Source organism: Aureispira sp. CCB-E (genome assembly GCF_031326345.1).
Lineage (GTDB): Bacteria > Bacteroidota > Bacteroidia > Chitinophagales > Saprospiraceae > Aureispira.
Genome location: NZ_CP133671.1, coordinates 173,015 through 230,685, shown reverse-complemented (window position 1 = coordinate 230,685; position 57,671 = coordinate 173,015). Strand labels below are relative to the sequence as shown.

The following is a 57,671-nucleotide window of genomic DNA, read 5'->3' as shown; positions in this document are numbered from 1 at the left end:
CTTGCTTGTCCTTTAGGGAAATAGTATACAGAACCATATTCAAAGGCACTAATAGGGCTACTAACTCCAGGGAAAACACTACGAGAAGAGAAGACGCGTCCATCAGCAGTTGCTATTCTAGCTTTAGAAATATAGCTAGTTGTTGTTCCTGTAATCGTAAATATGTGTGAAACGGTATCGTTTGTAGCAACAGCATCGGTACCGTTATGGGTTACCCAATATCTTGCACGGTAGCTACCTTTTCCATTAGCTGTAATAAAGTTGATATTGTCCAATTCTTCAACAAATAGACGACCATTAACATCGCCACCTATTACCGTATCAATAGCCATGCTATCAACATATACATTAGGAGTCAAAGCATTATTAATTTCATCGTAAAAATCAATAACAACATGCATCTTAGCATTATTAGCTGGCAAAATATTTTGAGCACCGTAGTTAACTACTTCTGCTCCCCAGAACCATTCGTTTGTATTGGTTGGGTCTATGTTAGACAATGCTTGATATCTATTTCCTCCAATTTTAACAAAATCGATAGAACTCCTCAAATTAGTTCCATTAGGATCTGGGGTTCCAATAGCGATGTCATAAGCAGGAGCTGTTTCGATTGTTACATCATCAATCATTGCATAGTAATATTCTTTATCAAAAACAAAACGTATACGACATTGACTTAAGTTAGCTACACCATTGGTAACGTCAGGCATCATAACACGAACCATGCTTGATGTATTAGCAGCTTGCAAAGCTCTATAATCAAATGGAGTACTCCATGTTAGACCATCATCTACAGACATAGAAACGCTTAATTCTGCGACATCATAATCTCTATATTCAGAAAAGAATTGAACGACTAAAGGTGTATTCGCATATCCTGTTAAATCAATACGAGGAGAAATTAGTTCACCTCTGTGGGCAGAAGGAGATGTACCTACACCTTGAGCACTAGTTCCATTGTTATCCATAAAGCCAGAATCAAAAATAGCAACACCATTCGCTTGAGAAGGTGATGGCATAGGAGGAGGTGTTGAACCAACAGGAGCAGCATAGTATCCTTGAGAATAACCTAAAGTACTTCTTGTCCAATAGGCATTACCTGGGGTAACACTTCCACCACCTTCATTGACAGAAAGTGCTGTCCAAGAAGTAGCGGAGTAAGAACCAGAGGTAGTTGATTGTGTGAATGCATTTTGGAATTCTCCATCTGCAGAACCAGCTGAAGCTCCTGCACCCCAAATTTTAGTTTGAGCATTGGCTCCTATAGAGCATAGGTTTGCAAGTGCCAATGCGCAAACAAAGAATAGGTTAAATTTAATCATGATAGTTTAAATTTTTAATTAGTAAGATTTGTACTGTGATTCAGAGACCTGAAACGTAAATGACTAATATTTTTAAGTCAATAAATGATAACATAAAGACTTAAGACGACTCTGTACTGTTTATTAAGAGGCTTAAGAAAAAAAAGGGATTGCCATACAATGTTGACTAGACATTATATGATAGAAAGTTCGGAAGATGGTCAGGTTTGTTCCTATGCTAATCGTCCCCACGAAGCTGCATTTGAATTCATTATTTCTTGACCACCCTTCCTACTATTTCTAAGCAATAAAAATTAACTTTTAGTTTAAAAAATAAGCAATATTAAAGAACAAATCTATTATTAGATAACAGTGACCTTACGGCCACTATTATCATTCAAATAGGTTTGCAAGCAATTTGTGTAATGAACTTTTTCTGATAAAATTAGGCATAACTCTGCCTGTTCTAAGATTTGGAAAATCTATAATCCAACCTTAGAAATTCAACTTGTTAATAGAGAGAATGGACTAAATTCTCTCAACTGTAATGGTGAAGTTAGTTGTAAGTAAACTTAACGTGATTTTTCAGATCACTGAATTAACGAACAACGAATTTACCTGTATGAATAGCAATGTCATCTCCAATTAAGCGATAGAGATAGACTCCTTGACTAAGATTTTCTCTATGAAGCGTAATGCTTTGTTGTTTGTTCACTTGTAACGATTGGATGGTTTTACCTGCAAGATCTAGAATTTCTAGTGTTGTTTGCTGGTAATCAGCGCCATCTATAGTAATTGTAGCCGTTGTACTAAATGGATTAGGAAATAAATGTACGACTACTTCTTTATCTTCTTTTGTATAATCTTTAACTTCTGTTGTTACAGCAGAAACAGTTGTATTGGGTGTTGTACCATAAACTGTTTTATCGCCTATAGCCAATGATGTTGTTTGACTATGAATATCTAAAATAATTGGACCTCCTCCTTGATTATTATTAGAACATAGTTCCGCAGAAAACAAGGTAGTAATATCATTCAAATCATTAATGGTGCTGGCTGTTCCTGCGCCATTATTGGAAATAACTAAGTTTGGTTGAACACCACTAGTAGTCAAAACAGATAATAAACTATCCCAAGTTGGAATATTATCTAAGAATACATGATCTTCAAAAACAGAACTACTACCTTGACCTAAAACAGGTGGTCCAGGAGCACTATATTGCATATTGGCTGCTGTGGTTGTAACTGCTGTGTTGATATTAGTATCATTAGTATCATCATTGTTATTTCCATTCCCGACACCATTATCACTGTTGTTGCCTGCATTGTTGATAATGAATTGGTTAATCATTCCTTGACAAGGGTTGTCGGGGTATATATGTACATTAGTACAATGTATTTTCTTTTCAGAATTAGGTATTTCAATATAGAATGCAGCGCATTCCGAACTATTAACATTACCGAGGTGAAAGGTGTATTTCTTACCAACTACAGAGTAAACAGGGATGGTAGCTTGTGTAATTAATAACTCATTGGTAACCTCGATTTCTACATAAGCACCTACCGCAGTAGTATTACCGTGGTTGCAATAAGAGACCTCAACAATGCCATTATTGTTATTGGAGTTAATACTCACCTCCATTAATGGACAGTTATTACTGTTTTGCAAATTACTATTAGCAAGCGATATCTGGGCAACAGATACGTGGTATAAAACAATGAAAACAAATGTAAGTATAGTGAGTCTCATAATTGCGTGCTTTAATTTATTATTGCTATTAGTCCTTGTGTGTTTTACAAATCTATAACATTATATATATATAGTGTAATACAAAAAAGACCATTTGTCAGAAAAAATAATGTACTTGATAGCTTTAAAAATGCCATTTACTCTTTTGTAATAGCTATTTTATACATTTTTTAAGTTTATTTTATCAGATATTTCATAGTATTCATTTTGTTTTTATTATTGTTATTATAAAAATACTATGAAGCTAACAAGTTGATATTTAGGGAGTTAGTTTTTTATTTTACAAATTTATAAATTGCTGTTTTTCAGTTTATTGTGCTTTTTTATTACGAAGTAATATCCTGTGTTAAATTTGTTTTAAGATATGTTGATTTAAAAATAAATGAACTTATTGCAAATCAATAAATATCCTTACATAAGTGTTTATAATAGATGGTAAGTAAAACTTCCGTTTGAGTTTATTATCATAATTATGTAAAAATGATTACTCAAAATTAGATAAATAGTGTCAATTAATTAGCCACATGAATAATGCCATCTACTGTTTTTTTTTCTTTTTAGTGTCAGTGCTATGTTAAAAAAGAAAAAAAATTACAAATGATCTTCCTATACAGAGATTTCTATTTTCTTAAAAAGCTAAATAACTTGAGATAAATGAATTCTTATTTATCAGAAAAAAACTCTAAATTACTTCGCCCCACAATGAATAATTGATGGCTAAAAAGCCTTTTCTAATAATTATTATCATGTATAAAAGCAAATTGATAAGGCTGTATCAGACATTGGATGATGGAGAGATTCGGCAGCTTAAGAAATGGATAAAATCCCCTATCCACAACAAACACAAAGATGTTCAGTTATTGTTTGAGTATCTTTTTTCAAGAAAGGGAATCACACCTATAACAACAGACCGAGAACGTGTTTTCCAACATTTGTACCCGAATAAAAAAATGAACATGGCCCGTTTGCGTCATGTCATGTCTTTTGCGACAGATGTATTAGAAAATTTTATCAGATATATTGAGTATGTTTCGGACGAAAAAAATGGAGAAATTCTTTTGTTGAGGAGTTTTCGAAAAAGAGATTTGAGAAAGGACGCCGAAAAACAAGAACAAGCTTTATTGAATAACTTGGCAGAAGAAACAATTCGAAATGAAGAATATTATTGGACAAAATATCAATTGGAGTTGGAGTTGTTTCGTTTGGAAACGGATACTGATCAGCCAACTAGTACGAGTCTTCATTTGCAAGAAGTAATGAATAGTTCTTCTGTGGTATTTGTCTTGAGTACACTGCGTTATGCTTGTATTAGTATTACACACCAAAACTTATTTAAGACAAAGTATGACATCCCGTTTATAGAAGCCATCTTGGTAGCTATAGAAGCAGGGAACTATGCTTCTATTCATAGCATACAGTTGTATCATGCTTGTTATATGGCATTGACCAAACCAGAGGACGATGATAATTATACTCGGTTAAAAAGTTATATTACAGAATATCCAAATCTTTTGCCTAAGGATGAATTTAGGGAGTTGTACGAAATGGCTATCAATTATTGTATTAAGAGGTTGAATAAAGGAGAGCGTTACTATATAGAAGAAGCATTTGAGTTGTATATGAATGGGATAGAAACAGGGGTTCTTTTAGAAAATGATTATTTGAGTCACATTGCTTACAAAAACACGGTAACTATTGGGTTGCATCTAGAAAAGTTCGATGCTGTCAAAGATTTAATACCTAAAGGAGAATATCTGTTGCATCCAGAACATCGGGAAAGTTATGTGCATTATAATACAGCTAATTATTACTTTGCTACCAAAAATTATGATAAAGCCATACAGCTTTTGATTTCAATGGAATATGACGACTTGTTTATGACGATAGGAGCAAAATTATTGTTGCTTAAAATCTATGCTGTTGAAGAAAGCTTTGATTTGTTAGAGTCTTTTTTGCATAGTTTTGCACAATTTGTTCGCCGAAAATCTGAGTTGAGTTCTACCCACAAACAAAGTTTTTTAAATACCATTCGATTCACACAAAAGGTAGTATATGCTTATACAAAAGAACAAAAAGCTGCCTTGAAAGAAGAAATAACAGCGACCAATCCACTACCTGAAAAGCGGTGGTTATTGGAGCAACTAGGCGAAAAAATGTAGTATACTGTCCGTTAAGTTTTACAGACAGTATACCTATAAGTAATTATGAATTATGACAGCTTAATAGGTCCTTTGCCAACTTGGTCTTTCAAGTACTGCCGTCCTTCACAGAAATCTAATAAATCGGATTCTATAAATTCTTGAACAGCATTTTTGATCGAGTCAGGATATAACAAATGGAGGTTAGGTCCTGCATCTAAACTAAAATAAAGGTGATTTCCTGTTGTTTTGCGCCAAGCTTGAACACGTTTGATTAGCTCTATAGAATTGCCTTCCATTAAAATATACGAAGGCTCAGAAGTCATCATTAAAGCGTGTAATTGTAGGGCTTCTTGCTCTGTGATGGTTCCAAAAGTTGCCAAATCGCCCTCTTTTAGGGCTACCAAAAGTTTTTCTAAGTTGCGGTGCGCTTGCTGGTAACGAATTTCTGCAAATGGATTGCCCTCCATCAGCGCATGCCCTGCTGTACTAGAAACACTTTTCTCTTTTTTGCTAACCATCAAAATATCATCATGAAAACTGTGAAAAACTTCGTGAACCTGTTTGGCAAAAGGAATGGCATATTCATTGGAAGAATTTTCTGCTAAATCAGTAACGCCCCACAATGCCAAGTAAGGATAAACAGAACGGCTCGCAGATCCTGAACCCAAACGAGCAATATCTGAGGCTTTGCGAAAGAATAATTCTTCATTTGGCATGGTGATACTGACTTCTCTTTCCATACTGCAAAGGCAAAGCGCCAACGCACTCATACTAGATGCAGAAGAGGCAATTCCAGCCGAGTGAGGAAAGGAGTTGTGTGACTCTAAATGCAATTTGTAAGCTGTAAGAAACGGAAAGTATTCCGTAATACTTTCTAGAAAACGAACAATCTTGTTTTTGAATGCTTCGTTCTCTTTGCCTTCAAATAAAAAATCAAGTTCTATTTTTCCATTGTCCTCTTTGGGAGTATAGCTTAACGAAGTTTCTGAATAGGCATTTTGAAGGGTAAAACTAATGGAAGCATTTTTGGGCAATTGACGACCATATTTTCCCCAATATTTGATAAGAGCTAAATTGGAGGGACTACGCCAAGTTATTTTCATGAAAATTGTATTTTTTATGTTTTTTAAATCTGTTTGGGTAATTTGTTATGAAAATACCTTCTTTTTTTTAAAAAACAAATCATCCGAAAGTCTAATTGTTAGATGCCTTGTTTTTACTTGTTGCGCAGTTGCTATGAACTCCATTTTTATATTGGTCGTTTTAATTTGAATTTTAGAGGGCAATTTGCATACGACACAAAACCTAATAGAGAATGCTTGTTACAAAAATAAACAAAGAAATATTTAATCGTTATCCACTAAAGGAAGAGGATCAAATTTGGCAAAAACTCCAAAAGATGAATGTAGAGCCAAAAGGAAAAATCCCTAATAACATACTTTGTTTTTTAGAAGAAGGAACCATTCGAAAGTATTATCTAAATGTTGGAATAGAGTTCGACCAAGAATTGTCCCTAGATTTTTATTTGGCAGGAGATATATTTGTAACTGAGAAGAATAGTTTTTCAAAACAGATTTACTATGAGGCAATAGACAATGGTGTGTTGTGGGTGGCAGAGATGAAGGAAGTTCAAAAACTTATTGTTGCCTCGCCTCAGTGCAATACTTATCAGCGGCTTTTTTTAGAAAAACAATTGCGGGATAAGACAGCCAAAGAAATTCAACGGTTAAAATCAACCCCCCAAGATTTGTATCTATATCTCCTCCAACATAGACCAGAGTTTTTGCAATTGATTCCTTTAAAATATTTGGCTTCTTATATTGGTATAACGCCCCAAGCCTTAAGTCGAATCCGAAAACGGATTAGTTAACCGAAGTTCATTGCCTTGTTCCTGCGTTTGATGTTTTTTTGTAGAAACAAAAATACTGTAATATGAAAATTCAAAAATTAAACTGGGCAGGAGTAAAACTCCTTATTTCGGGGAAAACAATCTTAATTGACGCCGTAGAAGATTTTTCGGCGTATAAACCCGTATTGGGGCAACCCAAAGTAGATTTGGTGTCTTTTTCTGATGATACTAAGGCAGACTATATTATTTTTACGCACTTACACTTTGATCATTTTGATGAAAAACTGATTGCGAAATGCTTAAAGCCAGATGGGAAATTATTAATCTACGCAGCTCTAAAGCCACTAGTTGATAACCTAAGGGCAAATTTTGACGCTATTTTCTTAGAGTTAGAAGAGACTTATGCTGAAGACGGAATTAGTTTCAAACCTGTTTTTGCAATGGATGGAATTGGAGACATTCAATCTTCTTGGATTGTAGAAGGAGAGGGAACGAAGGTGTTTCATGGTGGCGATACTATGTGGCACAATCAGTTTTGGAGGTTAGGAAAAGAAAACAAAGATATTGATTATGCTTTTTTGCCTGCCAATGGGGTAACTGTTAATTTTACTATGATTGGTCTAGAATACAGTCCAGTAGTAGCCTCGCTGAGTATTCAACAGGCATTTGTTGCGGCTAAGTTGCTTCATGCAAAGTGCTTGATACCAATGCACTATGGCTTGTTTGAACGAGCACCTTATTATGTGCCAACCAATTTTGGAACCCAAGATCTGGTCGAATGGTCCAAGAAAATGGAGCAAAGGTATTTGCTATTAGAAGATGGTCGTTATTTGGAGGCAGAGGAAATGGTTGAGTAGTGTGGTAGATTAAAAATAGATATATTACAACGAGGTATTTGAGGAACTATTGAATTTTACGAAGAATTGTTTAGATAGGCGGCAATAACACTTATTTAACTTGTTCTTTTCTTGTTTTTTCACATCTAAGTTTAGATTTGTATGGATTCAATTACACAACTCAATCTAAGGTGAAAGATTTTAGCAGTTCTAACGATAAACAAAATTATATTTAATTTTGAAACGCAAACTTTGGAGAAGTATAGCTACATCATTTGATAACTGTAATTGGGTGTTTGGTGACGATTTAACTCCAAATAGTTGTAAGAGTCAATAATAAGTAGATGTGGATTTTTGTAAACATTTCCTTGTGTAGAATTCTTTGAAAAAGATAAATCTACCCTTCAAGGAAGCTATCAAAAAAGATAGTTTCCTTTTTAAATATATATAACTATGTTATACTATTTGGTGTACACATTTTCCCTTATGATTTTTTGGGGATTATTGTTTTTAGATTTAAATAAACCTGGGTTATTAGGCATTTTTATAGGATTAGGATATACCTTTTACTCTTCTTTTATCATTCGTTGTTTTGTAGAAGAGGAGCACATTAAGCTAAAAATAATTAAATTTATAGGACCGACTATCTATGTATTACTATCATTATATACGCAGAAGATTAGTTTATACAGCTTAATAAGTCCAATAAATATGGCTTTTTTTATTTTTTGTATAGCTCTCTTTTCCAAAGATAAATTTCCAAAGAAAGAGGTACAGTTTTTTGTTGTCGCTTTTATATATTTATATAGTTTTTCTATTTATAATGTATGGGACAAAGGAATGAGAGTGAATGCTAGGAATAACTATGATTTCGAAATTCAGGCAAAATCAATAAATAGAAAAATTCCTGACTTGTCACATTATCAATTTTTAAATTCAGATTTAGATTCAATTCACTTGAGTGGAAAAGATGAATATATTATTATTGAGACTTGGAATGAAAAATGTATTCCTTGTTTTAAAGCGATGGCAGGAATGAATGATTTTTATAAAAATATAGCTGCTAAAGCAAAGCAATATTATGTGTATATTCCTGTTAAGAAAACGGTTAATTATGACAAGGTTTTTGCATTTGACAAGATCGAAGATAAGAGTAGTATCTTAATAGACATCAATTTACAAGATGATGCTTTATTAAATCAATATCCTGTTTTTCTTGTTTTTGACAAAGAAGGAACTTTAGTATTTAGTCAAGTTGGCTACAAAGAAAGTGCTAAAAAGGATTTACAGAAAGGTATTTTGTCTGTGTTAGATTGAACAGCAATTTAACTACTAAAAAATGACACTTAATGAAAAAAGGTTTGAAAATGATTGCGTGATATGCCTTTTCAAACCTTTTATATAGTCACTACATAGTAATATATTTAATACTCCTTAATCAACTCTTTGTATTTTAATACCGTATCAAAGCCTTTTTCTTGAAAATAAGCTTTGGTTTGTTCTTCTGACTGGTTGCTAGTTGCCAAAACAAAATCACCTCCCCAGCCACCTAGCGATTTGATTTCTCCCCAGTAATCTTCAAAATACAACTCTTTTGCTCTAGGCTGTTGAATGATGCTTTGTACCAAGTTTTCGTGTTCTTCAATTAATGCTTCAAAGTCCTCTAGATTATGTGTGTATTGGGCAATATCATGTGTGATTTGCGTAATACGAGGCAAAGGTCTTTCTCGTTCTTCGGGTGGAGTAACAGTATAATAAACTAAAGCTTCTCTAGAACTTTGCTTTTTTCCTAAGTACACAAAATAGAGTTGATCCTTGAACTCAGGGTTGAAATTAGATTTGTCCCAACGATTATTGCCATTAAATTTTTGAAACAACAAAGGTCCCTCTGATTTAGCAGCAACGATGTCGTATCCAGAACCTCCAAAGGTGTTTTCTAACAATAAAAAAGGATCTATTTGAGCCCATTCGGCAATCATTGTGATTAATGTAGAGCTAGAACCAAGTCCCCAATCTCTTGAAAATTCTAAAACAGATTGCGCCTCCCAAGTTCCTTTTACTTCTTTTAGGAAACTTGGGTTTAGGTTTTGGGCTTCTTTTAATATATTTTGCAAATTTTCGGCTACTTCAAGATGATCTTCTCCACCTTCTGACGCGATGATTTTAAAATTAGGTAGTTGAAAGGTTGCTTGAAACCAAATCGTATTGTCTTTAGAATAGCTTTTCCAAATCAATTTAGAATCGCCTTTTGAATTGGATTGTTGTACCTCTAATGTTTGTCCAAGTTGGGTTGGTAATGCTAGAGAAACAGCTCCTTCCGTAACAAAGTACTCTCCTGTCAAGAGTAGTTTTCCGTTGGTACGCATAGAAAAGCTCATAAGTAAATATTTTTATGGTTGTGATTTTACAATAGTTCGTTGAAAAACTTTATTAGTTTGATAATCAATAAGTTATACCTTTGTTGTGTTTTGCGTTAAAATTTTGATTATCAAACTAATATAAATGTGCTTTTTTATCTTTTTGGTAAAAAAGTAAAAAATCAACGAACTGCTAATTTTATTAATATCCTATTGATGAATTTAAAAAGGGTTAAACTTATTCCAAGCCCAATTCTTGACGCATAGATTCGTCTTTGACTTGATATTTATTCCAGTAATCTGATAAAATTGTTTTGATACGCGTTGCTTTGGTAGTTAATTCTTTACCATTATCAATATAGGTTTCTGTCCATCCTTCAATTTCATGAGGAAATTTCTTGTGATAATCAATTGTTAAGGTGCGCTGTGACTCTACAAACTCTACTTTATACGTCATCAGTCCCTTATTAGATTCATGATCGTTTAGTGTCGCAAATGCATTTTCGACATCGAGTCGAGTATGTCGCAATCGTGTCGTAGCGGTGTTGGGAATCAATTGTATGTCACCAATAGGGAGGGCATTAGGGGAAATTCTAATAAGGTTCCAAATTTCATCTTCCAACATCGCTTGTTCTACTTGATACTCTTGATCACCTTCGGTTTCAAAGTAAGATTTGAGCAAGACCTTGTATTTGTAAGATTGTAAGTTGAGTTGTGTATACGTATGCCCACACCATTCTTGCAGACTTGTGGTGACTTTTATGCTATTTTTGTAATTTTTTAAATCAATGGGAGTAAAAATAGATTGAAGGATAGAGTAGTCGTAAATGCCCGTCGTAAATTTCTTCGTAAAATTCATTTTTAAGACTTGGACAACATCCTCTTTATTTCTAGTCGTATTGTTAAGTTTAACTTGTTTGGATTTTGAAAATGGCTCTGTTACAAAGACAAATACAGCCGATCCTTCTCTAATTTCACCATAACGCGCTTGTTTCAATTGGTAGCTTGTAATTTCAGCTTTACCTTGGTACCAGTATTTATCAAATTTGGAATTCACAATTGCTAGAGGCTTGGTTTTCTTTATTTTGCTACTATTGGGAAATGCAGAAAGCAAAAGAATTCCCACAAAGGCAATAGGAATTAAATAATTGAGTTTATATTTAGAAAATAAAGACATAAAATTTTGTTTTAGATAGCAACAGAGAATTGCCTGTCTAATATACTAAAAAAAAATAGTATTTACTATGAAAATCAATTCTATCACAATCCTAATTGCCTGCTTTTTATTATTAAATACCAATTTGAAAGGACAAAAATTAATAGATGATACCAGAACTCTAAAGGTATTGGTTTTTGAACATACAATGAAGGATAAAAAAAAGCTAGTAAGCCAAGGAGGACGCGTGAAATACAAATTGCGTGGGGATGCTCAAAAAGTTCAAAAAGGAACCTTGGAAGATATCAAGGAAGGAGCAATGGTTATTGATGGAAAAGAAATCCAATTTAATGATTGTGCTATGATTGGAGGTCGTGTGAGTTCACAAGAAGTTTTGGTGGGAGGCATAACCTTAGGAGCCAGTTTCACAGGACTCATAGTAGGCGCAACCTTGCTAGGTAATGTTACTTTAGGAGGAACTGTTATTGCTGCTGCTGTAGTTGGTGCTGTGGTCGGCATTATTTTGATTACAAAATACAAGCGTTTTAACCTAGATAAAGGATGGGAGGTACACAGCGGACAAATTATCTACAGTACTACAGATTAACCACTTTGTTTAGCCATGAGATGATTCTTAGTAGAATTTTATTTATAAAAAAAGCTTGTTTGTCAATCGACAAACAAGCTTTTTTTAATGTTAAGAAGCAATAAGACTAAGGTCCTTTAACCTCTTCCTTTTCAGGTTTAACCGTCACAATAATAGATTTTTCTAAGTCTAAAAATTGTTTGGCTGCTTTTTGAATATCTTCTTTAGTCAAATTCTCAACTAATTGATCATAGCCTTTGATTTGAGCTAAATCTCTATCCGTTCTATAATAGTTCGTCAATGTATTTAACCAAAAACGGTTTTTCTCTAAATCACTTTCACGAGAACGGCGTTGTGTTTCTCTAATTTTGTTGAAATTCTCATCAGAAGGACCATTCTCTTGCAAAGATTTGATTTCCTCTTTTACAGCTTCAACCAATGTTTCCACATCCTCAGGAGCACATTGGAAAAATACCGTAACATCTGAAACTCCTTTAGGTTCTTGGTTCATGCCACCCCCTACATAAGGACTATAAACACCCCCTTTGTCTTCTCTAAGGTTTTCACGAACCATAATGCTCAATACTTTTGCCATAGAAGATACATGGTACGCTTTTTCTTGAGACCAATCTTCTTCTTGTACAAATCCCATATAAACATTCGCTTGTGGAGCCAATCCTTTTTTGAGATTACTAGTGCTTGTATTGGTTGGATATTTAACCCCAACATCTTTACCTTTTTCTTTTCTATTGGTGCTTGGCAAAGATCCTAAGTACAACTCTAATTGAGGCTTAATTGTTTCAGGCTCAAAGTTACCTACCAAAACAAAAGTAAAGTCACTAAAATCAGAAAAACGATCGTTGTAAATCTCATAAACACGCTCAAAGTCAATTTTGTCAATGTCTTCTTCAGCAGGAACAACCTTGCGTCTTGGATGATTACCAGTCTTAATTTTTTGAATTTCTGTTTGGAAATACAACATAGGATTAGCACTCAAGTTACGCAATTGTTCTTTGGTCTGATCCATAACACGAGTAAACGACTCCTTATCTTTTCTAGGATTTGTTCCATATAGGTGAACAAGTTTCAACATGGTTTCAAAATCTTCAACAGAAGAAGAACCAGAGAACCCTTCGTACAACTCACCAATGTAAGGACCAATTTGTACAGTAGCACCAGTTAGTTTTTTCTCTAAAGCAATTAGATCAAATTCTCCAAGACCTGCTTCATCAACAATGTTGGCAGCATTTTGTGCTGTAACAAAATCTTTATCGTCATACAAAGAATGTCCTCCAGGGCTGTATGCCGTTAGCAGAATTTGGTCATTTTTAAAATCTGTTGGTTTCAAGATCACACGAACACCATTAGACAAAGTGTATTCAGTAATTTCTAAATCATCTTTAGTGATCTTTTTTGTATCTACAACTTTACCAGCAGTAGGTGTTTTAGCCATCAAAGGCATATCTAAGAACTTGTCTTTATAAGGCTCTGGCTTCAAATCCTTAGCGGTTTCAAGTACTTTTCTAATTTCCTCCTCTGTAGGCAAAACCACACTTTCTTTGTCTGGTGCGGTAAGAACAATCGCTCTATTTTCTTCTTTGATCCAATCTTTTGCCAACTGGTTGATTTCTTCAAGCTTAATAGTTGGCAAAAATTCTTTGACCAATTTCATCTCTTTTTCAGCACCAAACAAAGGAGCATCGTTTAAGAAATGATAAACACATTCCATTGCCAAGTTAGCAGAGCGACTCTTGTCACGCTCTTTATATTGACGTTCTGCCAATTTTTCCAAAGCCAATTTTTGACGCTCTAATTCTGAGTCAGTAAAACCATGTTGCAAAACACGTTGATTTTCACGTAGCAAAATGTTCAAACTACCCAAGATACCATCTTCTTTAGGTTGAGCAGAAGCATAGTAAGCATCTTTAGAGCGAACAAAATTACCATATCCTGCCCCTGCACTAATAAATGGAGCATCGTTTTGTTGAGCAATCTCATCAAAGCGGCTACTCATCATTGAGTTATACAGTTGGTGCATCAAAGAAGTTCTGTAGTCATCTAAGGTATTAATTTTTTGAGCATCGTGTTTAGTATACAATTGCAAACTGATTCCTGTAGCTTCTTTATCTGTTGCAATTGCCACAAATGTTTCTTTATGATTAGGAACTTCGTACAATTTTTTCTCTCTAGGATTTTCAGGATTTTTCAAGCCACTGAATTTTTCCTTAATTTTTTTCTCCATTTCATCTACATCCAAATCACCAACAACAATGATAGCTTGTAGGTTGGGACGATACCAGTCTCTGTAGAATCGACGGAAACGATCGTGCGGAGCATTTTGGATAATATCCATCAATCCAATTGGCAAGCGATCTGCATAGCGAGTATTGTAGAACACCTTAGGCCACCAAACTTGGCGCATTCTTTCACTAGCACCTAATCCCGTTCTCCACTCAGACTGAATGACACCACGTTCTTTGTCAATCTCTTCTGTTGCAAATGTAATGCCTGTTGCCCAATCGCTCATAACCAACAATCCCTTGTCTACCAAACCTTCTTTGTCTGTAGGCAATTGCAGCATATAAACAGTTTCGTCAAAACTAGTATAAGCATTCAAATCTGCTCCAAAACGAACTCCTGTTTTTTCTAAGAAGTTGATCAAGTCATTTTTTTCAAAATTAGTCGTACCATTAAATGCCATATGTTCTACAAAATGCGCCAAACCTTGTTGGTCGTCGTCTTCTTGCATAGAACCAGCATCAACAGCTAAGCGAAGTTCGATACGGTTTTCTGGTGTTGCATTTTTTCTAATATAATACTGCATACCATTGTCAAGTTTGCCTGTACGTACTTCAGGAGAGAAAGGTAGCTTGGCATCCATTCCACTGGCACCCTCTTTGGCTGCATCTGTTGTTGCCGTAGAACCTAAGCTGCCTAAACCACTAACAGGTGAAGGAGCATTCGTATCTGATTTAGCAACAGTTTCTTTTTCTTTGTTCTTGTTGCTAGATGTTGTATCCGACGAACTTTTACAGCCCATTTCTGCATAACCTAGCAAGATAAAAAGAAACAATGCTAAAAACTTAGATGCGTTATTCATAAGTTTTTTATTTTAATAATGATTAGGAAAAGTGTAACTTTAGGAGTAATTAAAAAGTGCGTTTACTTTTAATGTAACTTCTTTTAGAGCTTTAAAATTAATTAAAAGCTCCTAAAATATAGTTTTTTTTCGACTAGTACCCTCGAAAACCCCATAAAAACAGATAGATGCAAGATTAGTCTTTTTTAATAAAAAAGGCTATATTTATTACAATTATAAAGAAGAATAGTTTGTGTAGACCTCTTTAAATTTTAGAGAGGATATTATAACATACAAAGCGTATATAAAAGACTTAGAGTTTGGCACTGCGTTTTTGTTTTTTATTGAAATGAATTATTTTTTATTTTAAATAAAATAATATTTTAGGTGGATAGATTTGCCAATTATATAAAATATTCCCTCTAAATAACACCTAATGAGCTCTGTAAGTTATGAAATGCAATTTTATTTAATGAAGATTATAAAGAAATTAAATACAGACAGATTTTTTATTAATTTTTTTTTCTTTAATATACTGGTAACGGTAACACTTTACTAATTCTATTCATAAATGCTTGAAAAGAAAGATAATCAGATTTTAGAAGCTATAAAAAGAGGCGATCCAAAAGTTCTAGAAAAACTCTATGATGATAATCGTCAACCCTTTTTGGTATGGGCATCTCAATCCTATCAATGTGAGTCAGAAGATGCAGTAGAAATCTATCAAAAAGCATATACGATTTTGTATCTAAATGTCAGGAATGAAAAATTGACAAGTTTAACTAGTACCATAAAAACGTATCTTTTTTCTATTGGAAAAAATTTATTTCGAGAAAAATTTCGAGATAAACACAATAGGCTAGTTAATTTAGACGACGTTAGTAATACAAATGCAATCGATAATCATTTAGATACTAATGTGTTTGATAATTATCAAAACGAGCATCAGAAAGAATTGGTACGACATCTGCTCAATGAAATAGGAAATCCTTGCAAGAGACTACTAGAGTTAATGTTTATTCAAGGATATTCTGCCGAAGCAGTCGTACACGAAATGGGATATAGTGATGAACGAGTTGTCCGAAAAAGAAAATCTTTATGTTTAAAGAAACTTAGAGAAATGGTAGCAGAAAAAAAAGATTCAAACTTTCTATAATTATCAAAACTAATTTAAGCGACTAAGAAGACAATTACCTCACCAAATATAATAAACCAAATACAGTCATGGCAAAAGTAGACAAAAGTAGACTGATTGAAGCCTATCATCGAGGCACCCTCAAGGGAGCTGATAAAGCCTATTTAAAACAACTCATGAGTGAGGACCCTAGTTTTAAGCAAGAAGTTAACGACTATAAGCAAATTTATAATGGACTAGAAGCATTGCACATCGAACAATTTCAATTGAATTTGAAAAAGATGGAAGCAAAATATCAGAAAGAAGATAATGTAGTTCCTATGAGTAGTAGTACTGGCGCAGTGGTTCGACCTATGAGAAAACTGTATGCTGTTGCAGCAGCCGTTGCTTTACTAGTTTGCTGTACGATTACCTACAATTTGATGTTGCCAAGTGTTTTTGACCAACATTTTGCAGCTTCTCAATCAATTGCTGTTCACATCGAATCTACTCGTGCTAGTGGTCAAACTATTTCGACAGCAGAGCAAATTAAAAAAAGCGCATTTACAGCTTATCAAAAGCAAGAATATAGAAAGTCAATTGATTTATTGAAAGATTATATGAATACCTACCCAGAAAAAGCATCCAAAGACTATCAATCTATGTTGGTGTTAGGGGTAGCTCAATTGGCAACAAACAAGACTACAAGTGCTATCAATACCTTGGAGCAAATTTTAAACGGCAGAGATTCCTCTTACAAACAAGAAGCAGAATGGATGTGGGCATTGGGAAAAATTAAGTTGGATCATACAGAGGCTGCTAAAAAATTGCTTCAAGAAATTACACTTCAAAAAGGGCACATCCACCAAGAGGATGCTGTTCAAGTGTTAGGGCAACTTTAAACGAGATACCAATAACTCAAATTTTATACAAATGACTTCCTGCTTTAGGAAGTCATTTTTTGTTGTGTGCCCAGTATGTTTAACCTAGTCAATTGAATTCCATAATTCATGTTATAATGTAGGTAGATCTTTTAGTGTCTTCTAACTATAGAATCGCGAGCTATGTATGTGCTTCTTTGGGATTTACTGGCAAGTACAAAAAATGTATATCAATGAAATCTTATTTTTTGGAAAAAATAAAAAAAGACTGTACCTTAGCAGCCCTTCTTCGCTGTAGAAGATTGGCGGGATGTAGCTCAGTTGGTAGAGTACGCGTCTGGGGGGCGTGAGGTCGCTGGTTCAAGTCCAGTCATCCCGACTAACAATATATAAAGGGTTTGAGCGTTTTGTTCAAACTCTTTTTTTTGTCTGGTTTGAACATAGTTTGAACTTTGGTGCATTTTCCTCTTTCATAAGTGATGGTAATTGCTAATAGTATTTTCTGTGAGTTAGAATAGATAGGAATGATATGAATAAGGTATAGATCAAAAGGATTGAAAATCAGTATATATTTTAAAGTTAAATAAGAATTTTAAAATAGCTAAAATAGCTTCTCGGTATAATTTTTTTAAACAGGTACATTGACTATATTGAATTTTCAACTGCTCATTAGCATTAAAAATAACAAACTACATAATGCCAAATTTAGAAGGAATAGGACTACAAAATTTTAGGACTTTTAAAAAGAAAGAAAATCTTGAATTTGCACCAATTACATTAATCACAGGTACAAATAATACAGGAAAAAGCTCTGTATTCAAAGCAATACAGTTCTTGATCCATAATTATAAAGATGGAATTGTTTCAGAAACCTTAGATTTTAAGACAATGAAACATGAGCTTGGAAATCTTGAACGCATCTTTAATCGAGTTACAATGATGGCTTTTAAAAACTCAAAAATGCCCCAAAGACAACATATGTACTCGAGACTTTCGGAATTTCACAAAAAGAATGACCCTACTTCCTGTGAACGACCTATTTTTGAAGAGGATGAAGACTTAGTCTTTGCATTTCCAATGCAATTTGGAGATCGCCGAGAAATAAGTGCAACTTTAGAAGTGAGATATGGATTAAACCGTTTTCTACCTAAGAAAGGAGATAAAAAAGAAGTAGTAGTTTCACATGAGATTAAAAATATTGCGATTGTAAGGAATGGAGCATATTTACATTGGTCTAATATAATAGGTTATAGAGAGTATTATGATGATGCTCCTGAATGGGAAATGGAAACAAGCCTTGATTTAAAAAAAATTCTTCAACTCATCATCGAAACACCTTTTGTAGAGATAGAGGAAGGAATTGAACCTAATGAAAACACCGCAGACTATTTTGCTATTGACTTGTTTAGTAGAATTGAAAAGTATGGGGGCATCTTTTTTGACTTTCCTTTTCCCAAAAAGAAAAAAGATGGCTACGAAAAACTTACTAAAAAGCTCACCAAAGGAAAAAGTTTATTTTCTGATTATTCAGAATTATCAGAAGAAGAAAGGTCAAAACTATTAGAAATAGAACAAAAAATTACTACTGAACTTATTAAAGGAAAGGAGAATAGCTAATACAAACTTTTAGAATGTTTCAAACATAGCTTTTCTAATCTGTTTAATGGAATGGAACAAGATATTATAAGAGCTGAACAAAAAAAAGAAGAAACTAACGAAGAACAGAATTTTCGTGATGCGTTTAAATCCTCAATGTTTCAAACTACACCTAACAGTACACTTTTTACAAATCTATTAAAAGCAATAGAGAGGGATTTTTTAGGTGCTGTTCAGAAAAAAATAGATAGTTTAAAAAAGGTTTATTTTCTACCAACTACAAGAGGTAGAAATAGAGAATGGTTTATTGACGAACAGAATAGTGAAGATATTCAAATCGTAAGAGATTTTTCTTCTATATATTTAGAGAATCACCTACCAATTCAAAATTTTATAAACTTTTGGATTGGGAAAGGAGAGGTTAATGAAAGTGGAAAAAATCAACAAAAAGGCTTCAAAATAGGAAAAGAACTTTCAGTTTTTAGAGATGAAACAATTGGTTTGACTAAAATTTTCCTAGTTAATTTTGATGGAACAAAAACCCCTCTAGTAGATTTGGGATATGGAGTATCCCAATTACTTCCAATCATAATGAAAATAGCTACTATTGCTCAAAAGCATGAAAGAATATATGAGTATAATTTTAATCATCAAGAAGGATATTATGAAAGAGAAACAATATACTTTAGCCCTTCAACTTTGTTAATAGAAGAACCTGAAGCCAATCTACATCCATCTTTACAGGCAAAAATGGCAGAGTTATTTATTGATGCTGCCTCTAGGTTTAATATTCAGTTCCTTATAGAAACTCATAGTGAGTATCTAATTTATAAATTTCAAGAATATATAGGTAAAAAAATAGTTTCTCCAAATGATGTAAAGATGTATTATTTTAATCATCCAAATGATGTTATGGAAGGGACGAAAGATAAATACATCAGTCATGTTCAAATAGGAGAAGATGGCAGTATTGATTATGAAAAGTATTTTGGGAAAGGTTTTTTTGATGAACAGACTAATTTAAAATTAAGTTTACTTAACATTCAGCCAGCGGTTCTAACGATAAACGGAATTATATTTAATTTTACCATAAGTCTGCATTTATAGGACATACGAGTCAAAATAGAGTGCTAAAATCGCAAAAAAAAGACCTGAAAAATCCCTAAAACAAGGGCTTTTAGAGCATTTTTTAGACATTATTTTGGGATGTTAAATTTTATAGTTTCCTTTTGAAACTTCGCAAGTATCGATAGGCACTGATTTATGAATTAAATAAATATAATTTCAAATGTCGTTAGTTTCGCTAACATTCAGCAATTCTAACGATAAACAGAATTATATGATAAAATAAGATTTAAGTTCATTGAAAAAGGAACGTACATTTACTAAAAAGTAAACGATGTACGACAAATTAGTAGAAATAGTATCCAAAGAGTTTCACCAAGTTCCAGACGATCGAAAAGGGCATACAGAATATTTGCTACATGATTGTTTAATGGGAGCATTTGCTATGTTTGGTCTAAAAGATCCATCATTATTGAGTTTTATAGATAATGCCATTCATCGTAAGGACAATTTAGAACAAGTCTTTAAAATTAGTAAGCTTCCAACAGATAATGGGATGCGAAAAATTTTAGATGCTGTCCAACCATCTGTTTTTCAACCTACTTTTAAAACAATCTTTGAACATTTGGAAAGGCTCAAAATACTCGAAAGTAGAAGATACTTAGACCAACATTTGCTAGTAAGTGTTGATGCCACAGGTACATTTTCTTCCAATAAGATTGGTTGTTCTCAATGTTTAACAAAGAAAAGAAAAAATGGTACAATAGAACATCATCACCAATTGTTAGCAGCGAGTGTAGTTCATCCTAATTTCAAGACCGTTTTTCCTGTTTTTGGAGAAGCAATAACGCGGCAGGATGGTTCAAAAAAGAATGATTGTGAACGAAAGGCATGTAAACGATTATTTCCACATTTACGCAGCATACTGCCAAAAGAAAAGATCTTAATTCTTTTAGATGCTTTATATGCTGATGGTCCAACTATTAAAGCACTTCAAGCACAAGATATCCAAATGGATTACATCATAGTAATCAAGGAAGGATATGTTTTGGAACAAGTTAAGCAACTTAGAAAAAAGGATAGTTTGCATCAGTGTCAATACCAGAAAAATGAAAAGACTCTGTGTCGATACAGGTGGGCATCTAACCTCATTCTAAATGGCGCAAACCAAGATATTATCGTAAACTATTTAGAATACGAAGAATATGATTTAGAAAAAGATAAAGTGGTTTATTCCAATAAGTGGATTACCAACCTAACTTTGACTAAATCAAATGTTTCATCTATTGCCACAGCTGGAAGAGCACGTTGGAAAATTGAAAATGAGACATTTAACACCTTGAAGAATCAAGACTACAATTTGGAACATAATTATGGTCATGGAAAATTCTACTTGTCAACAGTATTTGCTTTGATTATGCTATTAGCATTTTTTGTTGACCAGATTACAAGGGCTGTTGATGAAAGTTTTGAACAAGCCTTAAAAGAAGCAAAAACATTGCGTGATTTAAGGCAGAAAGTTCGAGTACTCTTTGATTTTATTCCTACTATTTCAATGAACTTAATCTATCAAATAATCGCTAGAAAGGTCAATATTCGACCTCAATTAGAATAGCTATTTGATATTATTATTATTTAATATATTTTCTTACATCGTTAGAATTGCTGCTTAACATTCAAAGAGATAGATTTTTAGATGATTTTTATGAGTTAAAAACGAAAAACGAAGAGATTGAAAATAAAATTTCTGAGTTAGAACAAAAAATTGACGCCTATACGAATAAATTGGATATTCAAGTATATCAAAGAATTATAAATACGAGATTTAATGTTTCCAAAATATCTTCACTTAGTGTTAAATATATGTCTTCGGGACAGTTTTTAATGAATACGATTGATGAAATGAGTGATTTTTCGCCTGTCATAATTCAGTATGGAAGAACCATAGAAAATGAATTAAAAGAGATATTCTTAAGTATTGACGCCTCAAAAAAATGGATGCTTGGTCTTATGCAAGGTTCTCTAGAAAAGTTTAAGTATGGTTCAACAGAATTACAACATTGTAACACTAGTCATTTTTCACAATTGGTAGTGGAGTTAGAAAACCAATTTAATTCTCCTATGAATTTAAAAATAGATTTAATTGACTATTTGAGAAATGTAAGAAACTCTGCGGGACATTCTGGAACAACAAAAACTAAACAAGAAGCAATTAACTATATTGAGAAGGTTAATGACTTCCTTGATAAATGGATTTTGGAGAAAAAGTAAATAAAAAATGAATATTTATTATTGTGACTTAAAACCATGTGCAAGGGGGGAGTATAGAATATTAGGTTTTGTAAGATTTTTACTTTTTTTCTATGAATACAGATGTTAACAAATGTCAACATGAAAGTGAAGTTTTGTGAGGTCGTTATCTAGTAGAGATAATCCTTTCTTTATGAGGACTTGATTTCATGTTTTATCAGGTTTATATTCCTAGACTTTGCACAACTCTGCTTCAAAAGTATCATAATTGATAAATTATCACCCTAAAAGTCTACTAAAAGTTTAATTTTATGTAACTTCAACAAAAGAACATATATTAAATAAGTAAAGATTAGCTAAGCGCATGAACAATATATCATCTAAAGAAGCATTACGTCTTATATCCCAAGCAATAAAAGAATTCATTTCCAACTATACAACATCAAATAAAGTAAAAAAAGTAGTCAATGGAAATGATTGCACTATACAAGTGACTCGGGTTGATTTTCAAACAACAACAACAAAACACTGGAATGATCAAGAAGGAAAAATAAATTCATTTTATCTTGACATAGGTCATCCAAATGTTGCCGCAGAGCCCAATATCACAATATCTACTAGAGTGAACCAAACAGGAACGCTAAAAATAAAAGCAACAAAAACAAGAGATAATACATCTGAAATTATATCAAGGGATTTTTATATTGACGGATTAGAGTTAGAGTATAATTCTGAAAAGCATGCCTTCATTATTAAAGGAGATGATCCTTTTAGTAAAATTATATTTTAATACACTATCTCAAAATAAAAGACATCTTTGATTCAAAGTATTTGTCTCTCATCCTAAAATAAACATTATGGAATTTGATTCTGAAAGAAAGTGCGCTTTGTGTTTGACTAATACAGCCGATGATACTAATACTCACTATCTCACTGATTCTGTTATCAGAAGATGCTTAAATGAAGAGGGGAGTAAAATAAGAGCAAAAACTAGTTCTTATGAAATAACTCTTGACCTAGATGATAAGACTTATTCAAAAAAATATAAATTTGGGCAAAAAACAAGTCAGAAAAGCATAGAAGAAGCGTTAAACCGCTCCCCTACAGATGAAGAAATTGAAGAAGCTAAAAAGACAGATAAGCATGCTGTTGATTATGTATTCTGTAGACAGTGTGAAAAAATGATGGCAGATGAAATAGAATCCCCTTTTGCCTCTATCATGAATAAGTTTCGTGCTGAAAGTTTCATGCCTAATACAGCTACACCAAATCCTTCTGCTGATAATATAATAGATGGATATGAGCTCTTTAATCAAGAGGATGATATAAAAAGAATAAGACTTTTCTTTTTATTACAATTATGGCGTACATCTGCTTGTGTTTCCAGTTTTAAATTAGACAATGAAATTGAAGAAACTCTAAGGACGATTATTTTAGACTGTAAAACAGTAAATGTGGAAGAGCTAAAAAAAATTCCTCTTGCTATTTCATATATTAATATCAAAAGTGATTACACAACAGGAATAGTTATGCCCATAAAATCTCGTTCAAAATATTTAATATTTATGTGTGACTTTCTTGTTGAGTATATTGGTTTGAATAGTAGCGATAGACGAACATTAGGTAAAATGAATCAAGAAGAAACTCAATTTGAAATAACAATTTTTAAAGAGTCATTTCAACCTACACTATGGACTAAATTTGCTAATTTAGTGTCATAAAACAAAACCCCAAACACAAAGTAATAACTTATAGCCAAACGATACTTTTTATCAAACTATTACTCTGAATCAGGGAATGAAGGTTAACTTCTTTTACTAGCTGTTTGAATGGAAGTGCCTTTTTATGGGAATAAAATTTCATATTTTCTTAGTATCTATCTATACCTTATATAGTTCAGCCTCGAAAGCTTTATAATCAATCCTCTCAGCTTTTTCAAGTTCCTTTAAAATCTTAGCATAGCGTTTAGTTGGTTTTCCTTTATAAAACTTCTTGAAATGTTTACTATAAATTTGTTCATATAGCATATCACTCTTAAATATTTTATCAAGGCTTCTATAATACTTGCTATAAGTTTGTGATTCATACATACAACCTTCAAAAGCTTCTCTGTGTAAAAAATATCCATCAATAGAATAAAGCTTTCTACAACGCTTTTTAGTAACAGGACAAAGGAAGACCAAAGAACACCTTTTCCTAAGTTAGAGGGCATTGAAACTAACTTTATCTTATAGTTTCGGGGTTTATCTCTAAATTTATAATCTAGCTCTATGTAGGGTTGCTTTTCAGAAGTATCTATAAGAATAGAAATTCTCCCTATCTGTTTTCCATTACTGCTCCATGTAAGTATTCCACTTTTATAGCTATTGGGTTTGAGATATTCCCATTCTTTAAGTTTGGTTGTACTTAATTGTAAAACTTCGTTGTATAAGGTTGGGAAAGTATGATACTTTGGCATTTTATGAAACCTAAATAACTAAGGAATTTAGCTTATAATAGGAAATTATGATTCTTTTTCTCTGTTATTTCTAGTTATAAAAAAAGAATCCCCCAAAAAGATAGAGGGGGATTTTTATTTAATAGTTTATTGTCTGTTTAGGATTCTTGCCCTAAATTAATAGCTACAAAGAATTTTCGTTTGTCTTTGAAAGATATAATCTTCTTGTGTTGTAAGCGACCTACAATAACAGCAGGGTGTATCCTGTGTTTTTCAGCAAAAGCTTCGATGGTTTCATCTTCTAAAGAATCAAGGGCTAAAAATTCCTTTTCTTGTTGTTTGTTAAATGTATAAGAAATGGCTATTTCATCAGCTTCTTGCTCTAGCTTTTCATCTTCTCCTTTATAACTAATATTTTCTAAAGAGATATACTTTTTCCCATGTTCCAAAATATGCCCTGCTTCATGGAAAAATGTAAACCAAAAAATATCATTTTGTTTGTATCGTCCTGTCAATTGGATAATAGGCGTATTACCATTCCATCGAGTAGCACCATGAATAGGAACAGAAGGCAAAGAAGGACTATAAACGACAATAACCCCTGCTTTAAGACAAAGTTGTTGCAATTGTTGGAAAAAGTCACTAGGCTGTAAATACATTAACTCTTGTATTTCTTTTAGTTGTTTTTTGAACGTACTTTTTGAATAAGTAGGTGCATCTATCTTTTGTGCTTGTAGTAAGCCATGGCGTAACCATGCAGTTAAAGCATGAGCGTGTTTAACTTCCTCTAAAGAGGCTCTAAGAGATACTTTAATCTTCTTATCAAAATAACAATCTTTCCAAGCTTTAGGAGAGGCTACACCAAAGAATGTTAATAGTTCGGCAGCTTTTTCAGAGGCTTTTCTTGTTGGGGCTACCCATCCTAATTTTGCCATGTTACTATAAGGAAACTCTTTTGCCCAATCTATACTTCCTTCAATGATTCTTTGATAAGCGTTTCTTGCTTCGCATTCATCATAGACACGTTGAGCTTCTAACCAAAAATAGGCAGGCATATTCAATACTTTTTCAAATTGAATTGCCATTTCGGGGGTAATACTACTTTTTCCATTTAGAATAGCCGAAATTGTTTTTTCGGGTTTTTCTGTTCTAATAGCAAACTCTTTAGAACCCATATTGCGCTCTTCAAGGGCTTCTATTAGAAAATCTTTGGGAGGTGTTACCGTTTGGGGATTATATGTATTCTTCATCGTATCGAAAATTTATTATATAGAGTTGGGTATGTATTAATGATAGTCGACAATTTCTAAAACTTCTACACCTTTAATTTCTATCCAAAGGTATTGACCATTCTCATTTTCAGGAATAGGGTTTTCGTGAGGTTCAAAAATAAGGCGAAATGCTCCATCTAATGAACACGCCCATTGACCTTTTCTATCTTCTTTTAGTTCGTGATAATTGCCAGGAAAATGCCTTATGTCCTCTAAGTTTTTGACCATTCGGAGCGCATCAATACGCTGTTTAAATTTTTTGAATCGTACTGCTCCTAATTTCTTTTTACCTTTTTTATCATCATTAGCATAAGATTCAAGCTTCTTATCTTTAAACGTAATATTCACAATATAGTTACGGTTTTATTAACAGTAGGTGTTAATTTTTTATTAAACAAAAGTAGGTTGTTTTATTGAAAGCTTAAAATTTAAGCCTTGTTTTTTATTGAAAAAGTCAAAGTAATTATCTTCAATAGTTCGTTGAAAAACTTTATTAGCTTGATAATCAACAAGTTATATCTTTACTGTGTTTTGTGTTAAAATTTTGATTATCAAACTAATATAAATGTGCTTTTTTATCTTTTTGGTAAAAAAGTAAAAAATCAACGAACTACTATATCTTATAACCCAATAAATATTAGATATTATTAGGAATAAAGCCAGACCGCGCGTACGCATACGCAAGGCAGGATTATTTTTCGTATATTAAAAGCATGAACTATGATAACTTAAAAAAGAATCCGACAAATTTCTTGTCCCTAACGAGCCTAAAAGTAATCAGTAGGCTTTTTTCCAAATCGTTTTTCATAAATATTGGAGAAATGGTAAGGAGTAGAAAAACCAGAGGCATAGGCTACCTCAGCCATGGTTTCATAAGTATTCTGTTCTAGAAGATCACGAGCAATATTCAATCGAACTTCTCGTATATAGTGTGCAGGGGTAAGACCTGTCAACTTTTTTAGTTTGCGATAAAGACTGCTACGCCCCAAGTGAACAGCCTCTGCCAAAGTTTCCACACTAAAGTCGGGATCAGTTACTGATTCCCACAGAATTTGTTCCACTTCTTTCAGCCATTTTTGATTCATGGGAGACAAGGAGGGGACCTCTTGTTGAGAAGGGGATGTTGTTACAACTTCATCTTTGTGCGTTGTTATCAATGCTTGTTGGCGGATATTGGCGTTAGATAACAGATTGTGAACCCTTGCTAAAAGTTCTTCTGCTATAAAAGGTTTGGTTAGATAGTCATCTACTCCCATTCTGAGAGCGCTCAATCGATCCTTGATATTTGAGCGGGCAGTAAGCATTATCATAGGAATGGAGCTGAACTGAGGTTGTTCTTTGCAATATTTCAACAATGTAAATCCATCCATTTGAGGCATCATAATATCTGAAATAATTAAATCAGGCAATTTATTACCAGAGGTCGTTAGATAGTCATGTGCCTGTTTCCCATGCTTGCACAAAATGAGTTTAAAATGAGGAGACAACAACTGATGGATAAACAATTGCATATCTGGATGATCTTCTGCTATTAGAATCAAAGGCGCATATGCCATATTTTTGGTTGGAGAAGGAGAGGAAGTCACTTCAATAGCTTCGGAAAGTGGTGGGGGATTTTCTATCATAGAGGTGCTAGGAAGGGAGCTATGTTTTAGAATTAGACTAAAGGTACAGCCTTGTCCAAGTTCACTTTCTACCTTTACAACTCCACCCATCAGCTCTGCCAATTCCTTGCAAAAAGCCAATCCAATGCCAGTGCCATCTGCTCTATTCTGAGCTTGATTAGTTTGATAAAATCGATCAAATAAAAAGGGAAGATCTTCCTTGGCAACTCCTTGACCTGTATCTTTCACAGAGAAAATGATTTTATTCATATCGAGAACTACTCTTGCGTTTACTTTGTCCTTTGGACTGGTAAATTTAAAGGCATTGGAAATAAAATTATTTAAAATTTTCGCCACCTTATCTTGGTCAAGTAATACAATTTGTTCTTGGTCTACCCAAACCTCTATCGTATAGTCCAGATCCAAGAATAGGGCTCTTGATTTAAAGGTTGTTAGAATACGACTGGCAAAAAAGTTTAATGCTGTAGGTTGCTCATTGACTTCTAGTTTGTTGGCTTCCAATTTAGATAAGTCCAATATCTCCTCTACCAATTGCAACAGCTGCATGCCATTGCGTTCTATCATTTTTAGCTGTTGCTTTTCAAGGTCATTTTTCTTTTTATTTTTAATAAGAGCAGCCAATGGAGCTAAAATAAGTGTCAGGGGAGTTCGAAGTTCATGGGATATATTGGTGAAAAAACGAGATTTAAGTTGGTTTAACCCCTTTAGTTCTTCGGTTTGGGCTTCTAATTGTAATGTTTTAATTTTTAATTCAGCTGTACGTTCTACTACAATAGCTTCCAACATGCGCTTGCGCTTCTCTAGTGCTTGGGTTCTAAACCAAATAACCAATGCAATGATACACAGAATCAAAATAATAGAACAGGCAACAAACCAAGGTCTAAAATAGAATGGAGCAACTACTTCAAGAGCTATTTTTAGTAGTTGGTCACTAGCTTCTGTCTTGATGTGCAGGTCATAATTTCCATAAGGTAGACCATCTAAGTTAATTTCAGTTTTTTGGGTAGCACGCCAATATGGATCCAAACCAACAATGCGATAAAAAAAAGTAGGGGCTTGGTTGCGATAATCTAACAATCGAAAACCAAGTTGGACATTCCTATCTTGAGGCTGAACAACAATTTTTCGATCTTTAAAACAAGCAGCGGTTAGGTCTATGGTCTCATTTTTTTGATTGTCATATTTAGTATGTGAAATGATGTGCAATGCTGCTTTGTATACTCTTTTTGTTTGTTGAATCTCTGTTGGGTGAAAGGAAATGAGCCCATTTAATCCTCCAAAAAAGATGGTGCCATCGTGGGCTTGATAATGGGATATGGTATTAAATTCTTTTTGTGGCAATCCATCTTTAGTACTATAAGGAGTGATGATATGCGTTGCTTTATCAAAAGACATAATACCCATATTAGAACTCAACCAAAGGTGATTGTGTGCATCCTCATACACGGCATAAAGTACATCATGGGTTAGACCATGACGTGTAGTAAAATGTTTGTAAACTTTACTATTGGGATGCCACTTTACCAGCCCGTTGCCTTTGGTGGTTAGCCAAAAGTTGCCTTCCTTGTCTTCATGCAAATGGGTAATAACATCTGCTGGAAGATAATAAGGAGGCTTTCCTTTGGTGTGATAGCGTGCCTTGATGTGCATGTTTTTATCTAAATGATACAAACCCGATGAGCTAGCCAGCCAGATTCCTGTCTGATTTTCATGAAAATGGTAAATTTCACTTGTAGCAAGCCAATAGAACCCATTGTAATTATCCCATAGTTTTAATTTTTTGTTGGTTGCATCAAGATAAGACAAACCAATACCACCTAGCCAAATCTGACCTTTATAATCTTTGTACAAAGACCAGTATAAAGGAGGAATTTTGTGTTGAGACAATCTCAATTCATCTAGACTGTCATACAAAAAGAAATCATAAGCCGAAGTCTCTGGGTGATAGTGTATAAGTGTTCTATATTCTCCTGTCAACCAGATGCTTTCATCATCGTCTACTAAGGTGGCTAAGCGTGCGCCTCCATTTTTGCCTTTCATATCAACAGGATAGTTGGGGATATTGGGCAAGCGTTGCATTTGCTGTGTTCTATCTTTGGTTTGATAGGTACCTGTTCTCGAATTTAAATACAACCTACCTGTCGTATCTTCTGCTATGCCTCTACAACTGACACCAAATTGGTGGCTTGTTGTATTTCCCGAATAGCGTTTGAATGGATTGGGGACAACGTGCAGCAAGTAATTTTTTCGTTTAGTATTGACCCAAAGTCCTCCTTGTATATCAAAAAAAAGATGGGAGGGAGGGCTCTGAAACACTGTAGTAGTACATTGAGCAACTAGTTCAGCTTGTGTGGAGTACAAATCTATTTTACCCTCTGTACCAAAGCACCAAATCTGGTTGTGGTAGGGAGCATATTTATAAAGTAGATAATCTTTATCAACTGTGGGAATAAACCTTTGGGGCGATTGATGGTTTGCTTTATAAAAAAGGACATTTTTTGAAATCGAATCCTTACTTAATTGGGTCGTACTATAAATAATGCCTTGCCTATCGAGAGCTTTTATTAGGTTGATTGTCGTTCTGGGACCTTGTGGCTCGGCAAGAGGGTATTGTTCAATGATTTTTTTTCTTTCATTAAAATGGAATAAGTAATGATTTGATGTTTCGCTGATAGCAGTGAGCCAACCACTTGCCGCTTTTTCTTCATAAGGAATGGCTGAACGTATGGTGAAACTATCAGGCAAAGATAGTAAGTGTTCAATTTTGGAACCATTGTATTGATAAAGATCGTGTGGGGTGCTAAACCATATATTACCATCAGCATTTTTTCGAAAAGAGCGAAAGTGTATATCTGTTGCATCAAAGGGTAATGACTTGGAAAAGTATTGATTTAGTGGTGTGATAGCACCTGATATTGGATCAAAAACATCGATGGCATGAGAAACTTCCATTTCTCTAGTGTACGCTAACCACAACATGCTGTCTGGGGCACTAATGACCAAACGAACGTTGTTGCTGCGCAAGGCAAAATCCTTTTTGTGATATTGTTTAAATTCTTGCCCGTTATAGCGATTTAAACCATAAGGCGTAGCCAACCACATAAAGCCATAATTGTCTTGAGCAAAAGAATGAATGAAGGGGTGAGATAAACCATCTTCTGTGGAAAGTTCTTGCTGTTGAACAATATACTGTTTCAGCACCGTAGAAAGTGGCTGTGCGTGGCTACAAAACACGACGAACTGAAATAGAATATAGAGGTTGAATTTTTTCAAAAATATCAAAAAGATTAAGTTTCTAGATGAGATAAAAGTAACAAAAAAATGCATTTCTTCTCTTCTAATAACTTTAAAACGTGTTCTAAAGTCCATTGTTTAGTTGAGAAGGGGACAGTGGATATAAAAACGTGTCATAAAGGTATAAAAATATGTCATATCTCAAGATTTTGTATCAGTGACACAGAATTAGCCCTCATTATCAATATCTTCTCGTTTCTTTGAAGCAGAGCATTAAAAAAAATCACACCACATCTATTAAGGTTCACAACAACATTTTTTAAATCTGTTTTACAGAAATTTTACACAATAATTTGTATGAAGATAATTCAGAAAAAAGTTAATGAGCTTAGTGTGTCAGAACGGGCACAACTTGAAAACCTAATTTATAGATATTATAAATCTGCTGCGCCAAGCTTCATTGCGGATCGATTAGAAAAAGATTATGGATACGATATAGTGATGATAAAAAAGGGAGACATCATTCAAGGTGTAAGCTTTTATCATTTAACGAAATATAAAAAAGGACCATTAGGGCGCAGTCAATATATCCTTCATTTTGGACAAGTAATGAAGAGAAGTGGTTATCGCGGTAACATTATTTGGAAGCTTGGTATGTGGTATTCTCGTAGAAATATCAGTCAAGTATACTTTTTGAAAAATGTAACAGGTATTGCATCCTTTATTTCTCCCAAGGCTTTTGAACATTATACACACTTATTTCCAAAGTGCTTTTATGAACTAGAAACGAAAGTAGATAAAGAAGTTCGGTGTTTTGTTGAGGACTATTTTAATGAAATTAGAGGTATGACCATCCACTACAATTCTGACTTTTGTTTTGATAGCTCCGATTTAGAAAAAGAAGACATTACAGATGATTGGAATAAAATTTATCGTGCAAGTAATGAAACGTTCAACCAGCTATTTATAGACAATGGCATTATAAGTATGGAAAATGATCGTATTTACAAAATGCCTCGCCATATTACGGTATGTGGTATTCGTAGACCCATGCCTTTTGACAAAAAATTAAACTTACCTCCTGTATATAAAACTATTAGGCAGAATACAGGACTGCTATTATCTTAAACTCTATCTGTGGTAATTCTTTACTCTATGGCAGCGTATTCGTAATCATTAATAGTCTCGGAAAGAATGAAAATAAAAATGATGAAAATATCAATCATTTTGTTTGCTCAATGGTTGGTTTATCTCACTTGTATTAATTTTTTTGAATTATACATTCTTGTAGTTATTTTTTCAATTTTGGGGCTTGGAGCGATTCAAAAAAGTCAGCTTGAAAAAGCACAAAAACGACTTCATGAACTAGCAATGGTCGAAACTTTTTATGTAACGTTACTATATGTTCTTTTTTTCGTGGGATACAATCAAATGGTTGCATATATGATTCTTATTTTGATATTATTGCCACAAGGAATCTTATTTATGAAGGCTTCTTATAATGGCACTCGTTATGTGAAAGTATTCAATACTGCCATACACTTGTTGTGTTTGATTTTTCTTTCCATTCAAAGTGCTACAGCAGCCATTAACTATCTCAATTATCCTCAGATTTTTGATGCTTCGACGAATGATTACTATGGAATATTGTATTTGATATGGGGGCTTCCTTTTTTGATTTCAGGAGAAAAATACCACTCTATTGGTTTTCTCGTGCTTCAATCATTTTCCTTGTTATTGTCCTTTTGTCATGAAGATTTTCTAAGTATGAGACTATTTACTGCTCAGATATCATTCATTTTGATTTTCATGCTCAAAGTAGACTTTCAGTTAGAGACAACCCAATACCTTAAGAAGACAAATTCTACCCTTTCTGTGCTGTCCTCAATAGGAATATTCCTGTTGATCGCATCTTGTTTTTTTATCGACAATTAAAGCTGTATATATAATGAGTACTACTATTTTAAAGCATTATGCCAAGGAGTTTAGAGATCATAAGTATCGTTCTAATTTGTATCACTCCTTGTTTCACTTTTTCAAATTTTTAGCGTTTGTTATTCTCTTTTTTATAATACAATATATGTTGTTAAAATCAAGTATAGACAATTGGGTTTATGTTAGCATAGCTTTAGTGATCGCCTTTTTTCATGGTTTGTCTTATCTTAGTTTATGGTTAATCGGGCACGATTGTGGGCATCAGTCATTTAGTAACAATCATAAAGTCAACCAATTGGTAGGAAGCATAGCTACTTCGTTTATGTTAATGAATTATGAAAATTTTAGAAGGAGTCACAATATGCATCACAATTTTATTGGCAACATTGAAAAAGACGAGGCATTTGGACCAAAAGCGAAACGAAAAGACTTTTGGTTACAACGACTGATTCGATCGGTTGTATTGATTCCGTTCTTTGCTTACCTAATGGCAATATTGTTTCCAAGCCTCACCAAGACGCCTAATTACGTCAATTATTTTTGGCCTGATAAAACGCCCAACTCCATCAAGGCATTTGTTTTTATTCTTGCCTATCTTCTACTATTGGCACTTATAGCCAGTTTTATGCCTTTTAGCTATTTCTTTTTTGTAGGTATCTTACCTATTTTAGTAGCTTGGGTCTTTTTTTTAATAACCACTTTCCTCAACCACACGGGAGCAGATACGGTATGGTATCCCAATGAAATTTGGACTTATGATAAAGGCGTTGTGAATTCCATTAATCTAAGTTATGGTCCTGTGATTGACTATTTTTTAATAGGTTTGGGTAGGGATCATTTTGCCCACCACATCAATCCCAGCATTCCGCATTATAAATTGAAAGAGGCGACAGACTATATTGGTTCATCTCATCCTAACAATAGAATTGTCAAAGGCAACTTTTTTAAATTCTTATACTATTATTACAAATATTCTATAAAGAGGATTATAAAAGGATATTTCGAAAATAGTAAGCAACCCTTTCGATATAATCAAGCACAGAATAAGTCCGTTAAGGCTATTGCTAACCTAAAAAAAGACGACAATACCTAAACGAATAGATCTTGCAATAAGATTCAAAGCAATAACAATTCCTTATTATTTAGTTTTCTCTTTTCTTATCTGTATTTTAACATCATCACAGAATGCATTATTTCGTGATAAAATCGTATCAGTTTAGCTTCGCTGCTACTACGTGGTACTTCGTGAGCGCTACGCTTTTAGTTAGCTATGTGGTACTGTATAAGTGCTTCGCAGTTGATTATTAATATAGATCAAAACATTTCTTTTCAGAAAACTAAAACCGTATGAAAATTTGGGCAACATCAGATTTGCATGTAGACTATTCAGAAAACTGGAACTGGTTTATGGAATTATCGGAGATTGATTATCAAGAAGACATATTGATAGTAGCTGGAGATATTATTCCTGACCTCAAGAAAACAGCAATTCTTTTAGAGTCATTGGTAAAGAAGTTTTGGAAAGTATTTTTTGTGCCAGGGAATCATGACGTTTGGTTGGGTAAAAAGGAACGAATGAACTCCTTAGAGAAGTTTCATCAATTATTATTGTTGGCGGAAGATTTAGGTGTTCAAACGACTCCCTTTGTTAGTTCAGAATTAAGTATTGTCCCAATATTCTCATGGTATGACTATTCTTTTGGGCAACCTTCTGTAACTATTAAAAGAGCTTGGGTGGATTACAAAGCTTGCAAATGGACAAAGACAGAAGAAGAATTGACAAACTACTTTTTAGGATTAAACGAACCGCATTTGAACCTCAAAAGCAATGCAATTATCTCTTTTTCTCATTTTGTTCCTAGCAAAGATTTAATACCGCCCAATGTTCCCAAAATAGTTAAAGCATTATTACCTGTTTTTGGTTCTAGTAAAATAGAAAAACAACTGCAACAACTAGGAACAGACTTACACGTCTATGGACACAGTCACCTTAATAGAAGCGTGCAAAAAAACGGAATTTGGTATTTAAACAATGCTTTTGGGTACCCACATGAGCAACATATTTGTCGAAAAGTATTGCTACCTATTTACGAGGATGGGGCAGTCATAAAAGGTATTGAACAATGGCCTACTGCTCCTAAGCGTACAAGTTAGTTCGAGATTTTTTTGCGCTTTTTATAACGTACAATAAAAAATCCAATTAAAATAACTAATAAGGCAAGTCCAACACCAAACATAATATGCAACTGCTTAAATGTTTTTCCAGTTCGAGAAACTAATTCAAGAGGCTTTACATCACCCGTTTGAACAAACGCAGCCCAAAATGCAGGGTGCAAAGCAGATTGGTTGTCTTGATTTTCTAGGTAATCTAATTTTGCTTTTCGCAAGGCTTTCTCTTTAGAAACACCACAAGCTAAATTAATATAGTAGTTCTTCATAATTTGGCTAGTTGAAAAATCATTAACTTGCCACAAACTCATCAAAATGGAAGAAGCTCCCGCATACGAAAAAGAATGAGCTAAAGACATGACACCTTCTCCTTGCTGAAACTTTCCATAGCCCGTTTCACAGGCTGATAATACAACCAAATCAGCGTTTAAATCTAGTTGTGCAATTTCATAAGCACGTAAGAAATTATCTTCTACAGTTGAGCTATCTTCAGAAAAAACTAGACTCGACAAAATAGGATTTTTATTGTCCAATACGCCGTGCATTGCCAAATGAATAATGCCATAGTTGGAAGCCTCTTTTTTGAAATTTTCCTCACTAGCTGTTAGACCATTATGAAAAGTACCCCATAAGTGTTTTTGAAGTAAATTTACTTCTTTAATGGCACCAGGAAGAGGCTGTAGCCCTTCTCGGACAATACCAATATCTCCTCCTCGTTGATGGCTAAAAGAGTTGGATGTAATGGTAGGATATTCTGCGGCAAAAGCTAAAATTCCCCGTTTGGGAATGGTACGGTGTTTTTGTTGATGCTTTTGTCCCAATAAAATAGTAGCGGAATAACTATAACTAATGGGATAATCTTTTAGTAAATAAGGATAGTGGGCAAAATCCAAATTTTCCTTAGGTTGCTCAGTCAAAAAAGTTTCAAAAGGGAGATGCCCCAATTGTTGATCTGGAACAATGATCAAGTGTTGCCCTTTTTTTACATCAGCCAAAACAGGCTGAACAAAAGTATGATAAAAATATTGCGCAGCATTGCTATACAAACTATTGGCTTGTTTATTGTCCGAAAGGATAAAACGATAATCAGTTAGTGTTTTGCGTAAATTAAGTGTCTGCAAATTCAAATCTTTGGGAGTATATTTTAAAGGAAGCATATCCAAGCTATTTTTGCTAATAACAAAAACAAATGGATTTTCAAGACCCAAAGTGTATTCAATCAAAACCTTGTCCTCCTTTGCTAAATAGTCTTGTATTTCTTTTATCGTACTTAAGTGAATGTTGTAGCGGTGTTCATAATATTCTGGATATTGTTCTTGAATAGATTTTTTAAACTGTTCAATTTTGATATTTAGATCATTAATATCTTGTTGAATAACATTTCTTTCGGCAATATTCGCGGCTTCAATTTGTAATTTTTGTAGATTTTTTAAATCCGCTTTATAAGCTTTTTCCTGTTGCAAGAGGTTGTCTGGAAGTTGGAGCAATGTTTTATTTTCTTTAGATCGCAATGCATTAACCAATAAGGTTGACTTGCCTCGTTCTGAATAGAAAAATGCATCTTCAATATACTGAGGATTGTTTGTGTGTTTGTATAACTCATAGGCATAATAAGTTCCTCTGTCAAATAAGATGGAGGCACCTAAACGGAACAAAATAAGCTTGTTGGCTTCAGAAATATAGCTGCTCATCATTGTTTCGCCATACTTGGTCATTGCTTGCAATACTTTGTATCCATCTTGAAGCGCTTGCAAATCGTTGGTCGATTCATATATGGTTTTGTATAATTCTATGGTATACATCATGATGCCAGCTTGTCCACAAGTAGCTAGGTAATCATTTTTGAACATCAGCTCTTCAGCTTGATTTGGAATGTCAGTTAGGTTTTCAAATGTCAAGCTATTGGTAATAAATGCCTTTTTGAACATTTCCTTTGCCATGTCAAAATCCTTTAGAGCAGTATATGCAACGCCATATTGCGTCCAAACCCGTGCAAAAGTTAGGTCTTTGGAAGACAGGGTTTTAGTAGCAATGGGCAAGTATTGGGTTAGTATATTTCGAGCATCCTCATTGCGCCCAACCAAGGCATAAGCCTCTGCCAAATTGGCAACAATACTTACACTTAAACGAGGAGAGGATTGGGCAATATCCAAAGCTGCTTCGTATTTTTCTATAGCTTCGTTGTAGTTGTAGGTGTTTTTTATACAGATGCCTAGATTGTTGAGAAGAATAGCGTGGTAGATACTGTTATTTCTACCTTGTTGCTGGATGGCTCTTAGCCCTGTGTTGTAGGTTGATATTCCTTTGTTCCAATCACGTATACGAGTATACACAAAACCACTTTGATTGAGGGTTTCTAAGTACTCTATGGATTTAGTTCCTAATGTCTTTTTTACTGTATTCAGAGCTTCTTCATACATACCTGCTGCTTCATTATAGCGAATCAAAAGCATATAAGCATTGGCTAAGTCCAACAGCGATTTGACATAACGAATATCTTCTTTTCCGTAGGCATTGTTGTTGATTTCTAATGCCTTTTCAAAAACTTCTTTTGCATATTCATGCCTTCCTAAATGCAATAACTGCCGTCCATAAAGACTTAATTTTTCTACATTAGCAATATCGTTATCTTGAATTGCATGGAGCATATCATACGATTGGCGTACGCAGGCATCTATAGGTAAATTGCTCAATTGTTTGGAGTATTTGTCGGGAAATACCAACATATCTTGAGCTGAGAGTAAGAAAAAACTATGAAGAAGCAGGAAAAGTAAAAATATATGTCTCATTTGATCTTTTTTAGGTCTTAATTGCAACAGTTGGCTGAAAGAATGTATTCAGTAGATTGTTAGTGTGATACTTTTGGGCATTATAATGTATAAAGATAAAGGGATAAGGCGGCATAGTCTAAATAGCAAACGTCGAATCTATGAAAAGTAGGGAAAAAACAAATTATAGTATCGGATAGTTGTTATTGATGTTCTTAATATAATGTTAAAATAATTAACTATTCCCTTCTGAAACCTTATTCTTTTCAATCTCTTAATTATAGGAATGAACCAGTGAGTTCTTTAGGTTCAAAAAAAACATTAAAAAGGTTCTTTTTTTGGTATTGGTATGCTTTTTCAACCAAAGTACTTATTTATTCAATAAAAGAAGCGACAATCATTTTTATACGATGAAAAACAATTAACAAAACTAGATTTCATTTTTTATTGTTAATTTTGACGGCAACCAAAATCTTAGCGTCTGTATAGACTGATAATTAAAACAAAAACTATGTATCCTAATTTAAGATATGCTTTTTATGATTTATTGGGGTTAGATATTCCTGCACTAGCATTGGTACAAACATATGGCTTTTTTCTAGCGTTAACTTTTTTAGCATGTGGCGTTGCGCTTAGTCTAGATTTGAGACGTAGAGAGCGATTGGGGATGTTAGAAGGGGTAGAGGAGTCCAAAGAAGTGGGAAAACCATTGTCTTTGGTGGATGTATTGGTCAATGCTTTATTAGGGTTTATTTTTGGATTTAAAGGGTTTTATGCCATTCAGTATCCAGATTTGTTCATAGGTCCAGATGCCAAAGACTACTTGCTCTCTATGCAACATGGTTCTTGGATAGGAGGAATTTTCTTGGCAGGGTTGTTTGCTTTGTCTAAGTATAGAGAAAAAAAGAAAGAATTGGAATTATATCCAACTCCTCAAACGATCCAAGAAACGATTATGCCACACCAACGTGTAAGCGATATTATTATTATTGCTGCTATCAGTGGAATTGTCGGTGCAAAGCTCTTATATATGACGGAGGTGGATTATAGTTCTTGGGAAAGTGTCGTTCGCGATTTTTTTAGCGGTAGTGGCTTGAGTGTTTATGGCGGTTTTATTTTAGCGTTCTTTGTCGTCTCTTATTATATTCGGAGTAAAAAAATTGCACTTAATCAAATGCTAGATGCTTGTGCACCTGCTATGATTTTGGGGACAGGCTTGGGGCGTTTGGGCTGTCATTTTTCAGGAGATGGCGACTGGGGAGATCCTAATAGATACGCCAAACCATACAATTGGATTCCTGATTGGTTGTGGGGCTATCGTTATCCTAATAACGTCATTAATGAAGGCATTCCATTGGAAGATTGTTATTATCCAGATAATTTTGGTGACTATTGCCACATCTTGCAGGAACCTGTTTTCCCAACGCCTATCTATGAGTTGATTATTTGTCTAATTATTTTTGCCATTTTATGGACAATTCGACATAAAGTAACTTTTCATGGAATTGTATTTACAGTCTACTTAATTCTAACAGGTCTAGAGCGTTTTCTTCTTGAAATGATTCGTGTTAATGAAGATTATTCTGTGGCAGGGTTTTCTCTATCACAAGCACAATACATAGCAATTGTTCTATTTATCATTGGGGTGATCTCAACCGTTATCTTGTTGGGGAAACAACGAAAAATGAATGCAGAAGGGTAAATTATAGGCAAAAATCACGAACCTACTTCTTGTTGTTGTGAAAATGAGTGAGGTAATTGATTGCTTCGCTCTAAAATAAGAACTATAATTTAGTGGTTAGGTCTATCTTGATGTTAAGTGGTAGATGTATCAGAATAGCAATTGTTTTAGTATAAACAACCAAGAAAAGAAAGGGTAATTTTAGCCATTATAGCTTCAGGATGTTTTGACGTATTAAAATCCAGTTATTATCAGTTTGTAAAAAAGTTTAATATGAGAGCTGGAAATGCTGTTTTTTTGTTCTTTTACTGCGTGAGCCTTCGGGGTCATTGATAAAAGAACCAAACCACGAAGTAGCACCAAAGGTAATCTAGGGTTGATATTCCAATTTGCATGATATTTACTGACTAATTAGCTTCGTTGAGCCTTCGGGTTTTCTATTTTTTATAATGCCAGAGGTCCTTCGGATTGCTTCCCTTCGGTCGCAACTATAAAAAATCACGAAAACTTAGCCAGATGTCATAACAACGGCAAAGTCCTCATGCAATAAATTTCCATAATACCCAACAAGTAAATCAATTGTAAATAAATAATAGGAGAGAATAACTTTACCTACATTTCCTTTTTTTATTTAGCAAGTGGTTTGTAAAATACATAGCCATGTGTACTATCTTGAAAAGGAAAGTAAGCTTTGGGTAAATCGTTGTAGGCAGAACCTCCCCACTGAGATAAGAAAACATTTTTGAGATGCATTCTACCAGGTGTCATAGTATTAGGATTGTCATAAATAATAATAGACCTAGCCACACCCGTTTCGATAGTAGATAGCATCCAAAATTCATAAGAACTTCCCCAAGTTAACATCAAATTTTCGGGGGCATCTTTATAATAGATAGCCAGCTTCTTATTTTCTAAATGAGCAGTTTCTTTCAGTAATGCTTGTTTCCATTCCAATGGTTTAGAAAACTTTTCATGTTGAAAGCCAATATGGATCAATCGACAGACAACAATGAAAGTGAGCAGTGTTATCGCTTTTTTTGAAGCTAATAATGGTAGAATATCTTGCACAAAGGCAAGGGATATGAATAAGCTTAAAGGCATATAAAAAGATTCCATGTGGAAAATGATATGCCCTTCAGGTTGAGAAACATTAATTAGAAGCAAATAACCTAAAACAAAGAAAAACAATAGGAAAAACTTCATTTTAAAGCGTTTTTGGGCATAATACCCTAAGACAATAACCCATAGAATAGGCAAGAAATAGTAGTCCGTTAGCAAGTGGTGCCCAAAATGTCGATTGCTTTTAATGGATATATAATCAGGGAAGAAGCGAACAAAATTATTAATACCACTACTGGCATTGGTGTCATAAGTTGTTTTAAAATACAAGGTTTTGACAGCCAAAATACCTAGCATGATAGGAAAGGCAATCAGAATATATTTCTTAAAGTTGCGATGGTCTGTGCTTAAAAATAAAAATAAGGAAAGAAAGGTGATGTTAATAAACGACAGTGGATGAAAGAATACAGCCGTTATAAGCATACCCAACAACAACAGTAAGCGTAAAACATGTACCTTTCGCTCTGCGGAATATTGCAAGAAAGCAAAGTAGAATATCAAAAAAGTTAAGCTTTCTACCAGCTCTGACTGAATCCAATAAAAGGTTTCGGAAACAATGAGCAAATCGACTAATAGAATTGTCTGTGCAAATTTAGGCTTCTTTAAAACATTTAAGCAGATAAAAAATCCTAGCGCTTTGTAGATGACAAAACCCAAAGAGTAGTTTATCATTACGTACTTAAGCGGTAAACCTATTGCTTGACTAAGGTATAAGAACGATTGCGTAAAATAAGAACCAAAACGATTGGCTTGTATGGCGTAGTCATCTGCCTTGATAATAGCAAAAAAGCGAAAAGCAACGTCACAAAAAATAGTACGCTCTTTATAAAAGACGATGGCTAATAGAGCTAAGGTAGCATAACTAAAAACACCCAACCAAAAGAGTTTTTGGGAAGGTTTGGTATCAAGAGTAGAAGTCGACATAATTGAAACAAGTAACTTACTTTACAAGTATATTTTTATTAGAATATAAATTGACCGCTCTCATAAATCAATTCATCATCTGCGTAAATTTTTCCACCATTCTTCATGTCTGCAATCATATCCCAATGAATCGCAGATTTGTTGGTGCCTCCATTTTGAATATAGGCTTGCCCAATAGCCATGTGTACTGTTCCTCCAATTTTTTCATCAAAAAGGATGTTCTTAACAGGAGTTTGAATACGCATATTTGTTCCAATGGCAGCCTCTCCAAAACGTCTAGCCCCTTCGTCAATGGCAAAAATTTTATCTAACAACGCTTTTCCTTTTTTAGCTTCCCATTTTTCAACCCAACCATCTTTTACCCAAAGGGTAATCCCTTCGACTTCTTCTCCCATAAACATCGATGGATAAGCAAAGTGAATGGTTCCATTGACCGAATCGTCAACAGGAGCCGTGTATACTTCGCCCGATGGCATATTCGTTTTTCCATCGGAATTGATCCAAGTGCGCCCTTCTGTCGAGAAGCGAATGTCAATACCTTCTCCTAAATAACGCATCTGAGTTCTACTATTCAACAAATCTACAGCAGCCTGTTGTTGGCGACTCACGTTTTCCCAACAAGCTTGAGGATTCTCATCAAAAAGATGGCAAGCATTGTATATGAAGTGTTCATATTCTTCAAGAGAAAGCCCTGCGTTTTGAGCGTTGGCAATGGTTGGGTATTCACACAAAGTACGCTTTAATTCTAAGGTTGCTGTCCGTTCTGAGTAGCGTTGTCGGTAGGGTAATTTTGCAGCAGCATCCAATTTTGCATTTTCTGAGTTGGTAGACTGTGTGGCTCGACTATAAAAAGGAGCACGGATATAGATATAGGCATCAAACTCTTGCATAGCCGCTGCATAAATAGGATCGACATATTCCAACTGGGCAGGACTACTCTCATTCAGTCGAATGTTATTTTGATCTCTAAAATCCATTTGAATATGTGGCAAACCACCCGCTCGTAATATTTCTCGATAAACTTCTCGAATCAGAGGTTCTGCTAGGGTAGTAGACTGTACAAAGACACGTTCCCCCTCTTTGAGACTGACACAGTAATTGACTAATAATTGAGCATATTTATTTAGAATAGACGACATGTTGTTGCGTTTTTAGATTGCTGTTGTTAAGTAAGTCGAAAAGATACAAAAAAATAAGCATTGTTGAAGATAATTCAAGAATGCTTCAAAGAGAAGAGATGGGGGCTTTTTTAGAAAATTTTACGAATACTAATTTTTAGTTTCAATCCATCTAAACAATAGTTCGTTGAAACCACGAAGTAGCACCATAGGTTATCTACGAACGACTATCTAAATAGATAAGCTTGTTATCAGATTAAGAATGACAAACTTTTATCTTTATTGAAGTTTGTCATTCTTATATCAGTAGGGTTTATCTTAACTTCTCCTTCAAGTACTCCCCCGTATATGATTCTTTAACTTTTATCAAGTCCTCTGGAGTGCCTTGAAATAAAAGCTGTCCACCATTAACACCGCCATCTCGACCTAGATCAATAACATAATCTGCTGATTTGATAACATCTAAATTATGCTCAATTACAATAATTGAGTGTCCAATTTCAACCAAGGCATTAAAGGCATCGAGTAGTTTTTGTATATCGTGGAAATGCAAACCTGTAGTTGGTTCATCAAAGATGAACAAGATTTTTTCACGACTATTCTCCTTTGCCAAGAAAGAAGCTAATTTTACCCGTTGAGCTTCTCCACCACTCAAGGTGCTCGAAGGTTGTCCCAAACCAATGTACCCCAAACCTACATCGTAAAGTGGTTGTATTTTTGAGATAATTTCTTCATTGTCTTCAAAGAAAACCAGCGCTTCCTCTACCGTCAGATTAAGAACATCATAAATATTTTTATCCTTATAACGAACACTCAATACCTCACTTTGGAAGCGGAAACCATTGCAATCATCACAAGTCAATCGCACATCTGCCAAAAACTGCATGCTGACAATTGTCTCGCCTGCACCTTTACAAGTTTCACATCGACCACCTTCCACATTAAAAGAAAAGTGTTTGGGCTTGAAACCTTTTATTTTGGCAGCTTGTTGGCTAGAAAATAGTTTACGAATGGCATCATAAGCTTTGACATAAGTAACAGGATTAGACCTAGAAGACTTGCCTATAGGCTGTTGATTGACCATTTCTACTCGATGGATTGCTTTTGTATCTCCCTCTATAGCACTATGTGCCCCAGGCTTTTCAGTTCCTTCGCCTAGTTGGTGCATCATAGCAGGATATAAAATTTGCTTGATAAGAGTTGTCTTTCCACTTCCACTTACTCCTGAAACAGCAATAAAGGTATTTAGAGGAAAGGTAACATCTATGTCTTTTAAATTGTGTTGTCTAGCTCCTTTTATAGTAATAGACTGTGTCGATGTGCGACGATGTTGAGGAACTGGAATTTCCATCCGACCACTCATATATTTGGCGGTTAAGCAATCGGCAGCCTCGCTATGGATATTCTCATAAGGACCTGCAAAAACAACTTTGCCACCATGTACCCCCGCTTGAGGACCAATATCAACCAAATAATCAGCATTGGCAATAATGTCCTCTTCGTGTTCGACAACCACTACTGTATTACCTAAATCCCTTAGTGCTTTAAGCACCTTGACTAGACGAGTTGTATCTCTAGGGTGCAACCCAATACTTGGCTCATCCAGAATATACAAAGAACTAGTTAAGTTAGAGCCCAAGGAGCGAGTTAAATGGATGCGTTGAATTTCTCCACCAGATAATGTCGAAGAGATCCGATCTATTGACAAATAATTTAATCCAACATCCAACATAAATTGAAGTCGTGTTGTAATTTCTATAATTAAACGACGAGCAATTTCATAATCGGTATCTGAAAGGTTTATGTTTTCAAAAAAGGCATAAAAATCTTCGATTGGAATATGAATTAAATCGGCAATGGTTTTTCCGTCAATATAGACATGTAATGCCTCCTTTCGAAGACGAGACCCAGAGCACGTAGGGCATTTTGTTTTGCCTCGATAACGAGCCAATAAAACTCTGTTTTGAATTTTATATGTCTTGGATTCTAATTCTTCAAAAAAGGCATTGATACCATCAAAAAGTTCGTTGCCTGTCCACAATAATTGACGTTGTTCTTCCGTTAAATCTCTATAAGGAGTGTGCACAGGGAAATCAAGTTGGTGAGCGACATTTAAGAATTTTTGACGCCAACGCCCGACTTTTTCACCTCTCCAACAAACAATGGCTTCTTCGAAAACAGATTTTGTTTTGTCAGGAACAACTTTGTCTTCGTCTATGCCCATAACTTGACCATATCCCTCGCAAGAAGGACAGGCTCCAAATGAACTATTAAAATTAAATAATTGAGGTGTTGGTTCTTCAAAAAGAATCCCATCCAACTCAAATTTATTATTAAAAATAGTCTCGTTTCCATTGGTATCTTGAATCATACAAATACCTTGACCCTCTTGAAGAGCTATTTGAGAAGAATCAGCAATTCGCTTGGCGTTATCTTCGTCATTTTGGGTGGCTGCGAAACGATCAATTAAAATTTTTAAATCTTCTTTAGGATTTTTTACACTATCTGGATTTTCGATTAAAACTTCTATTTTTTGAAGCTTTCCGTTGTACAAAACCCTAGTATAGCCTTTTTGTAGCAAAAAATTGAGCGTTTTAGGTAAGGTTTGCCCTTCTCGTTGCATAAAAGGGATTAGCAACATAACCTTTGTTCCTTCCTCCAAAGACAAAACATAGTCTACTACATCAGAAACGGTATGCTTTTTGACCTCTTGATTAGATATAGGAGAAAACGTTTTGCCTATTCGAGCGTAGAGAATACGTAAGTAGTCGTAAATCTCTGTTAATGTGCCGACTGTTGAACGGGCATTTTTGGTGCCGACTTTCTGTTCAATGGCAATAGCAGGACAAAGACCTTTGATATTGTCAACATCTGGTTTTTTCATTCGCATCAAAAATTGACGCGCATAAGAGGACAAACTTTCTACATATCGACGTTGCCCTTCTGCATATAGGGTGTCGATTGTCAAAGACGATTTGCCCGACCCAGAAACTCCAGTAACAACGATAAGTTGATTGTAAGGAATTTCAATATCAATGTTTTGTAAATTGTTGGCACGAGCGCCTTGAATATGGATAGATTTTTTTTTCGTCATTAATTGAAACCTTATAAACTAAATTAACGTAATTAGTTTAGTGAAAAAAAAGAACACATAAATAACTGCGAATGATATCACATCTAAAATCAAAAAAATAAAGCTGATTTTACCTAAGTTGATAATATTAAAGAGTAGTCTACTTTAAAAATTAGCGGACTATTATTTATAAAATAACAAGATAACAAATCTTATTTTGGTGAATAATCAACAGACACGTGATCATGCAATCTACAAGCAAAAACAAAAAAAAAGAACAATCGTTTTATCAATCACAGGGTATATAACTGTTAAATAACTGAAAAAACAGTTTAAAGATAACGTAATTTCTAACAAAAAAGTTAACTTTATTTGTTCAAAGCCTTATATCACAGAATAAACTTTGTGCTTGTCCTAAAATTTGAATAGCTTTTGTTTATTCAAGAATACAAAAATAAAAAGGTTCTTGGTGAAGTCTATTTCTTTTAAACAAAAAAAAAATATTATTTCTTAAACAAAAAACAATATCGCCTATCGTCGAAAATTTTACTCCCTAGCATTTTTTTTAGTTGTAAGTAAGTAAATAAAAGTAATTATGCAAAGTAGTAAGTCTTGTACCGACAGAGACCTCATCCGTACGTATATACGTGGAGATGAGAGAGCATTTGAAACATTGCTCACCCGCCACAAAGGCAAAATCTATACGTCCATTTATATGTTTGTAAAGGATACAGATTTGGCCAATGACATTTTTCAAGAAACCTTCATTAAAATTATAGATACTTTCCGATCTGGAAAATATAATGAAGAAGGAAAATTCCTACAGTGGGCACTACGCATCTCTTACAATCTATGCATTGACTTTTTTCGCAAAAACAAGCGAAGAAAAACTATTACGCCATCAGAAGATTTTGACATCTTTAATCTGATTAACAGTAATGAGGACAATGAAGAAAGTAAGATGATTAAGAATCAAACCTATGCCAAGGTGCGACAATTAGTCGAAGCGTTGCCACAAGAACAGAAAGAAGTGATTTTGCTTAGACATTATGCAGAATTAAGCTTCAAAGAAATTGCAGAACTAACCAATGTTAGTATTAATACTGCATTAGGTCGAATGCGTTATGCATTAATCAATATTCGTAAGATGATTGGTGAGCACCAAATTAGCCTACAGTAAGGTCGAATGTAAGTAAGTAAAATGAATTTGTAGCCATATCATAAATCTAGGGGGAGCTCTAGAAATATTGGGTTGCAAATGTAAGTAGTGTCAAAAAGTTGTTGTTTTCTCACTACTTCGAAAAAGGATGCTTTATTGGAACGTTGTTGTTCTCCAATAAAGCATTTTTTTTGTCGTTATTTAACTAATTTTATGGCTCTTTATTTCCTAATAAATGGGGCGTATAAGCTCGCCTCAGAATATGTGGCTTTGTGAAAAATTTAAATGATGTTACAGATACGAAGGCTAAATATGGATACTAGTTGGCAGTTGCAGTGGGGGCAAACCATTTTATTGATTGACCCTTGGTTGCAAGGATCAGAGATAGACGGTTTTGCTTGGTTTAATGAGCAGTGGCATACTATTCCGCCAATTTCTATCGACTTGTTGGGAGTTTATCATGCTATTGTGATCTCGCAACCTTTTTCAGACCATTGTCATGAAGAGACGTTGCATCAGCTAAACTCAGTGCCATTGTTGGTCAATCCCAAAGCTAAAAAGCGTTTGGTCAAAGAATTTGGAAAAAGAGAAATAGAGACCTTACCTCTTTGGGATAAAAAAGAATGGCTTAGGTTTGGCAATGTTGATATTGCATACTTAAAATCTTCCAAAGTTTTATCAGCTGCTTTTGATGCTATTTTGATTCGAAACGAGCATGAATTAATAGTTTATTGTCCGCATGGTTTTGAATTAACATTAGAGCAGCAAACGTATTTATCTCGATATCAAGTAAAGGCATTGATAGTTGGATTTTCGTCCTTTAAACTTCCTTTCTTTTTGGGTGGGGTAGTCAATCCTGGTAAAACAAATGCATTGGAGTTGGCAAAAGTTTTGAACCCTCAAACAATCTTTCATACACACGATGAAAACAAGGCATCCAAAGGTATTGTCAAAAGAATAGCGAAGATCAAATACCCAACAGTTGAAGAAATGAAAGAGGAATTAGAGGCGCAATTTGTGTTTTTGGGGCAAGCGTATGAGTGGTATTCAATCGTATCGTAAGCAAGTATTTCTGTAAAAAAAAGAGAGCAAGAGCAGTGCCCTTCCTCTCAATTATTTCCTTGTTATCGAGTAAACGTATGTTTGGTAAATCCAACACGATCGGTAAAACGATTGTTAAATGTTCCTAGTTCGTTGAATTGCTCATAGACCGCCAACCACTTATCCAACTTAGGATACATATCCGCAATTAAATTATTGCTTCCTGTCAAATGGTCAAATTCTAAACCCCAATGTGGGCGACCACCCAACATATACATACTATCTTGGTAGCGCATCATAATTTCCATGCCACCATAAGTACCCGTCACCATATCCATTTCAATCATACAAGTATTAACACCTTCCATCATCGAAAGATGGGCATTGGATGCTTTGACAAAACGCAATGAAAAGGGAGAGGATTGATATTGTTCTCCATTGATACGAGCATTTTGAGCGACTAAGTGAATTTTATCTACTGCTGCTTTAAAATGCTCTGAGGTATATTTGCCTTCATCATCTTCGAGTGAAAAACCAATTTCTGTCGCAAATCCTGCATTTCCATTTAATCCAAGATTATAAATATGCCAATACTTGTTGATGTAGCCACTGTCTGTTAATCCATTTAATGCTAAGTCAATAATATCAGGTGTTAGTTTAGGAATAGCGTTAATCAATGCTGCTGTTAGTTCAAATGAAAGACCAAAATGACTCATGAATTGTGTTAGTGGTTGACGATGGCCTTTTCTATGATCTAATCCTCCTGGATCTTGTGCAATATTTCGTTTGGTAAGTAGACATCTAAAGTTGGGGTAATAGTGTTCTGGTGGGAGACTTGGATCCATGTCTATAACTTTGTAATTAGCATCCATAGGGTATGGATGTACTAAAACCTCAAAGTTGCGGTATTCATTTAGAATATTAGGGATAGAGCCATCTTCCGATTGTAGCAATTCAAAAACTTTGTCTAGTGTCGTAATTTCACGTGTTTCCTCTAACCAATACATTTGCATGACTTCTAACACAATAGAATAGACAATCCCCATACATCCCATACTACATATAACACTGTAGAAACAATCATCGTCTTGTATGAGTTGAATGTCGGGATGATTGTATTTAGTAGGGTCTGTAATTCCATCACTAGGTTCTATTCGATACAAATAAACGCCCTCATCACCATCGTTGCCACTAATGGTTTTTCCATCCCATTTTCCTGTTGTGGCTAAAACTAGAGAGCGCAACATATCAGGAAAAGGAGGAAGCGTAATTCCAGAGCCATGCGTAGAAGTAGAAATAGCTCCCATAATGGTTTGCCCATCATAACCACCCATATTTTTTAGACCAACATTTCTCTTTGCAAGTGCGTTGTTTAGATCTTTTATTCTAATTCCTGCTTCAGTTTCAAATAAAGCTAGATTTTTTTCTCTGTCTTTAGGGTTGGTTGGATTATTATCGGGGAATGTTACTTTGTCAACAGCTAAAGGTAAGTTGCTTCGTAGCATATCTGTTGATAACTGCCCCGAAATGGGCTTGGCTATGCTAGAAATGCTATTAAGTCCATGAGTATCGACAAAAAAATCAGGTGTTGTTGCAACATCAGAGTATGAGTGCCCAGATCCTGCCGCTTTGACGGTATTTCCTGTTGCTACAGCACGTTTTAAGATGGAAACGACAGAATCGGGATCACTAGCACCATTTAAGGTTTGAGGTTTAAACAAGTGCAATGGTTCAACAACTTGGTTGGCCAATTGATTTTCCCATTTTTGGTGTGTACCAGGATCGATGAACGGATGTTTTTGTTTACCTAGTTCATCTTTTAAAATGGATTCATTGTGTGTGCTATGATGTTTTAATTTGTCCAGTAAATTAGGCGTTAACCCTTGTTGGTTCAAATCTTGAAGCAAACCTTTTATGTCTTGTCTAGGAGCTTGGTTTAGTTGTTGTTCTAATTGCATTAGTCGGCGTTCTAATGCTTTAACCCTAACATCATGTCCTGCCGATTCTTCTTTGGTAATCCTCTGCTTGAGCAACATAATTCTATCTTCAAGAAGTGTTGTTTTGACGACAGGAACACCCATGCATTCAAGTTCTACGATTCTTAAAAACGCATCCAATAGTTGTTTGGCTGGCGGAATAAAGTTGTCAACGCTAGCCACTTGTTCTAAGGAGGTACGTTCTAGGGTTAAGTCAATGTGAAAATGGTATTTATCTTCTCCTTGCTCTATCTCATCCTCTGTGAATACTTTGATAGAAACATGGATAGGATCCATTTCGTGAAACAATACTTTAGATAAATAATAATTCTCGGGATTGGCAAAAGGAGTTGGCTTATAGCCAGATTCCATTAAGATAGGCTTGTTTAAATCGGTACTAGAAGCATACATTACCTTGGCTTGCCCCAAAGCATTGCCCCCTTCTAAAATATAAAATAGGGGGGTAGTAGAATCTTCTTCTTCGTAACCAATAAAAATAGCTAAAGGGGCAAATCTTACCAAGTCATAACGTGCAGGTGTTACTAAATCTACTCGTTTGAATGGTGGTAATTGTTGGTGCTCGCCAGGTTGATCGATGCCATTAGGATAGTTGTCATTAAACACATATCGACGGAGTCCTTCATTGGAAAATGCCAAGTGGTCACAAGCTCGTACCCAACCAATTGGTGTTTTGATGTCGTTTTTGTGTGGCTCCAAAAAAGGGGCATCTTTTTCAGGAAGCGTTACTCGAACCCAGTTAATAATACCATCGTGTTTTTCTTTTTGAGGAGTGTCTCTGTTGTGAATAGATTGGCAGGTATACAAAGACCAGTCGCCAGGCAAGGACATCCGTTCTTGGGCTCTTTTCTCTTTGATGGCAGTATGTTTTACCGAGCCAGGAATACCCAACACAATTGTCCCATCGGCTTTTACCATTTCTGCTTTTTCTTTGAATAATAAAGCGCCAGATCCAGATTCATTAATGTAACGATCTAAAGATTGTTCATCATGTTCTAAATAAGCTTGAATAACATTGGCCAAATAGTCCTTGACACTTTCATCGGAAGAATGAGTTTCTTCTAGAATTGATTGCAGCATACCTTTAAATACTTTTGAACCAGGGTTTTGTTTGTTTAGGTGAGGGCTAAGAGTAGTGCCATCTTCCAAAAGGTAGGACTCAATAATTGCAATAGTTTCAGGAGGAGTAATTGTGCCAGAAAATGTACTTTCTAATAGACGTGCGAATTCGGTGCTCCACTTTTTTAAAGAAGGTGATGCCATAACAGGGATGTTTTTAAAGAACGGTTTGGAAAAATTAACTATATTTTTTTGTAAAAATTATAGTCATTTGATTTGTAATACCATTAAGCTACAAATAAAAGTTAGTAAAAAAAATAAATGATTGTTTTATTTATTTTAAGTATTATTATGTATAAAGTAAAGGCAATTGGGCTTGTGCTAAGAGTACAAAGGCGTTATTCGTTAAATGGTATGATATAGCAGCGTAGTTAAGTATTATAAATGGAATTTCTGATTCAAAAAAAGGCAAGTCCGTTTTAGAGACTTGCCTTGTAAAAGAGAACCGTTTTGTAACAATCAAATATTATTGAACTAAGAATTTTTGATGTTGTTGATGACCATTGTGGGTGATATGTAAAATATAAGCACCCTGAGGTAAATGCATAGGGCGAACGTCCAATGTAGTTATTGGAGTTGTTTTAGTAGCTATCTGCTGATGTATAATTTTGCCCGACACATCGGTTATGCTTAAGTGTATCTTACCCGTTTCAGGCGCTTCTATTTGTACTGTAAAATATCCTTTATTGGGATTAGGAAATAGTTTTAAATAAGAGGAGGTAGAAACGTTTAATTTGTCTACTTCAAGCAGTGATTGGTAGATAGATGAATTGGTCGGGTTGTTGACGGTCGTTTGTTCTGACAAAGCAGTTTGTGTGTTCGTTATAATATTACTCGATGCTGGTTTATAAAATACAGGTTGACCATAGGCATCTCCTCCTCTAATGATATACCCCAAATTTAACGAACCATTGGTTGGATTGCTTAGATTAGAAGAAGGAGGGAGTTGAATGTTGTCTTTATAGTTTCCAACGACATAACTATTAAAGCCATCAGTTGCGACATCGTATACTTGAATGGGTTGATTGCTATATGAATTATTGATCCAGTTAATTGATGCCGTTGAGGTTAAATTCAAAGAGGCTAACCACATGGCAGCATGATTGTTAAGACCACCCGATACTTGGACTAAATTATTAGGATTCGAAACTTGTTTCATACCAATTGTTTGACCAACATACGTACCTGCTGCGTATAATTGCCCATTTCGTTCAGATAAAGCAATCGCTGCTGCTGTAGAAAAGACAGAGTTTTTGTCATCAATATAAAAAACATTGTTATTCGTCAAACTACTATTAAATTCGCATACAATAGCTGTTTGATATTTGGCAACTAAGTTATTGCCCCAATTCATAGGACCAGCCAAAGAACCTGCTACCCATATTGTATTGTTACTTGCAATCAAGATGTCATTTAATGTTATCTGTTCAGCGTTAGCATTGTTCCACGATAGAGCACCATTGTTATAATGGAATAAAACGCCTTCTTTTCCATTACTAATAATGGTAGTGCCATTAAAATTGGTACTAGTATTCAAATTAGCAGTAGCATAAATATCCGCACCATCAACAGCAATGCTACTCATTTCATTATTACCACTTGCGTTCGTTTCTCCAAAAACAACAGTAAGGTTATTATTAATTTGTTTTTTAACTTGAGCAAACCCACCAAAATTACCAGCAAAGTAATGCGTGTTGTTATCAATGTCTACGGCATTTACTTTATCTGTGTAAGGGATTGCGTATGTTATAGGAGCAGATAGAGCACCTGTTCCTTTTCGGATGCGGACACTAAATACATCGTTATTGCCAGTTGGTGCAAGCGTTATGTTAGAGCCATTGGATGATTGGACATCAAAATTTGCTGTTCCTTGATTTTCTAGTTGTCCGAAAACTCTTAAATGCTCTGTTCCATCAAACTCAATTTCCAATCCTTTGATATCAATTGTACTAGTACTGTTGGTATAATCTACCCATCTTAGTTGCCCGCAAGCATCGTGTTTGCTAACAAAGATTCCTTTTTGATTGCTGTTGTTGTTATTCGCTTGAAAAGACTGACCATCTATTTGAGAACTACCAATAAACTCTCCTAGAGCATAAACATTATTTTGTGCATCTGTAATAACTTTGATAATCTTGTCTTCTTGACTTACTGTATTTTGGGTGTTCTTGTGCCAATTAGAAGTATTGTTATCGTTGATACCATAATGTTTGACCACCTTACAACCGCTAAAGGGAGCTGTATTGTTTGTAATGGTAACATTATAATTACCACTAACTAGATTAACAATATTATTGTTATTACTTCCTGTACTCCAAGCATAACTATAGTTAGCATTAGTAGGAGCCGATAGGTGTATTGAACCTCCGTTAGTACCTAAGCAAGCACTGTGTGTTATTGAAGGATTAACGGAAATATCTCCAGTAGGATTTTGATAGTTTAAGGTAACCGTACCTGTTTTATGGCAGCCATTGGCATCGACAATAGTATAAGCATAGGTACCTGCCGATAAATTTGAAAGGTTAGCACCTGACATTCCATTATTCCAAGTAATACTTAATGGAGCAACGGCATTGCTAACAGACAAAGAAATGGTTCCATTCGATTGTCCATTGCAATAAGGATCTGTAGACGATGGAGTAACACTAATCGGAGCAGAAGGACCATTAACCTGAAAAGAAAAGGTTTTGATACAACCATTTTGGTCTTTGACTCGAATTTGATAAGGGCTTGCTTTGGGGTAAAGAAGTTGACCATAATTAGATGAAAAACCATTTCCAAAATCATAGGAGTAGGTTCCTGTTCCTCCTTGCACGTTGTTGACTTGTACGTAAACGCCTGTGCCATAACAAGAAAGGTTTTGAGGAGAAGGCAGACTTAGTGAGGCTGTTAGTGCTTGAGGTTGAGTAATGACAATACTTTTTGTTGAAACACAATTGTGTCCGTCCGTTAATGCTACTTGATGGGTTCCTGCAGCTAGTCCTGAAAAGCCTGGCGGAAGTGAATTACCATTAAGGGTATAATTGTAAGGAGGATAGCCTGTTGCTACGGGGAAGATTTCCCCATCGTTAGCACCATAACAACTTAGATGGTTGACATTTGTTGTAAATGTAGATGGATTATAATACGTAAAGGAAAAATCTTCGCTATCAGTACAGCCATTGGGGTCGGTATAAGTATAAGTGGCTACAAAATTAGCGGGAATAAAATTTAGAGTTGGATTGAATACCCCCGTACTAGAAATAGATCCTGTGTTGATCGACCAATTTCCTGTGCCTCCTGTTGGATTTGTGATGGCAGAGAAATGCACTAAGTTGTGAACATTGGCACAGTGTACGGCTGGATTCTGGCTAAGATCAATAGTGGGAAGAGGGTTGACATTCAGTTCCAAATCATATGGTAAATTGACACAATAGTCACTAGATGTTATATTGTATAAGCCCGATTGAGTGGGAGTAATGGTGCTGCTAATGCCTGTTGGTAATGTCCCACTTGTTGATGTCCATTGAAAGTTGTTGGGTGGATCAGATAAGGTAATCGTAACAGGAGTTCCAATACAAATATCTTTTGGGGTATTGATAGAAATTGTAGGGTTTTTGGATTGGTGGTAATTGATGAAGAATACGTTACTATTAACACTTGTCCAATTATTCCCCTTTTTTACTCTTAAATTAATTCTATATAATTTGTCTTTTTGGATTAATCCATTGAAAAAGGTATTAAGGTTTATACTAGGAGATAAAATAGAACTAGACAGAATCCCTGATGTGTGTATTACTCCTAACGATTGACCATTAGAATTATATTCCTCTATATTAATCCTAAATTCTTTTGCACAAGAGGATGTAATATTGGTGAGAATTAAATCATGGTCACAAACAACATTAGTTGCAGAGAAAGATGCATTGCTATTCAATAGCTGTGTTCCTGCTTTTAATTTACAAGAAACTTGTAGTGGTTTCATAGTAACCTTAAGGATATAAGGGGCTGATTCTGTTTGGCTGTAAATAGTGCTAGTGTATCCGCCTCCCTTAACAGGAACAAAGTTCTTTTTAGTGACAAATAGTTTGAACTTTCTAGTACCAGAAGAAGTGCCACTAAAAACGCCATAGATTCCACCATAGGGGCTACCAGAGTTGACCTGTTTGGTATTTAATACAACCCCTGTACCTCCTACATTTTGTAATGTGGTCCATTGCCCAGATATTTCTTCTTTTAGGCTCAGGGTCACTTCATCATAGTCATCAGAATTAGCACTTGTATCTGCTTTTAGTACATCACTTCCAGAGTCCCATTCAAAATATAAAATATAGACTTGAGGGTCACAAAGGGTTTCGTTAAGTTGTGTGGTAGTTGATGGATGAGTATCCCACTCTAGTTTTATTTGGGCGATGGATAATTGACAACCAAATAAGAATAAAATAATCCAAAAATGTTTTTTCATAATAATAATAATAATAATGGGTTAAATAAAAACAATAAAGTGCCTCAACTGCTTATTTATTAAGTAGTTGTAATGAAAAAGGGAATGATTGAGAAAGGGAAAGTTAATAAGGCAAATTACGTCTATTTAGAGCATAAGTATCTACTATTTTTACAGAAAAATCTACTCAAAACGGAGTAACACCTTTACTAGCTTTATGGTTGCGTAGATGGATTATCTTTATAAACGGTTTGATTTTTTACAAATTCGGTTGGATATACGCCGTACTTTTTTAGAAATGCATTAGAAAAAGCATTGGGGTTGGAATAACCGATATCATAAGCTGTTTCTTTGACGCTATAGCCTTTTTTAGTCAATAATTCGACAGCTTTTTTCATACGGCAATCGATTAGGAAAGTATAAATTGGCATTTTAAATGCATTCTTAAATCCATTTTTTAATTTGAATTCACTTAAACCAACTTGTTGAGCAAGTGCTTTTACTTTGGGAGGATTCATTAAAGAGTTTTTGATAATATCGTGCGCCAATTGGATTTTTCTTATATCTTCTGCCTTTTCCTTTTTTTTGTCATAGACTAGTTCCGACAATTGGATGCCCATGATTTTTAGAGCAGTACTTTCTCTCAAAAAAGCAGCGTTATGGTTGGTGAAATTATCGTTGCGCAAATCCCAAAGATGCTGGCTAATTTCAGCTTTTGTAGCTCCTCCTATCCCGTAGTAAATGCTATCATCTTGTAGAGCCATTTGAAATTCATTAGGTAGAAAAGAGAATGATTTACCCATAAAATCAATAAAATGCTTGCTAAGGATAAACAGATTAATATTTACAAAAGGCTGATTTTTGGTAAAATGGATTTGCGAGCGTCCATAATTACTGACACAAATAATTCCTGTATCAGCTACCATGGGAAGTGTCATTTTTTTATCAACTAAATAACCATTTGCTTTTCCTGAAACATAAAAACTAAATCCTACCGTTGCCTTTTTTGCCGTAACATCAAGTATAGCGTCTTGAGTAGGATAAACTTCAAGTACTTGAAAGGTAAACCTATCGCTAATTTTTTTAGTCTCAATTTTGATATGCCCAAGTTGAGGCAAGTCAAAGTCAACTTTGTAAACAGAAGTGAAAAAGGAAGAAAATTTTTCCTGTTGAGTCAGAGGAAGGGCATTTTTGATAGCTTTTTCAAAAGTTGAAAAAGTAACCTGATTGTTTAAAGATGTATTCATATTATATAGAAGATAGTTAAAATATTTTGTTAAAGATATTTGGTCGCACAAACGAAACCTTATTATAAACGAACTTAAGAAGCAATATTAATGTATGAGAGCTATAATTATTTTTTAGCTATGTAGATATAAGATATATAAAATGTGTTTGTGGGATATTGATGGCGAAAACTTTTTGAGTACAAAAGTGTTTATCTTTTAGTTGTAACAACCAAAGGTTTTAAACCATCAATTGGAGGTTTTGATAGGTGAGACTTACTCTATTGTAATGAAGAGACTTAAACTGTAAAGTCAACGTGAGTTATGATCTAAATAAGAGAGAAAACCAAACATCCTTCTTTTGTTTATAGGAATTGTAAATTTTAATTTTTTTTCTTATCTTCGTATAAATAAATCGAAGAATATTTTGTCCTTTTTGGAGAAAGAGAGAGGTTTCGCGTCACTAGCGTTGCCTCTTTCTTTGCGTTTAGGATAAACTATTAAACTAATATTGGGTTTATAGTTTAGTCTTGATGGTGAAAATCTCTTGACCAATGGACCAATATTACCAAAAATCAACTAACAAAATAATGCAGAAACAATATGGTATAGGTACTGTATTGAATCAAGCAAGAAAATCATTAAATAATATAATTATGGCAGATGTAGTAGAAAATAAGACCACAGAAGTCTTAAAAGGAAGTGAGTTTATTATCAAAGACTCTTTACCTCAAGATACTTTTACCCCCGAAGATACGAATGAAGAACAGGATATGATTCGTGCAATGGTAAAGGACTTTGTTAATACAGAGATCGAACCCAATTACCAAGCACTAGAAAAGCAAGAAGAAGGTCTAGCAAAAGCGAAGTTAGCTGTTGCTGGAGAACTAGGATTGTTGGGACCTCATATCCCAGAAGAATACGGTGGAATGCCTATGGATACCAATACCAACACCATTATAGCAGAAGAGATTGGCTATGCAGGATGTTTCTCTGTTGCTGTTTCTGCTCATACTGGTATTGGAATGCTTCCTATCTTTTATTATGGATCGGAAGAACAAAAGAAAAAATATTTGCCAGGATTGTGTTCCGGAGAATTGGTTGCTTCTTACTGTTTAACTGAACCAGGCTCAGGATCAGATGCTTTGGCAGCAAAAACAAAGGCAATGCCAACAGAAGACGGGGAACACTACCTTATTTCTGGTCAAAAAATGTGGATCACGAATTCAGGATTTGCAGATGTCTTTATCGTTTTTGCTCAAGTAGACGGAGATAAATTTACAGGTTTCTTAGTAGAAGCAGGTGTAGAAGGAGTAAGCCTTGGTGCAGAAGAGGACAAATTGGGTATCAAAGGATCTTCAACTCGTCAAGTATTTTTTGAAAATGTAAAAGTA

The 57,671-nt window shown here is 34.6% G+C and carries 38 protein-coding genes and 1 tRNA gene (2 of these 39 running past the window's edge); 22 read left to right on the top strand and 17 right to left on the bottom strand.

From position 1 onward, the window contains the following. Together QP953_RS00955 and QP953_RS00950 are read right to left on the bottom strand one after the other, a co-directional pair. On the bottom strand, positions 1–1,322 hold the 5' portion of the coding sequence (locus QP953_RS00955) for a T9SS type A sorting domain-containing protein (RefSeq protein WP_309553680.1). It extends 826 nt beyond the left edge of the window; the window shows 1,322 of its 2,148 coding nt (coding positions 1–1,322); it begins with the start codon at positions 1,320–1,322; its stop codon lies off the left edge, out of view. A gap of 577 nt (positions 1,323–1,899) precedes the next feature. Continuing rightward, positions 1,900–3,051: a T9SS type A sorting domain-containing protein gene (locus QP953_RS00950; RefSeq protein WP_309553679.1), complete on the bottom strand. Its 1,152-nt coding sequence runs from the start codon at positions 3,049–3,051 to the stop codon at positions 1,900–1,902. 746 nt (positions 3,052–3,797) lie between these two features. Between QP953_RS00950 and QP953_RS00945 the strand changes: the two genes are divergently transcribed. Beyond that, on the top strand, positions 3,798–5,210 hold the full coding sequence (locus QP953_RS00945) for a hypothetical protein (protein WP_309553678.1): 1,413 nt from the start codon (positions 3,798–3,800) through the stop codon (positions 5,208–5,210). 50 nt (positions 5,211–5,260) lie between these two features. Here the strand turns inward: QP953_RS00945 and QP953_RS00940 are convergent, their stop codons facing one another. Next, positions 5,261–6,295 carry a diphosphomevalonate/mevalonate 3,5-bisphosphate decarboxylase family protein gene (locus QP953_RS00940; RefSeq protein ID WP_052596321.1) on the bottom strand — a complete coding sequence of 345 codons (1,035 nt, stop codon included), beginning with the start codon at positions 6,293–6,295 and terminating at the stop codon, positions 5,261–5,263. A gap of 212 nt (positions 6,296–6,507) precedes the next feature. Between QP953_RS00940 and QP953_RS00935 the strand changes: the two genes are divergently transcribed. From QP953_RS00935 to QP953_RS00925, 3 genes are all read left to right on the top strand, one after another. Next, positions 6,508–7,062 (top strand): hypothetical protein, encoded by a 555-nt coding sequence (locus QP953_RS00935; protein ID WP_309553677.1) that lies wholly within the window; start codon positions 6,508–6,510, stop codon positions 7,060–7,062. A 62-nt stretch (positions 7,063–7,124) separates the two neighbouring features. After that, complete coding sequence (locus tag QP953_RS00930; RefSeq protein WP_309553676.1) at positions 7,125–7,898, top strand: MBL fold metallo-hydrolase; 774 nt, start codon at positions 7,125–7,127, stop codon at positions 7,896–7,898. Between the two features lie 465 nt (positions 7,899–8,363). Next, positions 8,364–9,194 (top strand): hypothetical protein, encoded by an 831-nt coding sequence (locus tag QP953_RS00925; protein WP_309553675.1) that lies wholly within the window; start codon positions 8,364–8,366, stop codon positions 9,192–9,194. A 107-nt stretch (positions 9,195–9,301) separates the two neighbouring features. On the opposite strand, the gene QP953_RS00920 is transcribed toward QP953_RS00925, so the two are convergent. Then, positions 9,302–10,255 carry a GYDIA family GHMP kinase gene (locus tag QP953_RS00920; protein WP_309553674.1) on the bottom strand — a complete coding sequence of 318 codons (954 nt, stop codon included), beginning with the start codon at positions 10,253–10,255 and terminating at the stop codon, positions 9,302–9,304. 217 nt (positions 10,256–10,472) lie between these two features. Then, on the bottom strand, positions 10,473–11,411 hold the full coding sequence (locus QP953_RS00915) for a hypothetical protein (RefSeq protein WP_052596309.1): 939 nt from the start codon (positions 11,409–11,411) through the stop codon (positions 10,473–10,475). Between the two features lie 67 nt (positions 11,412–11,478). On the opposite strand from QP953_RS00915, the gene QP953_RS00910 reads away from it, so the two are divergent. Then, positions 11,479–11,997, top strand: coding sequence for a hypothetical protein (locus QP953_RS00910; RefSeq protein WP_052596308.1), 519 nt, complete (start codon positions 11,479–11,481; stop codon positions 11,995–11,997). Positions 11,998–12,103: 106 nt separating this feature from the next. Here QP953_RS00910 and QP953_RS00905 read toward each other — a convergent pair whose 3' ends face one another. Beyond that, a complete protein-coding gene (locus tag QP953_RS00905; RefSeq protein WP_052596306.1) occupies positions 12,104–15,076 on the bottom strand; it encodes a pitrilysin family protein in 2,973 nt (990 codons plus the stop codon). Between the two features lie 550 nt (positions 15,077–15,626). Between QP953_RS00905 and QP953_RS00900 the strand changes: the two genes are divergently transcribed. The 9 genes from QP953_RS00900 to QP953_RS00860 all read left to right on the top strand — a co-directional run bounded on the left by QP953_RS00900 (position 15,627) and on the right by QP953_RS00860 (position 23,682). Further along, positions 15,627–16,211 (top strand): RNA polymerase sigma factor, encoded by a 585-nt coding sequence (locus QP953_RS00900; RefSeq protein ID WP_052596303.1) that lies wholly within the window; start codon positions 15,627–15,629, stop codon positions 16,209–16,211. 68 nt (positions 16,212–16,279) lie between these two features. Next, positions 16,280–17,071: a hypothetical protein gene (locus QP953_RS00895; protein WP_309553673.1), complete on the top strand. Its 792-nt coding sequence runs from the start codon at positions 16,280–16,282 to the stop codon at positions 17,069–17,071. A 285-nt stretch (positions 17,072–17,356) separates the two neighbouring features. Then, positions 17,357–17,429: transfer RNA gene (locus tag QP953_RS00890), tRNA-Pro, on the top strand. 317 nt (positions 17,430–17,746) lie between these two features. Then, entirely contained in the window at positions 17,747–18,667 is a 921-nt protein-coding gene (locus QP953_RS00885; RefSeq protein WP_309553672.1) for an AAA family ATPase, read from the top strand. A gap of 51 nt (positions 18,668–18,718) precedes the next feature. Further along, complete coding sequence (locus QP953_RS00880; protein WP_309553671.1) at positions 18,719–19,753, top strand: DUF3696 domain-containing protein; 1,035 nt, start codon at positions 18,719–18,721, stop codon at positions 19,751–19,753. 292 nt (positions 19,754–20,045) lie between these two features. Continuing rightward, positions 20,046–21,326 (top strand): transposase, encoded by a 1,281-nt coding sequence (locus QP953_RS00875; RefSeq protein ID WP_309552563.1) that lies wholly within the window; start codon positions 20,046–20,048, stop codon positions 21,324–21,326. A 47-nt stretch (positions 21,327–21,373) separates the two neighbouring features. Continuing rightward, positions 21,374–21,982: a hypothetical protein gene (locus QP953_RS00870; protein ID WP_309553670.1), complete on the top strand. Its 609-nt coding sequence runs from the start codon at positions 21,374–21,376 to the stop codon at positions 21,980–21,982. A gap of 343 nt (positions 21,983–22,325) precedes the next feature. Beyond that, positions 22,326–22,751, top strand: a complete 426-nt coding sequence (locus QP953_RS00865) for a hypothetical protein (protein ID WP_309553669.1) — start codon at positions 22,326–22,328, stop codon at positions 22,749–22,751. Between the two features lie 67 nt (positions 22,752–22,818). Then, entirely contained in the window at positions 22,819–23,682 is an 864-nt protein-coding gene (locus tag QP953_RS00860) for a hypothetical protein (protein WP_309553668.1), read from the top strand. Between the two features lie 224 nt (positions 23,683–23,906). Here QP953_RS00860 and QP953_RS00855 read toward each other — a convergent pair whose 3' ends face one another. The 4 genes from QP953_RS00855 to QP953_RS00840 form a co-directional block, all read right to left on the bottom strand. Further along, the gene (locus QP953_RS00855) at positions 23,907–24,419 is read right to left on the bottom strand and encodes a hypothetical protein (RefSeq protein ID WP_309553667.1); all 513 of its coding nucleotides are present in this window, start codon (positions 24,417–24,419) and stop codon (positions 23,907–23,909) included. 137 nt (positions 24,420–24,556) lie between these two features. After that, on the bottom strand, positions 24,557–25,648 hold the full coding sequence (locus QP953_RS00850; RefSeq protein WP_309553666.1) for an ImmA/IrrE family metallo-endopeptidase: 1,092 nt from the start codon (positions 25,646–25,648) through the stop codon (positions 24,557–24,559). A gap of 36 nt (positions 25,649–25,684) precedes the next feature. Continuing rightward, positions 25,685–26,017, bottom strand: coding sequence for a type II toxin-antitoxin system RelE/ParE family toxin (locus tag QP953_RS00845; protein WP_309553665.1), 333 nt, complete (start codon positions 26,015–26,017; stop codon positions 25,685–25,687). A gap of 419 nt (positions 26,018–26,436) precedes the next feature. Beyond that, positions 26,437–30,663: an ATP-binding protein gene (locus QP953_RS00840; protein ID WP_309553664.1), complete on the bottom strand. Its 4,227-nt coding sequence runs from the start codon at positions 30,661–30,663 to the stop codon at positions 26,437–26,439. Between the two features lie 222 nt (positions 30,664–30,885). On the opposite strand from QP953_RS00840, the gene QP953_RS00835 reads away from it, so the two are divergent. The 4 genes from QP953_RS00835 (at position 30,886) to QP953_RS00820 (ending at position 34,617) form a co-directional block, all read left to right on the top strand. Further along, the gene (locus tag QP953_RS00835; RefSeq protein ID WP_309553663.1) at positions 30,886–31,656 is read left to right on the top strand and encodes a hypothetical protein; all 771 of its coding nucleotides are present in this window, start codon (positions 30,886–30,888) and stop codon (positions 31,654–31,656) included. Between the two features lie 78 nt (positions 31,657–31,734). Next, a complete protein-coding gene (locus tag QP953_RS00830; RefSeq protein WP_309553662.1) occupies positions 31,735–32,463 on the top strand; it encodes a hypothetical protein in 729 nt (242 codons plus the stop codon). A 13-nt stretch (positions 32,464–32,476) separates the two neighbouring features. Continuing rightward, a complete protein-coding gene (locus QP953_RS00825; RefSeq protein WP_309553661.1) occupies positions 32,477–33,556 on the top strand; it encodes a fatty acid desaturase in 1,080 nt (359 codons plus the stop codon). 254 nt (positions 33,557–33,810) lie between these two features. Next, positions 33,811–34,617 carry a metallophosphoesterase gene (locus QP953_RS00820; protein ID WP_052595704.1) on the top strand — a complete coding sequence of 269 codons (807 nt, stop codon included), beginning with the start codon at positions 33,811–33,813 and terminating at the stop codon, positions 34,615–34,617. Here QP953_RS00820 and QP953_RS00815 read toward each other — a convergent pair. Next, a complete protein-coding gene (locus tag QP953_RS00815; RefSeq protein WP_309553660.1) occupies positions 34,614–37,421 on the bottom strand; it encodes a CHAT domain-containing tetratricopeptide repeat protein in 2,808 nt (935 codons plus the stop codon). The genes QP953_RS00820 and QP953_RS00815 overlap by 4 nt on opposite strands. Before the next feature lie 490 nt (positions 37,422–37,911). Between QP953_RS00815 and QP953_RS00810 the strand changes: the two genes are divergently transcribed. Beyond that, the gene (locus QP953_RS00810; protein WP_052595697.1) at positions 37,912–39,102 is read left to right on the top strand and encodes a prolipoprotein diacylglyceryl transferase; all 1,191 of its coding nucleotides are present in this window, start codon (positions 37,912–37,914) and stop codon (positions 39,100–39,102) included. 606 nt (positions 39,103–39,708) lie between these two features. On the opposite strand, the gene QP953_RS00805 is transcribed toward QP953_RS00810, so the two are convergent. The 3 genes from QP953_RS00805 to uvrA all read right to left on the bottom strand — a co-directional run bounded on the left by QP953_RS00805 (position 39,709) and on the right by uvrA (position 45,336). Beyond that, complete coding sequence (locus QP953_RS00805) at positions 39,709–41,124, bottom strand: hypothetical protein (protein ID WP_309553659.1); 1,416 nt, start codon at positions 41,122–41,124, stop codon at positions 39,709–39,711. A 38-nt stretch (positions 41,125–41,162) separates the two neighbouring features. After that, positions 41,163–42,263, bottom strand: coding sequence for an aminopeptidase (locus QP953_RS00800; protein ID WP_052595694.1), 1,101 nt, complete (start codon positions 42,261–42,263; stop codon positions 41,163–41,165). A 292-nt stretch (positions 42,264–42,555) separates the two neighbouring features. Further along, a complete protein-coding gene (gene uvrA / locus QP953_RS00795; protein ID WP_309553658.1) occupies positions 42,556–45,336 on the bottom strand; it encodes an excinuclease ABC subunit UvrA in 2,781 nt (926 codons plus the stop codon). A gap of 574 nt (positions 45,337–45,910) precedes the next feature. On the opposite strand from uvrA, the gene QP953_RS00790 reads away from it, so the two are divergent. Beyond that, positions 45,911–46,495 carry an RNA polymerase sigma factor gene (locus QP953_RS00790; RefSeq protein ID WP_052595688.1) on the top strand — a complete coding sequence of 195 codons (585 nt, stop codon included), beginning with the start codon at positions 45,911–45,913 and terminating at the stop codon, positions 46,493–46,495. Positions 46,496–46,759: 264 nt separating this feature from the next. After that, positions 46,760–47,536 (top strand): MBL fold metallo-hydrolase, encoded by a 777-nt coding sequence (locus QP953_RS00785; protein ID WP_309553657.1) that lies wholly within the window; start codon positions 46,760–46,762, stop codon positions 47,534–47,536. A 62-nt stretch (positions 47,537–47,598) separates the two neighbouring features. Here QP953_RS00785 and QP953_RS00780 read toward each other — a convergent pair whose 3' ends face one another. The 3 genes from QP953_RS00780 to QP953_RS00770 all read right to left on the bottom strand — a co-directional run bounded on the left by QP953_RS00780 (position 47,599) and on the right by QP953_RS00770 (position 56,298). After that, positions 47,599–50,772: a D-arabinono-1,4-lactone oxidase gene (locus QP953_RS00780; RefSeq protein ID WP_052595684.1), complete on the bottom strand. Its 3,174-nt coding sequence runs from the start codon at positions 50,770–50,772 to the stop codon at positions 47,599–47,601. Between the two features lie 322 nt (positions 50,773–51,094). Further along, a complete protein-coding gene (locus QP953_RS00775; RefSeq protein WP_309553656.1) occupies positions 51,095–55,072 on the bottom strand; it encodes a T9SS type A sorting domain-containing protein in 3,978 nt (1,325 codons plus the stop codon). Between the two features lie 194 nt (positions 55,073–55,266). Then, a complete protein-coding gene (locus tag QP953_RS00770; RefSeq protein ID WP_052595680.1) occupies positions 55,267–56,298 on the bottom strand; it encodes an AraC family transcriptional regulator in 1,032 nt (343 codons plus the stop codon). Positions 56,299–56,933: 635 nt separating this feature from the next. Here QP953_RS00770 and QP953_RS00765 point away from each other — a divergent pair. Next, positions 56,934–57,671 carry the beginning of an acyl-CoA dehydrogenase family protein gene (locus QP953_RS00765; protein ID WP_052595755.1) on the top strand. It continues 1,068 nt past the right edge of the window, so the window shows 738 of its 1,806 coding nt (coding positions 1–738); it begins with the start codon at positions 56,934–56,936; its stop codon lies beyond the right edge, outside the window.

Excerpts from the sequence above, each read along its gene's own strand:
- QP953_RS00950 (WP_309553679.1), bottom strand. The coding sequence starts at position 3,051 with ATGAGACTCACTATACTTACATTTGTTTTCATTGTTTTATACCACGTA.
- QP953_RS00945 (WP_309553678.1), top strand. The coding sequence starts at position 3,798 with ATGTATAAAAGCAAATTGATAAGGCTGTATCAGACATTGGATGATGGA.
- QP953_RS00940 (WP_052596321.1), bottom strand. The coding sequence starts at position 6,295 with ATGAAAATAACTTGGCGTAGTCCCTCCAATTTAGCTCTTATCAAATAT.
- QP953_RS00935 (WP_309553677.1), top strand. The coding sequence starts at position 6,508 with ATGCTTGTTACAAAAATAAACAAAGAAATATTTAATCGTTATCCACTA.
- QP953_RS00930 (WP_309553676.1), top strand. The coding sequence starts at position 7,125 with ATGAAAATTCAAAAATTAAACTGGGCAGGAGTAAAACTCCTTATTTCG.
- QP953_RS00925 (WP_309553675.1), top strand. The coding sequence starts at position 8,364 with ATGATTTTTTGGGGATTATTGTTTTTAGATTTAAATAAACCTGGGTTA.
- QP953_RS00920 (WP_309553674.1), bottom strand. The coding sequence starts at position 10,255 with ATGAGCTTTTCTATGCGTACCAACGGAAAACTACTCTTGACAGGAGAG.
- QP953_RS00915 (WP_052596309.1), bottom strand. The coding sequence starts at position 11,411 with ATGTCTTTATTTTCTAAATATAAACTCAATTATTTAATTCCTATTGCC.
- QP953_RS00910 (WP_052596308.1), top strand. The coding sequence starts at position 11,479 with ATGAAAATCAATTCTATCACAATCCTAATTGCCTGCTTTTTATTATTA.
- QP953_RS00905 (WP_052596306.1), bottom strand. The coding sequence starts at position 15,076 with ATGAATAACGCATCTAAGTTTTTAGCATTGTTTCTTTTTATCTTGCTA.
- QP953_RS00900 (WP_052596303.1), top strand. The coding sequence starts at position 15,627 with ATGCTTGAAAAGAAAGATAATCAGATTTTAGAAGCTATAAAAAGAGGC.
- QP953_RS00895 (WP_309553673.1), top strand. The coding sequence starts at position 16,280 with ATGGCAAAAGTAGACAAAAGTAGACTGATTGAAGCCTATCATCGAGGC.
- QP953_RS00885 (WP_309553672.1), top strand. The coding sequence starts at position 17,747 with ATGCCAAATTTAGAAGGAATAGGACTACAAAATTTTAGGACTTTTAAA.
- QP953_RS00880 (WP_309553671.1), top strand. The coding sequence starts at position 18,719 with ATGGAACAAGATATTATAAGAGCTGAACAAAAAAAAGAAGAAACTAAC.
- QP953_RS00875 (WP_309552563.1), top strand. The coding sequence starts at position 20,046 with ATGTACGACAAATTAGTAGAAATAGTATCCAAAGAGTTTCACCAAGTT.
- QP953_RS00865 (WP_309553669.1), top strand. The coding sequence starts at position 22,326 with ATGAACAATATATCATCTAAAGAAGCATTACGTCTTATATCCCAAGCA.
- QP953_RS00860 (WP_309553668.1), top strand. The coding sequence starts at position 22,819 with ATGGAATTTGATTCTGAAAGAAAGTGCGCTTTGTGTTTGACTAATACA.
- QP953_RS00855 (WP_309553667.1), bottom strand. The coding sequence starts at position 24,419 with ATGCCAAAGTATCATACTTTCCCAACCTTATACAACGAAGTTTTACAA.
- QP953_RS00850 (WP_309553666.1), bottom strand. The coding sequence starts at position 25,648 with ATGAAGAATACATATAATCCCCAAACGGTAACACCTCCCAAAGATTTT.
- QP953_RS00840 (WP_309553664.1), bottom strand. The coding sequence starts at position 30,663 with ATGGACTTTAGAACACGTTTTAAAGTTATTAGAAGAGAAGAAATGCAT.
- QP953_RS00835 (WP_309553663.1), top strand. The coding sequence starts at position 30,886 with ATGAAGATAATTCAGAAAAAAGTTAATGAGCTTAGTGTGTCAGAACGG.
- QP953_RS00830 (WP_309553662.1), top strand. The coding sequence starts at position 31,735 with ATGATGAAAATATCAATCATTTTGTTTGCTCAATGGTTGGTTTATCTC.
- QP953_RS00825 (WP_309553661.1), top strand. The coding sequence starts at position 32,477 with ATGAGTACTACTATTTTAAAGCATTATGCCAAGGAGTTTAGAGATCAT.
- QP953_RS00820 (WP_052595704.1), top strand. The coding sequence starts at position 33,811 with ATGAAAATTTGGGCAACATCAGATTTGCATGTAGACTATTCAGAAAAC.
- QP953_RS00815 (WP_309553660.1), bottom strand. The coding sequence starts at position 37,421 with ATGAGACATATATTTTTACTTTTCCTGCTTCTTCATAGTTTTTTCTTA.
- QP953_RS00810 (WP_052595697.1), top strand. The coding sequence starts at position 37,912 with ATGTATCCTAATTTAAGATATGCTTTTTATGATTTATTGGGGTTAGAT.
- QP953_RS00805 (WP_309553659.1), bottom strand. The coding sequence starts at position 41,124 with ATGTCGACTTCTACTCTTGATACCAAACCTTCCCAAAAACTCTTTTGG.
- QP953_RS00800 (WP_052595694.1), bottom strand. The coding sequence starts at position 42,263 with ATGTCGTCTATTCTAAATAAATATGCTCAATTATTAGTCAATTACTGT.
- uvrA (WP_309553658.1), bottom strand. The coding sequence starts at position 45,336 with ATGACGAAAAAAAAATCTATCCATATTCAAGGCGCTCGTGCCAACAAT.
- QP953_RS00790 (WP_052595688.1), top strand. The coding sequence starts at position 45,911 with ATGCAAAGTAGTAAGTCTTGTACCGACAGAGACCTCATCCGTACGTAT.
- QP953_RS00785 (WP_309553657.1), top strand. The coding sequence starts at position 46,760 with ATGATGTTACAGATACGAAGGCTAAATATGGATACTAGTTGGCAGTTG.
- QP953_RS00780 (WP_052595684.1), bottom strand. The coding sequence starts at position 50,772 with ATGGCATCACCTTCTTTAAAAAAGTGGAGCACCGAATTCGCACGTCTA.
- QP953_RS00775 (WP_309553656.1), bottom strand. The coding sequence starts at position 55,072 with ATGAAAAAACATTTTTGGATTATTTTATTCTTATTTGGTTGTCAATTA.
- QP953_RS00770 (WP_052595680.1), bottom strand. The coding sequence starts at position 56,298 with ATGAATACATCTTTAAACAATCAGGTTACTTTTTCAACTTTTGAAAAA.